Annotated in this window: 56 protein-coding genes and 3 tRNA genes (2 of these 59 only partly in view); 35 read left to right on the top strand and 24 right to left on the bottom strand. The window is 68.4% G+C overall.

Going from position 1 to position 55,558, the window contains the following annotated elements; genetic code table 11:
* The 7 genes from AC1DC5_RS03660 to AC1DC5_RS03630 all read left to right on the top strand — a co-directional run.
* Window positions 1-1,033, top strand: the 3' portion of a protein-coding gene (locus AC1DC5_RS03660) for a PIG-L family deacetylase (protein WP_476864231.1). 395 nt of this gene lie to the left of the window's left edge; only the last 1,033 of its 1,428 coding nucleotides appear in the window; its start codon lies off the left edge, out of view; it ends in the stop codon at window positions 1,031-1,033.
* The gene (locus AC1DC5_RS03655) at window positions 1,034-1,828 is read left to right on the top strand and encodes a glycosyltransferase family 2 protein (RefSeq protein ID WP_476864230.1); all 795 of its coding nucleotides are present in this window, start codon (window positions 1,034-1,036) and stop codon (window positions 1,826-1,828) included. It begins immediately after the preceding gene.
* Between the two features lie 393 nt (window positions 1,829-2,221).
* Window positions 2,222-2,773 carry a GNAT family N-acetyltransferase gene (locus AC1DC5_RS03650; RefSeq protein WP_476864229.1) on the top strand — a complete coding sequence of 184 codons (552 nt, stop codon included), beginning with the start codon at window positions 2,222-2,224 and terminating at the stop codon, window positions 2,771-2,773.
* 131 nt (window positions 2,774-2,904) lie between these two features.
* Entirely contained in the window at window positions 2,905-3,390 is a 486-nt protein-coding gene (locus AC1DC5_RS03645; protein WP_476864228.1) for a hypothetical protein, read from the top strand.
* Window positions 3,391-4,102: 712 nt separating this feature from the next.
* Window positions 4,103-4,375, top strand: a complete 273-nt coding sequence (locus AC1DC5_RS03640) for a DNA gyrase subunit A (RefSeq protein WP_441405111.1) — start codon at window positions 4,103-4,105, stop codon at window positions 4,373-4,375.
* Between the two features lie 60 nt (window positions 4,376-4,435).
* Entirely contained in the window at window positions 4,436-5,092 is a 657-nt protein-coding gene (locus tag AC1DC5_RS03635) for an alpha/beta hydrolase (protein WP_476864227.1), read from the top strand.
* Window positions 5,093-5,183: 91 nt separating this feature from the next.
* Window positions 5,184-5,705, top strand: a complete 522-nt coding sequence (locus tag AC1DC5_RS03630; RefSeq protein WP_476864226.1) for a hypothetical protein — start codon at window positions 5,184-5,186, stop codon at window positions 5,703-5,705.
* A 93-nt stretch (window positions 5,706-5,798) separates the two neighbouring features.
* Here AC1DC5_RS03630 and AC1DC5_RS03625 read toward each other — a convergent pair whose 3' ends face one another.
* Window positions 5,799-6,722, bottom strand: coding sequence for a methyltransferase family protein (locus AC1DC5_RS03625; protein ID WP_476864225.1), 924 nt, complete (start codon window positions 6,720-6,722; stop codon window positions 5,799-5,801).
* Window positions 6,723-7,026: 304 nt separating this feature from the next.
* Window positions 7,027-7,611 (bottom strand): helix-turn-helix domain-containing protein, encoded by a 585-nt coding sequence (locus AC1DC5_RS03620; RefSeq protein WP_476864224.1) that lies wholly within the window; start codon window positions 7,609-7,611, stop codon window positions 7,027-7,029.
* A 120-nt stretch (window positions 7,612-7,731) separates the two neighbouring features.
* Here AC1DC5_RS03620 and AC1DC5_RS03615 point away from each other — a divergent pair, with 120 nt between their 5' ends.
* Together AC1DC5_RS03615 and AC1DC5_RS03610 are read left to right on the top strand one after the other, a co-directional pair.
* A complete protein-coding gene (locus AC1DC5_RS03615; protein WP_476864223.1) occupies window positions 7,732-8,796 on the top strand; it encodes an NAD(P)/FAD-dependent oxidoreductase in 1,065 nt (354 codons plus the stop codon).
* Window positions 8,793-9,632: a class I SAM-dependent methyltransferase gene (locus AC1DC5_RS03610; protein WP_476864222.1), complete on the top strand. Its 840-nt coding sequence runs from the start codon at window positions 8,793-8,795 to the stop codon at window positions 9,630-9,632. The genes AC1DC5_RS03615 and AC1DC5_RS03610 overlap by 4 nt, the downstream gene beginning before the upstream one ends.
* A gap of 26 nt (window positions 9,633-9,658) precedes the next feature.
* Here the strand turns inward: AC1DC5_RS03610 and AC1DC5_RS03605 are convergent, their stop codons facing one another.
* Both AC1DC5_RS03605 and AC1DC5_RS03600 read right to left on the bottom strand, forming a co-directional pair.
* A complete protein-coding gene (locus AC1DC5_RS03605; protein WP_476864221.1) occupies window positions 9,659-10,315 on the bottom strand; it encodes a hypothetical protein in 657 nt (218 codons plus the stop codon).
* A 208-nt stretch (window positions 10,316-10,523) separates the two neighbouring features.
* Window positions 10,524-12,608: a heavy metal translocating P-type ATPase gene (locus AC1DC5_RS03600; protein WP_476864220.1), complete on the bottom strand. Its 2,085-nt coding sequence runs from the start codon at window positions 12,606-12,608 to the stop codon at window positions 10,524-10,526.
* A 244-nt stretch (window positions 12,609-12,852) separates the two neighbouring features.
* Between AC1DC5_RS03600 and AC1DC5_RS03595 the strand changes: the two genes are divergently transcribed.
* Both AC1DC5_RS03595 and AC1DC5_RS03590 read left to right on the top strand, forming a co-directional pair.
* The gene (locus AC1DC5_RS03595; protein ID WP_441405102.1) at window positions 12,853-13,956 is read left to right on the top strand and encodes an SDR family oxidoreductase; all 1,104 of its coding nucleotides are present in this window, start codon (window positions 12,853-12,855) and stop codon (window positions 13,954-13,956) included.
* Between the two features lie 134 nt (window positions 13,957-14,090).
* Window positions 14,091-15,086, top strand: coding sequence for a polysaccharide deacetylase family protein (locus AC1DC5_RS03590; protein WP_476864219.1), 996 nt, complete (start codon window positions 14,091-14,093; stop codon window positions 15,084-15,086).
* 154 nt (window positions 15,087-15,240) lie between these two features.
* Here the strand turns inward: AC1DC5_RS03590 and AC1DC5_RS03585 are convergent, their stop codons facing one another.
* The 6 genes from AC1DC5_RS03585 to AC1DC5_RS03560 all read right to left on the bottom strand — a co-directional run bounded on the left by AC1DC5_RS03585 (window position 15,241) and on the right by AC1DC5_RS03560 (window position 20,462).
* Window positions 15,241-16,248, bottom strand: a complete 1,008-nt coding sequence (locus tag AC1DC5_RS03585; protein ID WP_476864218.1) for a zinc-dependent alcohol dehydrogenase family protein — start codon at window positions 16,246-16,248, stop codon at window positions 15,241-15,243.
* Window positions 16,249-16,310: 62 nt separating this feature from the next.
* The gene (locus AC1DC5_RS03580) at window positions 16,311-17,255 is read right to left on the bottom strand and encodes a universal stress protein (protein WP_476864217.1); all 945 of its coding nucleotides are present in this window, start codon (window positions 17,253-17,255) and stop codon (window positions 16,311-16,313) included.
* Window positions 17,256-17,328: 73 nt separating this feature from the next.
* Complete coding sequence (locus tag AC1DC5_RS03575) at window positions 17,329-18,501, bottom strand: YihY/virulence factor BrkB family protein (RefSeq protein ID WP_476864216.1); 1,173 nt, start codon at window positions 18,499-18,501, stop codon at window positions 17,329-17,331.
* Between the two features lie 84 nt (window positions 18,502-18,585).
* Entirely contained in the window at window positions 18,586-19,194 is a 609-nt protein-coding gene (locus AC1DC5_RS03570) for a DUF3618 domain-containing protein (protein ID WP_476864215.1), read from the bottom strand.
* 18 nt (window positions 19,195-19,212) lie between these two features.
* On the bottom strand, window positions 19,213-19,626 hold the full coding sequence (locus AC1DC5_RS03565) for a phage holin family protein (protein WP_441405096.1): 414 nt from the start codon (window positions 19,624-19,626) through the stop codon (window positions 19,213-19,215).
* Window positions 19,623-20,462: a hypothetical protein gene (locus AC1DC5_RS03560; protein WP_476864214.1), complete on the bottom strand. Its 840-nt coding sequence runs from the start codon at window positions 20,460-20,462 to the stop codon at window positions 19,623-19,625. Before AC1DC5_RS03560 ends, AC1DC5_RS03565 begins: the two co-directional genes overlap by 4 nt.
* A gap of 275 nt (window positions 20,463-20,737) precedes the next feature.
* On the opposite strand from AC1DC5_RS03560, the gene AC1DC5_RS03555 reads away from it, so the two are divergent.
* Window positions 20,738-21,673 (top strand): spermidine synthase, encoded by a 936-nt coding sequence (locus tag AC1DC5_RS03555; RefSeq protein ID WP_476864213.1) that lies wholly within the window; start codon window positions 20,738-20,740, stop codon window positions 21,671-21,673.
* Window positions 21,674-21,701: 28 nt separating this feature from the next.
* On the opposite strand, the gene AC1DC5_RS03550 is transcribed toward AC1DC5_RS03555, so the two are convergent.
* Window positions 21,702-22,619 carry a LysR family transcriptional regulator gene (locus tag AC1DC5_RS03550; protein ID WP_476864212.1) on the bottom strand — a complete coding sequence of 306 codons (918 nt, stop codon included), beginning with the start codon at window positions 22,617-22,619 and terminating at the stop codon, window positions 21,702-21,704.
* Between the two features lie 140 nt (window positions 22,620-22,759).
* Here AC1DC5_RS03550 and AC1DC5_RS03545 point away from each other — a divergent pair, with 140 nt between their 5' ends.
* Window positions 22,760-23,509, top strand: a complete 750-nt coding sequence (locus AC1DC5_RS03545; protein ID WP_441405092.1) for a 3-hydroxybutyrate dehydrogenase — start codon at window positions 22,760-22,762, stop codon at window positions 23,507-23,509.
* Between the two features lie 172 nt (window positions 23,510-23,681).
* Here AC1DC5_RS03545 and AC1DC5_RS03540 read toward each other — a convergent pair whose 3' ends face one another.
* The 5 genes from AC1DC5_RS03540 to AC1DC5_RS03520 all read right to left on the bottom strand — a co-directional run bounded on the left by AC1DC5_RS03540 (window position 23,682) and on the right by AC1DC5_RS03520 (window position 27,700).
* Window positions 23,682-23,915 carry a helix-turn-helix domain-containing protein gene (locus AC1DC5_RS03540; protein WP_476864211.1) on the bottom strand — a complete coding sequence of 78 codons (234 nt, stop codon included), beginning with the start codon at window positions 23,913-23,915 and terminating at the stop codon, window positions 23,682-23,684.
* Window positions 23,916-23,932: 17 nt separating this feature from the next.
* The gene (locus AC1DC5_RS03535) at window positions 23,933-24,193 is read right to left on the bottom strand and encodes a hypothetical protein (RefSeq protein ID WP_441405090.1); all 261 of its coding nucleotides are present in this window, start codon (window positions 24,191-24,193) and stop codon (window positions 23,933-23,935) included.
* A gap of 189 nt (window positions 24,194-24,382) precedes the next feature.
* Window positions 24,383-25,036: a LysE family translocator gene (locus AC1DC5_RS03530; protein WP_441405089.1), complete on the bottom strand. Its 654-nt coding sequence runs from the start codon at window positions 25,034-25,036 to the stop codon at window positions 24,383-24,385.
* A gap of 61 nt (window positions 25,037-25,097) precedes the next feature.
* On the bottom strand, window positions 25,098-26,603 hold the full coding sequence (locus tag AC1DC5_RS03525) for an amino acid permease (RefSeq protein WP_476864210.1): 1,506 nt from the start codon (window positions 26,601-26,603) through the stop codon (window positions 25,098-25,100).
* A gap of 179 nt (window positions 26,604-26,782) precedes the next feature.
* Entirely contained in the window at window positions 26,783-27,700 is a 918-nt protein-coding gene (locus tag AC1DC5_RS03520; RefSeq protein WP_476864209.1) for an SDR family oxidoreductase, read from the bottom strand.
* 248 nt (window positions 27,701-27,948) lie between these two features.
* Between AC1DC5_RS03520 and AC1DC5_RS03515 the strand changes: the two genes are divergently transcribed.
* From AC1DC5_RS03515 to AC1DC5_RS03500, 4 genes are all read left to right on the top strand, one after another.
* Window positions 27,949-28,788 (top strand): IclR family transcriptional regulator, encoded by an 840-nt coding sequence (locus AC1DC5_RS03515; protein ID WP_476864208.1) that lies wholly within the window; start codon window positions 27,949-27,951, stop codon window positions 28,786-28,788.
* A 218-nt stretch (window positions 28,789-29,006) separates the two neighbouring features.
* The gene (locus AC1DC5_RS03510) at window positions 29,007-30,767 is read left to right on the top strand and encodes a urocanate hydratase (RefSeq protein ID WP_441405085.1); all 1,761 of its coding nucleotides are present in this window, start codon (window positions 29,007-29,009) and stop codon (window positions 30,765-30,767) included.
* Window positions 30,764-32,356: a histidine ammonia-lyase gene (hutH, locus tag AC1DC5_RS03505; protein WP_441405084.1), complete on the top strand. Its 1,593-nt coding sequence runs from the start codon at window positions 30,764-30,766 to the stop codon at window positions 32,354-32,356. The genes AC1DC5_RS03510 and hutH overlap by 4 nt, the downstream gene beginning before the upstream one ends.
* A gap of 150 nt (window positions 32,357-32,506) precedes the next feature.
* Window positions 32,507-32,743, top strand: a complete 237-nt coding sequence (locus AC1DC5_RS03500) for a hypothetical protein (protein ID WP_441405083.1) — start codon at window positions 32,507-32,509, stop codon at window positions 32,741-32,743.
* 269 nt (window positions 32,744-33,012) lie between these two features.
* On the opposite strand, the gene hutG is transcribed toward AC1DC5_RS03500, so the two are convergent.
* Both hutG and AC1DC5_RS03490 read right to left on the bottom strand, forming a co-directional pair.
* The gene (gene hutG, locus AC1DC5_RS03495; RefSeq protein ID WP_476864207.1) at window positions 33,013-33,978 is read right to left on the bottom strand and encodes a formimidoylglutamase; all 966 of its coding nucleotides are present in this window, start codon (window positions 33,976-33,978) and stop codon (window positions 33,013-33,015) included.
* Between the two features lie 173 nt (window positions 33,979-34,151).
* On the bottom strand, window positions 34,152-35,594 hold the full coding sequence (locus AC1DC5_RS03490; RefSeq protein ID WP_476864469.1) for an NCS2 family permease: 1,443 nt from the start codon (window positions 35,592-35,594) through the stop codon (window positions 34,152-34,154).
* 122 nt (window positions 35,595-35,716) lie between these two features.
* On the opposite strand from AC1DC5_RS03490, the gene AC1DC5_RS03485 reads away from it, so the two are divergent.
* Entirely contained in the window at window positions 35,717-36,340 is a 624-nt protein-coding gene (locus AC1DC5_RS03485) for a copper resistance CopC family protein (protein WP_476864206.1), read from the top strand.
* Between the two features lie 109 nt (window positions 36,341-36,449).
* Here the strand turns inward: AC1DC5_RS03485 and AC1DC5_RS03480 are convergent, their stop codons facing one another.
* On the bottom strand, window positions 36,450-37,076 hold the full coding sequence (locus tag AC1DC5_RS03480; RefSeq protein ID WP_476864468.1) for an FAD-binding protein: 627 nt from the start codon (window positions 37,074-37,076) through the stop codon (window positions 36,450-36,452).
* 481 nt (window positions 37,077-37,557) lie between these two features.
* Here AC1DC5_RS03480 and AC1DC5_RS03475 point away from each other — a divergent pair, with 481 nt between their 5' ends.
* The 6 genes from AC1DC5_RS03475 (at window position 37,558) to AC1DC5_RS03450 (ending at window position 45,437) form a co-directional block, all read left to right on the top strand.
* Window positions 37,558-38,595, top strand: a complete 1,038-nt coding sequence (locus tag AC1DC5_RS03475) for a universal stress protein (RefSeq protein ID WP_441405080.1) — start codon at window positions 37,558-37,560, stop codon at window positions 38,593-38,595.
* A 38-nt stretch (window positions 38,596-38,633) separates the two neighbouring features.
* Complete coding sequence (locus AC1DC5_RS03470; RefSeq protein WP_476864205.1) at window positions 38,634-41,417, top strand: PEP/pyruvate-binding domain-containing protein; 2,784 nt, start codon at window positions 38,634-38,636, stop codon at window positions 41,415-41,417.
* The gene (locus tag AC1DC5_RS03465; protein WP_441405078.1) at window positions 41,410-42,186 is read left to right on the top strand and encodes a hypothetical protein; all 777 of its coding nucleotides are present in this window, start codon (window positions 41,410-41,412) and stop codon (window positions 42,184-42,186) included. Before AC1DC5_RS03470 ends, AC1DC5_RS03465 begins: the two co-directional genes overlap by 8 nt.
* A 127-nt stretch (window positions 42,187-42,313) precedes the next feature.
* On the top strand, window positions 42,314-43,477 hold the full coding sequence (locus tag AC1DC5_RS03460; RefSeq protein ID WP_441405077.1) for a LolA family protein: 1,164 nt from the start codon (window positions 42,314-42,316) through the stop codon (window positions 43,475-43,477).
* A gap of 18 nt (window positions 43,478-43,495) precedes the next feature.
* Window positions 43,496-44,551, top strand: coding sequence for an ABC transporter ATP-binding protein (locus tag AC1DC5_RS03455; RefSeq protein ID WP_441405076.1), 1,056 nt, complete (start codon window positions 43,496-43,498; stop codon window positions 44,549-44,551).
* Between the two features lie 43 nt (window positions 44,552-44,594).
* Complete coding sequence (locus tag AC1DC5_RS03450; protein WP_441405150.1) at window positions 44,595-45,437, top strand: ABC transporter permease; 843 nt, start codon at window positions 44,595-44,597, stop codon at window positions 45,435-45,437.
* 39 nt (window positions 45,438-45,476) lie between these two features.
* Here AC1DC5_RS03450 and AC1DC5_RS03445 read toward each other — a convergent pair whose 3' ends face one another.
* From AC1DC5_RS03445 to AC1DC5_RS03425, 5 genes are all read right to left on the bottom strand, one after another.
* Window positions 45,477-46,958: a C40 family peptidase gene (locus AC1DC5_RS03445; protein ID WP_476864204.1), complete on the bottom strand. Its 1,482-nt coding sequence runs from the start codon at window positions 46,956-46,958 to the stop codon at window positions 45,477-45,479.
* 217 nt (window positions 46,959-47,175) lie between these two features.
* Window positions 47,176-48,108 carry a cation diffusion facilitator family transporter gene (locus AC1DC5_RS03440; RefSeq protein WP_441405074.1) on the bottom strand — a complete coding sequence of 311 codons (933 nt, stop codon included), beginning with the start codon at window positions 48,106-48,108 and terminating at the stop codon, window positions 47,176-47,178.
* Window positions 48,109-48,118: 10 nt separating this feature from the next.
* Window positions 48,119-48,589 carry a metallopeptidase family protein gene (locus AC1DC5_RS03435; RefSeq protein WP_441405073.1) on the bottom strand — a complete coding sequence of 157 codons (471 nt, stop codon included), beginning with the start codon at window positions 48,587-48,589 and terminating at the stop codon, window positions 48,119-48,121.
* Between the two features lie 21 nt (window positions 48,590-48,610).
* A complete protein-coding gene (locus tag AC1DC5_RS03430) occupies window positions 48,611-49,639 on the bottom strand; it encodes a DMT family transporter (RefSeq protein WP_441405072.1) in 1,029 nt (342 codons plus the stop codon).
* Between the two features lie 98 nt (window positions 49,640-49,737).
* Complete coding sequence (locus AC1DC5_RS03425; protein WP_441405071.1) at window positions 49,738-50,619, bottom strand: ArgP/LysG family DNA-binding transcriptional regulator; 882 nt, start codon at window positions 50,617-50,619, stop codon at window positions 49,738-49,740.
* A 69-nt stretch (window positions 50,620-50,688) separates the two neighbouring features.
* Between AC1DC5_RS03425 and AC1DC5_RS03420 the strand changes: the two genes are divergently transcribed.
* The 11 genes from AC1DC5_RS03420 to AC1DC5_RS03370 all read left to right on the top strand — a co-directional run.
* Window positions 50,689-51,291 (top strand): LysE/ArgO family amino acid transporter, encoded by a 603-nt coding sequence (locus AC1DC5_RS03420; RefSeq protein ID WP_441405070.1) that lies wholly within the window; start codon window positions 50,689-50,691, stop codon window positions 51,289-51,291.
* 54 nt (window positions 51,292-51,345) lie between these two features.
* Window positions 51,346-51,984: an FMN-binding negative transcriptional regulator gene (locus tag AC1DC5_RS03415; RefSeq protein ID WP_441405069.1), complete on the top strand. Its 639-nt coding sequence runs from the start codon at window positions 51,346-51,348 to the stop codon at window positions 51,982-51,984.
* Between the two features lie 149 nt (window positions 51,985-52,133).
* Window positions 52,134-52,206: transfer RNA gene (locus AC1DC5_RS03410), tRNA-Glu, on the top strand.
* Between the two features lie 95 nt (window positions 52,207-52,301).
* Window positions 52,302-52,375, top strand: a tRNA-Asp gene (locus tag AC1DC5_RS03405).
* A gap of 48 nt (window positions 52,376-52,423) precedes the next feature.
* Window positions 52,424-52,499: transfer RNA gene (locus AC1DC5_RS03400), tRNA-Phe, on the top strand.
* A gap of 250 nt (window positions 52,500-52,749) precedes the next feature.
* Window positions 52,750-53,205, top strand: coding sequence for a hypothetical protein (locus AC1DC5_RS03395; protein ID WP_476864203.1), 456 nt, complete (start codon window positions 52,750-52,752; stop codon window positions 53,203-53,205).
* Between the two features lie 151 nt (window positions 53,206-53,356).
* Window positions 53,357-53,821 carry an Asp23/Gls24 family envelope stress response protein gene (locus tag AC1DC5_RS03390; protein WP_476864202.1) on the top strand — a complete coding sequence of 155 codons (465 nt, stop codon included), beginning with the start codon at window positions 53,357-53,359 and terminating at the stop codon, window positions 53,819-53,821.
* Entirely contained in the window at window positions 53,818-54,009 is a 192-nt protein-coding gene (locus AC1DC5_RS03385) for a hypothetical protein (RefSeq protein WP_476864201.1), read from the top strand. Before AC1DC5_RS03390 ends, AC1DC5_RS03385 begins: the two co-directional genes overlap by 4 nt.
* Window positions 54,006-54,386 (top strand): hypothetical protein, encoded by a 381-nt coding sequence (locus AC1DC5_RS03380; protein ID WP_441405066.1) that lies wholly within the window; start codon window positions 54,006-54,008, stop codon window positions 54,384-54,386. The genes AC1DC5_RS03385 and AC1DC5_RS03380 overlap by 4 nt, the downstream gene beginning before the upstream one ends.
* Window positions 54,387-54,493: 107 nt before the next feature.
* Window positions 54,494-55,057, top strand: a complete 564-nt coding sequence (locus AC1DC5_RS03375) for a DUF6286 domain-containing protein (RefSeq protein WP_441405149.1) — start codon at window positions 54,494-54,496, stop codon at window positions 55,055-55,057.
* Window positions 55,054-55,558, top strand: the 5' portion of a protein-coding gene (locus tag AC1DC5_RS03370) for a hypothetical protein (RefSeq protein WP_441405065.1). 107 nt of this gene lie beyond the right edge of the window; 505 of the gene's 612 nt are visible here — the first part of the coding sequence; it begins with the start codon at window positions 55,054-55,056; the stop codon falls past the right edge of the window. Before AC1DC5_RS03375 ends, AC1DC5_RS03370 begins: the two co-directional genes overlap by 4 nt.

The following is a 55,558-nucleotide window of genomic DNA, read 5'->3' as shown; positions in this document are numbered from 1 at the left end:
GCAGCAGGCCATCGCCGATGTGACGGCCGGCTCGGGACTGCCGGCGGAGCGGATCACGCTCGTGGCTCCCTACCGGCACGACGGCCACACGGACCACGATGCACTCGGCTCCGCCGCCGCCGAAGCTGCCGGTGCGGGCGGCCACGGGCTGCTGGAATACCCCATCTGGTACTGGCTCTGGGCGGACGCCACGGACCGGGCCTGGCAGTCCTGGTTGCGCCTGCCGCTGGATCGTGCCGAACGGCAAGCCAAGGCGGCGGCAATGGCTGCCCACACCTCGCAGGTCAGGCCCCTGTCCGGGCAGCCGGGCGACGAGGTGCTGCTTCCGCCGGCGTTCATGGAGCATTTCGAGCGGCCGTTCGAGACGTTCGCTTGGCAGCATCCGGCCGCCGGCGCCAACGGCTCCTACGCCGCCGCCGACGCGGAAGGCGTTTTTGACGTTGTCCACAGCGGAGACGACGACCCGTGGCAGTACACCACCAGCTGGTACGAACAGCGCAAACGCAGCCTCACCCTCGCGGCCCTGCCCAGCCTGACCTACACGGCAGGGCTCGAGATCGGCTGCTCGATCGGGACGCTCAGCGTGGAACTCGCGCAACGCTGCACCAGCTTCCTGGCCGTCGACGCGAGCAGCGCGGCGCTGGCCCATGCCGCCCGGCGCCTCGAAAACCTGCCCGCCGCCCGGACCCGCCACCTCACGGTCCCGCAGGACTGGCCGGACGGCCGCTTCGACCTGATCGTGGTCTCCGAGGTGGGCTACTACCTCTCGCCCGGAGAGCTGGCTGAGCTGTTCAAGCGGGTCGAGGCCTCCCTCCTGCCCGGCGGCACCCTGGCACTGTGCCACTGGCGCCACCCCATCTCCGGCTGGGAGCTCGACGGCGACTCCGTCCACGCCGCCGCCCGCCGCCAGCTCGGCTGGGCAGACGCAGGGCTGTACCGGGAACGCGATTTCATCCTGGAGGTCCTGATCGCGCCCGGGCCCGGCGGGGATCAGCGGACGGCAGCCGCCGTCGTGCCGGGCGCGGGCCGCTAGATGGTAGCCCTTGCCCTGCCGCTGCCCCGCGGACACAGTATCGACCGGATCTGCGTGGTGCTTCCCGCCCACAACGAAGAGGAGCACCTCGGCCGCGCCCTGCTGGCCGTGCAGCGTGCCGCAGACGCCCTGTACCGCCTCCGGCCCGACGTCGAGGTCCGGGTGACCGTGGTGTTGGACAGCTGCACCGACGGCTCCGCCGGCATCGCGGCCGAGTTTGTCGCGGCGGACCGGCGCTTCTGTGCCCTCGAGGTTAGCTTCCGCAGCGCCGGGGCAAGCCGAGCGGCCGGCATCCGTGCCGCCGGCATCGGCGCGGCCCGGCGGAGGCCGCCCGGCAGGCGTTGGACACCCCAGCCGTGGGCGGGACGGACGTGGCTGGCGAACACGGACGCTGACTCACAGGTTCCGGACAACTGGCTCGTCCGCCAGCTGGAATTCGCCGAGGCCGGAGCCGACGCCGTGCTGGGCTCCGTGGAACCGGACCCGGACGGGATGGACCCGGAACTGCGCAGGCGCTGGCTGGAGCACCATCCATTCGAGGAAAACCACCCGCACATCTACGGGGCCAATTTCGGGGTCAGGGCCTCTGCCTACCTGGCCGCCGGAGGCTTCCCGAAGCTCGCCTCGCACGAGGACCGGACGCTGGTGCAAAGCCTCCGGAACCGGGCCTTCACGGTGACGGCCACGGACAGCATGCGTGTGCTCACGTCGGGCCGCATCCACGCCCGGGCACCGCACGGCTTCGGCTCCTACCTCCGCACGCTGGGCCGGCACCGACCGGACGCGGCCGGCTGACGGGAACGGCCGACGGCGGATGGGTCACCGCGCCGGTACGCCTGCGCGCGGACGGCGCCGGACAAAGGTCTGTTCACCGCAGTGCGGCCACGCAGCGTGGTTTCTCGCCGGCGTGCCAGTTGCCGCGAGATCAGGCTGGAAGGAACTGCTGGAGTTGCTCACCTGCCGTCCCTGGGTTGGCCCTAGATGCGACCGGCTGGTCGTGAATCACGATGACTTATTCACCCGGGGGTCTTCGACGGAAAACGACTCTCAGCGTGTCATGAGCACGCCTCCGCTGTTCCGCATTCATGTTGCGATTCGTCCAGGCACCACCACCACAGTCGGAGGCTGTGCCCGCCGTGCACATGATCACCCGAGATTAGCGCTGATGCGGAGACATATGCTGAAACCATGACTGAAGTCATTCGCGTACGAAGACACGTCGACCTCGCTGCAACGGAACTTGGTGCGCTCCAGAGCCTTTTCGATAGCGAGTACTTTAACGAATTTGGCCCGTGGAACCCCGACGCGCCCTACGGCTATTCACCTGCAGATACTCACGTCTTGGCGTTCCACGGACAGGCTTTGGCTGCTCATGTGGGCTTTCAACGTCGCCGGATCGCAGTGGGCCCCGATGAGGTCCTGGTGGCTGGCACGGGAGGTGTCCTGGTCGATGAACGCTCACGCGGTACGGGTCTTGGTCGGCGAGTAATGCGATATGCCCAAAAGGCGATGCGTGGGGCCGGAGTCGACTTTGGCTTTCTCGGATGTCGAAGGGAAGTCGTGCCGTTTTATGAGTCAGCGGGGTGGGTGCCGGTCTATGCCACGGAACGATGTTTGTCCCGGTTGGATCAGAAGTCCGTGGTCGTGTCTCAGGGTGGCCCGATCCTGATCTGCTCCGCCAGGCGCGACGCGAGCGAGTGGCTGAAGGGTGACATCGATCTTCGGGGCACGCCCTGGTGACGGATCTGTCCAGTGGGGGACCCGATTGCGGGCGCCCGATGAAGTGTGATTCTGCAGCATTTGGACCACTGGAGACGGTGGTTCAACGGACCACCCTGATGCCAGATAGGGGATGCCTTTAGGGGGCGAACGTGACGCACCGGGCCGACTCGGTGAGGAACAATGGTCGCAGTTCCAATCAGGAGGCAGAAGCTTTGAAAAGGTTCTATGTCGCGTCGAGCTTCAGGAATATCGTCAACGTCCGGTACGTCGTGCAAACCTTGGAAAGCAAGGGCTACGTCAACACGTACGACTGGACCCCGAACGCGTCGGCGCGCGATGCGGGCACAGCCACCCTCGGTGATCTGCGGTCCATCGGGCAGCATGAGAAAGATGCAGTGATGGGTGCCGACGTCGTCGTAATCCTGCTTCCAGGCGGGAAGGGCACGCATGTTGAGCTTGGCATCGCGATCGCTCAGGGCAGAAGGACAATCCTGCATGCGCCGGACGAAGTCATCAACAACTTGGAGACCACCAGCGCGTTCTACCACCTACCTGAGTTGGAGACGTGCCACGGCACTCTCGACGACCTCTTAGCCATGATCGTCGGCCGAGAAGCGACCGCATCCGCTGTCTGACTCGATTCGTGTCGCAGTGAGGGACGGGCTTACGGGCATCAGTGGGCGGTCGTTTTAGTTTCCTGGTTGGGGGGCAGTCACCTCTGGCGCTTGGCAGTTCGACGGTGCGCCGGCTTACAAGCACCGCTCATCCGGCCAAGAACAACCGCTCCCAGTTTGTTCGGTACAGTGAGCGAAAACCGTCACGCCCACCGGATCATCAGGATCCGCAACCTTCTTGGAGTTTGGTGATTCGCATGGCTGAGCTGGTCGAGCAGTATCTCAGGGTAGTGGAGCACACGCGGTCTGGCCCGTTCGGACTGAAGCACCGTTGGACGTATGTGCTTGTCGATGCCCTAGGGCAGGAGCGAAGGCTGCATAGTACAAGTGAAGTGCTGGATGCGCTTGACTCTAAATTGGGGCGTCAGGATGCGTACCTTTGCATGCATCGAGCCTCGGATCTGTTTAGGAACGGTCAATCGGAGTGGGTTGGGTTCATCTCCGGAGCTGTCGTCCCTGATGCGAACGGAAGGCCTCACTATGAAGAGACCTGACCCGTCATAGTCGCACGGCAACAACTCCATCGCAGGGCTGTGGTGAAACTGAATCGGGACTACCTCTGGTCTTAGTTAGCTCGATCACCTAACGCGCAGTGTGACCGCAGCGCCCGGCGAAGACTCCCCAAACTGGACGGAAATGCCCCAAAGACTGCCGGTCGTGCAAGAATCGCGGCATGGATGAGGATGAGCGGCGGACGAGGGATGAATTGATGGTCTTCGAGGCCATGGAGCAGGCGATGGGCCGGCGCGACGAGGTCTTCCAGGTGATAGACGATTCAGAGGACGCGGACGAAGCAATCCGCCGAGTGGGACAACTATTGGGCGTGGGGGAACTGGGCAGCCGTGTAGTCCTGGACCTGCAGGTCCGAAGATTCACGCGGGACCAGCGACAGGCCATCGCTTCCCATGCGGAAGAACTTAGATCAAAGCTTCCCGATGGGCGCTGAGCCGGTCTCGCGCCATCCGCTTACAGTTGATCGCCCTGGCCTCGCGCCCCGGCTCGTTGGATGAATCAGCAGACTGAGGTGGTGATCGTCCATGGTTTGTGGCACCAGCCGGCCCACTTCGATCAGTTGGCGGCCAATCTGCGCAGCCTGGGCGCCAGCGTCCATGTTCCTCGTCTGCATAGGGGTTCGCTAGCTGCGGACACTGCGGAAGTACAAGGGATGGTCGATCGCTGTTTGCTACCGCCAGTTGTCCTCGGCCATTCTTACGGCGGATCTGTTATCACTGGCCTGGAGCGGGTCCGCCATCTCATGTACGTTGCGGCTTTCGTTCCGGCAACTGGTGAGAGCGGCTCCACGTTGGGGGGTCCAGCAGCACTGGTCAACGACGCCATCCGGTACAACGACGACGGGTCTACCAGTATTCAGCCGGAACGGGCTCGCGAGGTTTTGTACGCTGATTGTTCCGCCGCCGACAGCGCATGGGCCACTTCGCTCCTGGTACCTCAACAACCCGGTCACGGTCGCGGTGTACCCGGCCGCATCGCCTGGAAAACCACCGAGAGCACCTATATTCACTGTGAACAGGACAGAGCGCTAAGCCCTGTCCTTCAGGAACGAATGGCCGGCCGCTGTACGAACATCGTCAGTTTGAACTCAAGCCATTCGCCCTTCATCAGCCAACCCGAGTGGCTCGCCGGAAAAATCTTGGAGATATAGACACCTCGTCGGCCGAAGCTGATACATGGGGATCTTGCCCCTCGAGGAGCGATGCACCAGCCCGTGGCAGACACTGACCCAAAGGAGACCCATGGCGGACAGAACTCGCGTCGAACGCCTCGAAGTGAGCGTCGGAGGGCTTTCCCGGCGTCAGCTCATGACCAGCCTGACTTCGCGTGGAATCCTGGTCAACGGTCATGCGGAAACCCTGCTCGAGGACGTCGCATTCCGTGACCGTTCCCCTCGTCCCGTGATGGTCGCTGAGCGGACGGTCGCCGAACTAGGACTTCCAGGCGGGGCGACGCTTCCTCAGATCTTCGAGGTTGCACAGCAACAGGGCCTGTTGCTGTGCCCGGTGGATACCGGGCCCTATCTGCGCCTTGCTCTGAACGGGCAGGTGGAGTCCTGCGACTCCGTGATGTCTTCGGGGCGGGCACCCGACGGCGGCCTCACAGTGGCCGCCGAAGTCCTTAGTCACGACGACGAGTATCCGAAGGGTTTCTACCTACGCGTCGTAGACGGCCAAGCGTGGCTGCGTGGCTACCGATGCGACGACGAGCACATGTGGTCCCCCGACGACCGCTTCATCTTTCAGCTTCCGCCGTCCGCTTGAACTCGGCCGCGTTCCGGCCCGGCGGCGCCGTTCCGACGCGGTGTGTGGAGCGCAGAGAAAAGTGGCGCCGTTTTCGCAGCGCTAAATGTCACCCTAGTAACGAGACCTGGACCCGGGCTCTGGCCGACAGTCATCGACCTTGAGAGCGAAGTGACTCCGGTACCTGGGGAGCCAGCAGCGCACCGTGTCGCGGTACCTCTGGAATTCTTCGCCGAACCGTTTCTGAAGGTCAGATTCCTCCAGCGGCCTGACGGCGAAGTTCCACACCAGCGAGCCCACGACGGCGTAGGCGACGACGAGCCATGACTGGAGGATGATGCCGACCGCGGCGCCCTGAACGATTCCCGCAACCGCCATCGGATTACGAATCCAGCGGTACGGACCTGCGATAACCAGACGGTTGGGCATCGCCGCTGGAAGCGGCGTGCCATCCCCAAGCGTCGACATCACTACTGCCGACCAGATGCCAAGAGCGCTGGCGAGTAGAAGCAGCGCGGCACCGAAATAACCGGCAAACATTGGAAACGGGAGGGCCACGCCCCACCGCTGTTCGAAAAACACAATGGCCCAAGGAACCACGGCCAGGAAGAACCCCCAGAAGAGGACGATCTGACCGAATGTTGAAGCCACATGGGTTGCGGCTTTCGGGCGGCTGCTCGCGGGACGGAACCCGAATGGTCCGCCGATAATCCACGCGGTGGGCACGCGCCCCAGCAAGACAAGGCAAAGAGCGATCAGCGAACCAGCGGTGGCGGCACCCATGGCCAGGACGCCCCAGCCCGCCTCGGTTGTGACCGTGGCGAAAACCGCCAGTGCGACGGCGACGACGCCCGTCCAGCCGGTAGCCACTGCCGCGGCAGCCCTGACGCCGAACGCCGCCACGGCCGAGGCCATAACGAACAGTGGAATGTCGAAGACCGCCACTGCGACCGGGTCGAGACTGCCGAGGGTCGCCTCGCGCACCAGGAGCGACGCGAAAACCGCGATCCACCACGCGAGACCGGCAAGCGCCTGCATGGCGAAATAGGCGCGCCCCCACCCAACCCAGGGCGTCACCGCATCAACCCAAGCATCAGTAGTCCCTGCCGGCATCTCGATGGAATTCTTCGGGCAGCCACTTCCAGTTCAAGGACCGGCCGCGCTTGTGTCGAAGACAAATGTCGGCCTCAGCCTACCGAATACCGTTCCACCCAGTTCGCACAGCAATTGCACAGGCGATCCGAATAGGGGGCACAGTTGCCCCCACCATCTCTGGCCTCACGGGATCCTAAGCGAAGGGTCGTCTCCTGCAATTCATCGCAGAACCCGCCGGACCTCTTCGCTATGAGGGCTTGGGCCGCGCGCGTACGTGCATCCGCTCGCCCTGCTGCCCGAACAGACTGATGAACTCGACGGGTCTGCCGTCAGCGCTGGCGAACCAATGTGGTGTGCGGGTGTCGAATTCCGCGGCTTCGCCGGGGCGAAGTTCAAAGTCCTTGTCGCCCAGGACCAGCCGGAGCCGTCCGTTGAGGATGTACAGCCATTCGTAGCCTTCGTGGACGCGCGGGTCAGGCTCTGCCCCGCGCGCACCGCCGTCGAGCACCATCTTGAAGGCCTGCAATCCGCCGGGGCGGCGCGTGAGAGGAACAGCCGTCATGCCGGCGTGAGTGATGGGCTGCAGGTGAATTCTCGGATCCCCGGTAGGCGGCGCGCCCACCAGATCATCGAGGGGAACCCCGTACAACCTCGCCAAGGGCAGCAGGAGTTCGAGATTGGGCCGGCGTTGGCCGGATTCCAGCCGGGACAGGGTGCTCACCGACACTCCGGAGGCGGAGGACACCTCCCCGAGGGTGAGGTTCCGTTCCGAGCGGAGCGCCCGAAGCCGGGGGCCGACGGCCCCGAGAACATCGTCCAGTTCATTTTCCATGCCCCCACTTTGCCATAACGGCAATCATGTTTGTCAAAATTCGCACGGGCAGGGAAAGCTGGTGTAACCGCCCCAGGACGCCGGCGGCGAACTTTCAGGACGCGATGAAGGACAAATCACATGGACCCCACACGGTATGACGTTGTAATCGTTGGCGGCGGCGCTGCGGGACTCAGCGCGGCCACGACGCTGGGCCGGGCGCTGCGCTCGGTGCTGGTCATCGATTCCGGAACCCCCCGCAACGCACCCGCGGCGGGTGTGCACGGATTCCTGTCAAGGGACGGAATGAACCCCCGGGAACTCCTGGCCATCGGACGCAGCGAAGTGCTTGCCTACGGAGGCACGGTCATTGACGGCGACGCCGTTTCGGCACGTCGGACCGCCGATGGATTCGAGGTGATTCTCGAAGATGGCCGCCGGTTCATCGGCAGACGGCTCCTCGTCACCACCGGCCTGACCGATGGGCTGCCTCCCATTGACGGACTGCGGGAGCAATGGGGAAAGGGCGTTGTGCACTGCCCCTACTGCCACGGCTGGGAAATCCGCGGGCAACGGATCGGCGTGCTGGGCACCGGCCCGCTGTCCGTCCATCAGGCACTGTTGTTCAGGCAGTGGTCCCCGGATGTCACCCTTTTCCTCAACGACACCGTGGAACCCGCCGACGAGGAGTGGGACAAGCTCGCTGCCAGGTCCATAACGGTCGTCGACGGCGCTGTGGCTTCCGTCGACGCTGTCGACGGCGTCCTCACGGGGCTCACGCTCCGCCAGGGCGCCTCGTTCGACGTCGAGGCCCTGGCTGTCGGAACACGGATGGAGGCCAGGTCCGCGCTTCTCGAGTCCCTTGGGCTGCGTCCCCAGGTGCACCCGTCGGGGGCCGGACACTTCATCGAGACCGACGCCATGGGTGCGACTGCCGTCCCCGGCGTGTATGCCGGGGGCAATGTCTCCAACCTGATGGCGCAGGTGATCACCGCGGCGGCCGAGGGGGTCATGGCCGGCGCAAGGATCAACGCCGACCTCATCGACGAGGAAACCCGGTGGGCTGTTGAGGGGCACTTCGGCCCCTTCTCGGCCGCCGCGGAGGCAGCCGTCTCCAACATCGTGCTGGACCGACGACGCTATGGCTTTGATGATGAGCTGACTGCTGCCGGCACCGGCCCTGCGGCCAAGATGGAAGGGTCATGAACAAGAATCACCACGCCCACCGGACGCCGGATCACGACTACCAGCAGACCCACCAGCAGTCCGGCAGTCATGACCAGCACCTCGTCCTCGACCTCGATGCCGAGGTGTTCGGCGAGCACCTCGCAGCCGTCCTGGACCTGGCCGGGGTGCCGGCTGCGCGCAGTGTTGTTGACCTCGGCGCCGGCACCGGAGCAGGCAGCCGGCTGCTGCGCGGGCGGTACCCGGACGCAACGGTCACCTGCGTCGACAACGACCCGCAGATGCTCGAGCTGCTCCGCGGGCAGGGCTTCGCCGTGGTCGAGGCCGACCTCGACGACGGCTTCCCTGCGCTCGCCGGCCCCTTGACGACGGCGGATGCGCTGGCCGGGGCGCCAGTCGACCTGGTGTGGGCTTCGTCCTCGCTGCACCACGTCACCGACCCCGCCCGGCTCCTCTCGGGGGTCCGCCGGGCGCTAGCGCCGGGTGGTGTCCTGGCCGTCGTCGAACTCGCCGCCCTGCCGCGCTTCCTAAGCCACCCGCGTGGAGCGCTGCTGGAGCAGCGATGCCACGCCGCCGCGGCGGCCGAGGGGTGGAACCACCACCCGGACTGGACGCCGGTCATCGAGGCCGCCGGGTTCCGCGTCACCCGGTCCGAGGTGACAGCCGTCGCGCCCGTGACTCCGGCTGCGCGGGAGTACGCCCGGCAGTGGTTCGCGCGTTTTGCGCACCTGGCGGCTCTGACCGCTGAAGAACGCAACGCCGTGGCGGAACTGCTGGAGCGATTCCCCGACGACGTCGAGCTGGAACCCCGTGCCACCCGGACCGTATGGGTGGCAACCTCCGACCAAAACGTCTGATCGCGGCCATTCCGGCCCGGAACAAGTTACTTACATGGAACGAGCCTGAAGGCGTAGCGGGCGGCCGGGCCGCTGCCGGGGTCCATCTTGAAATCTGCTCCCTCGGTGACCAGCTGCACGGTCGCTTTAAAGGTGTCCCCGTTGCAGTCAACCTGCACCGGGGCAAGAACTTCGGCGCCTGCCCAGGTGGATACGGACAGCCCTGCCCTGGGCGGTCCATCGCAAATGAATTGCAGTTCGTAGGTGCCAGGTTCGGCTGAGGTCCCGAATCCGGTGGGAGAGTCCGACGCAGTGAAGCCGCGCACCTCTCCCGGCAGCTCGGACTTCAGCTGCTGCGAGGCCCACTCGCCCAAATCTTCCAGCGCTGACATCTGCGGGTCAGTGTTGGGCCCCAGAGTAAGACCGGCTGCGGCTGGCCTCCCCGATGCCGGGACCGCGCTGATGGTGATGGGGCCGCCGGTATGTCTGAGGTATCGCTCCAGCGTGGCGTCGCACTTGAATTCCGTAGCCTCCGGAACCCCCTCGTCGCCTCTGACAAGCGTCAGCTTGGCGCCGTACACGCCGGTGCAGGCGCCGGTGACCGTATAGTCCCCGGGGGCAAGAATCAAGGACAGTTTTCCAGCGGGCTCCGCTTCCGACGGCATGCCGGGGTCCGTTGAGGATGCAGCCAGCAAGCGGGCCACTTCACCGATGTTTTCTGCGAGTGTGCGGGCTGGCTCCGTAGCTTGCTGGGACGATTGAGCTGGCCCCTCATCCGGGCCGTCATACTCGCACCCGGCCAGCGGGATAAGAAGCGCGGCCAAGATGAACAGGACTCGCCTGCGCTGAGTCCGGATCCCCCCATGATCTGACATGCCCTGAGTCTAGTCTCCTGAATTCAACCACGGGGACTCAGGACTGTTCCGCGGATCGCGGAGGCCGGGAAGCAGCCAGCGCTCCGGTAGTGCCGCCGGCAGCCTTCTGCCCCGTGGTCCCGGTGTCCGGCCCCCTGGTCCCGGCACCCCTCTTGCCGGCGCTGAGGGCGCGCAATGCATTGAGGATCGTGGCCAGGTCCACCAGTTCCTGGGACAGGGCCCCGGCGATGGCCGGGACGTACCCGGCCGCCGCCGCGACCATTAGCGCGACGCTCAGGGCGATGCCGATCCAGATGCTCTGCAGCGCCACCTTCACGGTGCGCTGGCCGATCCGCACGGCGGACGCCACCTTGAACAGGTCGTCGAGGATGATCACGACGTCGGCTGACTCGCCGGCCGCCGTCGAGCCGCGCGCGCCCATGGCGATTCCGACGTCGGCGACGGCCAGGACCGGGGCGTCGTTGACGCCGTCGCCGACCATCATCACCGGGCGCAGGGGCAGGGACCGCACGGCTTCGACCTTGTCCGGCGGCAGGCACTCGGCCCGGACATCGGTGAGTCCAGCCTCGTCCGCGATGTGCTCGGCGGTGGCGAGGGCGTCGCCGGTCAGCATGACCGTCCGGGTGACGCCCATCGCCGCCAGTTCGGTCAGCGTGCGGCGGGCTTCCCTGCGGATCGGGTCACTCATCACGAGCGCCCCGGCGAATTCCCCGGCCACACCCACGTAGATGGCGAGTTCGCCGCTGGCCAGCTCCGCCTCCACGACGGCGCCGGCCGATTCGGCGACAAACTTGGGCTTGCCGACCACCACGTCACGGCCGTCGAAGCGTGCCCGGACGCCGTGCGTGGCGAATTCGGTGGCTTCCGTTGCGAATTCGAAGACCAGGCCCCGGTTCCGAGCCGCGTCCATCACCGAGGCGGCGAGGACATGGGAGGAATACTGTTCGGCGGAGGCCGCAAGGCCCAGGACCTGGTCCTCGGTCAGGGACCCGGACGTCCGTACGGCGACCAGCGCGGGCCGGCCGTACGTCAGGGTGCCCGTCTTGTCGAAGGCGGCCGTCTTGATGCGGCTCAGTTGCTCCAGGACGCCGGCGTACTTAACGATGATGCCGGAATGCGCGGCGCGGCTCATTCCGCCGAGGAACGCCACGGGGGCGGCGATCAGCAGCGGGCAGGGGGTGGCCACCACCAGCACCTCGGCGAACCGGGCGGGGTCTCCGCTGATGATCCAGCCGACGGCGCCGAGGATGTAGGCGAGCGCCGTGAACGGTACGGCATACCGGTCAGCCAGCCGCACCATGGGTGCTTTGCTCTCCGAGGCCTCTTTGACCAGGGCAACGATGCGGCTGTACTGGGAATCCTCCATCATGGCCGACACCTGCATCCGGACCGCGGCCTCGCCGTTGAGGGAACCGCTCATCAGTGCGTCGCCGGCGACCCGTTCCACCGGAAGGCTTTCCCCGGTGAGTGAGGACTCGTCGAAGGTGCCGGATTCGGAGAGCAGGACGCCGTCCAGCGGCACCACTTCACCCGGCCGGACCAGCAGGATGTCACCGACCTGGACGTCGGTGGCGGCAACATCCTCGTGCTGGCTGCCCGCGTTGGTGTTGTCCGGGTTGGTGTTGTCCGTGTTGGTGTTGTCCGTGTGGGTTCCGCCGTCGTCAGTTCCGCCTGTATGGGTTCCGGCGGCGGAGCTTCCGGCGGCGGGACCGGCTGTATTGGTTCCTGTACTGGTTCCTGCGGAGCGGCCGCCGTTGCGTTCCCGGTGGGCCGTCTGCGGGACGCGCTCCAACAGGGAGGTCAGTTCCTTCTTGGCCCGGCCGGCGGCGTAGTCCTCAAGTGCCGTGCCGCCGGCCATCATGAGGACAATGATCATGGAGGCGATGTACTCGCCCACGAGGACCGTGCTGACGATCGCGGTGACCGCCAGGATGTCGATACCCCACTGGCCGCGCATTACCCGGCGGACCATGCCGACGGCCAGGTACACGGCCACGGCCAGGGCATAGACGCTGGCCAAGATCTGCGCGATCAGCGGCTGCCCGGACAGGAGCAGGACAAGCACCGCGAGCAGCGCAGCTACCGTGCCCGCAACCAGCGGATACCGGAGCAAGAGTTTCACGGATATCCTGCCTTGATATCGCATCGGGTTTAGCCTCTTCGACTACTTGCATCCTACTGCGGACCCCGCCGTGGAAGGCCTCTGCAGGCACAGGTTACGAAGCGCCGGCGGGCCGTCATCGCACCGGCATGAGACGCTGGACCGGGGCGGGGGAGACCCGCCCGGCCAGGCAAGCCCGGACGAAGGGGGCCGGCCACCGCGCAGCCAGAGAACCAGGCAGCGGGACAGCACCAGGAGGAATGGCATGCGAAGCAATTCAGACCCCGTTGAGACCAAGACTGCCCTGGTGGTTGGGGCCACGGGGATTGCCGGATCCGCCCTGGTCGACAGGCTGACGGATGAGGGCTGGGACGTGGTGGCACTGTCCCGCAGCCGGATCCAGCGCGGCGATGTCCGCCATGTGAATGCGGACCTGCGTTCCGTGGAGAGCTTGCGTGAAGCCCTGGCCGGCGAACGGCCGACCCACGTGTTTTACACCGCGTGGGCGCGGATGAACACGGAGCAGGAAAACATCGAGACCAACGCGGCCATGCTGCGGAACCTGCTCGCCAGCCTCAGTGGTCATCCGGTGAAGCACGTGGCTCTCATGACCGGGCTGAAGCACTATCTGGGCCCGTTTGAAGCGTACGCGGCGGGGGAGATGCCGGACACTCCCTTCCGCGAAAGCGAGCCGAGGCTGCCGACCCCCAACTTCTACTATGCCCAGGAAGACGAGCTGTGGGCTGCCGCCGGGAAGCAGGGCTTTGGCTGGTCCGTGCACCGGGCGCACACGGTGATCGGGCATGCGGTCGGCAACGCGATGAACATGGGTCTCACGCTCGCCGTCCAGGCATCCATCTGCCGGGAACTCGGGCAACCGTTCATCTTCCCTGGCTCCGAGACGCAGTGGAACAGCCTTACGGACATGACGGACAGCGGGCTGCTGGCAGAACACATGATCTGGGCGGCCACCGCGGACGGCGCAGGCGACGAGGCCTATAACATCGTCAACGGCGACATCTTCCGCTGGCGGCGCATGTGGCCCGCGCTGGCCGCCTATTTCGGCGTCGAACCCGTAGGCTACGCAGGGCAACCCCGTCCGCTCGAACAACAGATGCTCGGCAAAGAGAGCGTCTGGGCAGAGATTGCCGCAAGCCATGGGCTGGCCGAGCCCGACCTCGCACGGCTCGCCTCCTGGTGGCACACAGACGGTGATCTGGGCCGGAACCTCGAAGTCGTCACCGACATGAGCAAGAGCCGCCTGGCGGGCTTCACTGGATACCGCCGCACGGAAGACTCCTTCCTCCGGCTGTTCGACCGGTGCCGTGCCGACCGCCTGATTCCCAACGCGCCGCACGGCTCTACCTAGCAACGCGGGGTCAGATTGCGTCCATCCGAGGGGCCAACATGGGCGCCAAGGATCCCCGCGTTGCTTGGGACTTTCGGCCTGTCCCGGGCACTTCAGCCCTAGCCCGGCTGTGGCCGGTGGCGCCACAGTGAAACATGTGGGCGATCTTCCGGGGCGAGCGGCGCCGCTGGGTCGCGGCCGCGACTGCGGTGCTTCTGCTGGCCGCCGCGGTGGTTCTGGCGGTGATCTTCTCATCGGTTCCGCCCTCAGCGGGCCCGACGTCGTCGCCGTCGGCCACTGACAGCCCGCCGGTGAGTCCGTCGCCGTCGCCGCCGGCCGACGGGACGGCGAGTCCGGCTGCCGGTTCACCGCTGGCGAGCCCATCGGCCCCCACCCCCGGCGAGACTGTCCCGGCCGTGCCCGCGCCGGCCGCTCCCGCGTCCGAACCGCCCGCGTCGCCGGCGTCGCCTGTGCCACCTCCTGCCCCGCCCCCGGCGTCCGCTCCCGCCCCGTTCCCCGCCGCGTTGGCCGGCCACGACGTCGAGGTGATCCCGGGGGCCGGAGCGGTGGTTGCGTTGACGTTCGACGCCGGAGCCAACTCGGCCGGGCTGCCAGACATCCTGCAGACCCTCGCCGCCGCCGGCGTGCGCAGCACCTTCTTCCTCACCGGCAACTGGGCCGCCGCCAACCCGGCCGGAATCGCCGCGATTGTGGCGGGCGGCCACCGGCTGGGCAACCATTCCATGACCCATCCGGGCTTCACCGAGCTCACCGACGCCGCTATCGGGCAGCAACTGTCGGCAGCCGAGCGCGCCATCCAGGCCGGTGGCGGAGACCCCCGGCCGCTGTTCCGCTTCCCCCTCGGCGACCGCGACGCCCGGACCATCGCTACGGTCAACGCCTACGGCTACCTGCCCGTCCGCTGGACCGTGGACACCCTGGGCTGGAAGGGCAGCAACGGCGGGGTTACGGCACAGATCGTGGCCGACCGCGTCCTCGCCCGGCTGCAGCCCGGGGAGATCGTGCTTATGCACATCGGCTCCAACCCCGACGACGGAACCACCCTCGACGCCGACGCCCTGCCCGGGATGATCGGGCGGATCCGGCAGGCCGGCTACTCATTCATCACGCTCGACGCGCTGCTGGGCTGATGGCCGTGGCCGAGACCCTGGCCAGACAGGGCGGGCGGAACCACCAGGTCCGGCATCCACCTGGATGCGATGGCCGGGACGGTCGACGTCGTCCAGCGCAGTTCCGCCGGGCTGCGGGTCACCCGGGACGCCCTTTACTTCGCGCCGGTACCGGCTAAGGGGAGTCCATCCGGATCACGGCCGCACCCGTGATCCGGTCCTCCGACAGGTCCAGCAGGGCCTGGTCCGCGGCCGAGAACGGATATGACACCGTGGTGGGGCGTAGTGGGATCTCTGCGGCGATGCGGAAGAACTCCTCGCCATCGGCCCGGGTGTTGGCCGTGACGCTGCGCAGCTGGCGTTCCTGGAACAGCTCGGCGGCGTAGTGCAGCGGGGGAATGTCACTCAGGTGGATGCCGGCCACGGCGAGAGTGCCTCCCCGGTCCAGGGCGCGCAGGGCCACCGGAACCAGGCTGCCGGCCGGAGCGAAGAGGATCGCGGAATCCAGCGGATCCGGCGGCTGCTCCTCGGCGCCGCCGGCGAAAGTCGCGCCCAGCTCAAGGGCAAGGCTGCGCGCTTTCGCCGACCGCGTCATCACGTACACGCGCGCGCCACGGTAGAGCGCGATCTGCGCCGCCAGATGCGCGGATCCGCCGAAGCCGTAGATTCCCAGCCGGCCTCCGATGGGCAGCTCGGCGCGGCAGAGCGCCCGGAAGCCGATGATCCCTGCGCACAGCAGGGGCGCCGTCTCCTCGTCCGAGAAGCCCGACGGGAGCCGGTAGGCGAAGTTCTCGGCCACGGTGATGAGCTCCGCGTAGCCGCCGTCGCGGTCCCAGCCAGTGAACACGGGGGAGAGGCAAAGGTTTTCTTCTCCGCGCAGGCAGAAGCGGCAGGATCCGCAGGTCCTCCCGAGCCAGGCCACCCCCACCCGGTCGCCGGGGGAGAATCTCGTGGCGCGGGGCCCGCACGCCATTACTTCGCCGACGACCTCGTGGCCCGGAATGACGCCGGAGCGCCGCGGGGCGAGGTCTCCCTCGGCCAGATGCAGGTCCGTGCGGCACACTCCGCAGGCCCGGACCCGCACGAGCACCTCCCCGGGGCCCGCCCGGGGATCGGGGCACTCATCCGCCACGAGCGGGCCGCTGCTCATCGGCCCGGGCTGTCCTACCCGCCAGGCTCGCAAAGGCGTCCTCCTCTGTTAAAACCTTCAGCTCCCCTCCGAAGGCGGTGGTCCGGTGGAGCGGGTCAGCGCGTGATCAGGACGTTGCACCGCGCCTTGTTCAGGACGGCCGTGACCGTGTTGCCGGGGCCGCCCTCGCGATTGTGGGTTCCGATCACCAGGACGTCGGCGTCAGCGGAGGCCGCGAGCAGCTCCTTGGAGGCCGCGTGGCCTTCCCGCAGGACGCCGGAGATGGACAGTTCCGGGGCAAGGCCCCGGGCCTCCTCAAGGGCATGGTCCAGCAGTTCCTGGCCGTGCCTAGCATGCCTGCCGTGACCTTCGCGGGCCCGGCCGCGGGTCTGGTCGATGTGGACGACCTGCAGGGTGGCCCCGAGGATGCCCGCCAGCCGGACGGCGCCGGCCAGCGCCGCTGAGCTTCGGGACGTCCCGTCGACGCCGACGACGACGGCGGCCGCGGCCTCGCCGGGGCCGCGCCTCCGGCGGATGACCATCAAAGGACAGGGGGAGGACCCGGCCAGGTCGAGGCAGACCGACCCCGCAACATGCCCCAGCACTCCGCCGAGTCCGCGGCTGCTGATCACCAGCAGTCGGGCGTCATGGGCCGAATCGCGCAGCACCGTCGCCGGGAGCCCTGTCTCCATGACACCTTCGACGTCGGAACCGGTTTCGGCCTTTTTCCCCGGAGCCGCAGCCGGAGCCGCAGCCGGAGCCGCAGCCGGAGCCGGAGCCGGCGCGGCGGTTCGGGCTGCGGCGAAGGCAGTGCGTGCCACGTCAACGCCCTCCGCAAGGATGGCCTCGGCGGAGTGCCGCAGCCCGCTGCCCTCCACGCCCCGGACCGGGCCGAGTTTCTTGGTGAAAATGGGCCAGACCCAGGCGTGGACGACCCTGATCCTGTAATTTCCGGCGGAGGCATACTCCGCGGACCAGCGGACGGCGTCCTGCGCGGCCTCCGACCCGTCATAGCCCACCGCCACGGTGGTGCGGTGGTGCCCTGCGGCGGGTGCCGTCATGCGTCCTCCAGGTCAGCAGTGTCCGCCTCCGGGCGGCACTTTGCCCCAGTAGAACCCGTGGGACCGGAAAGGGCTAGGGGCTTTGGTCCCGCGGGTTGCGCGGCTCCGTGCCGGGGGTGTGCCCGGTATCCGGACCGGACTCCGCCTCGGCAGCACTGCTCCGTTCGCGCAGTTCGCGGCCGCGTTGGATGTCTTCCTCTTCACGCGCCTGCAGCTTGTCGCTCTGCTTCGTATCGCGGGGCGGCAGCTGGATGGTTTCCTCGGCTTCGATGCCGGCCTGGAGCTGGCGGCCTCGTTCCATCTCGGCGTCGAACTCGGCGCCGAAGAGCAGTGACATGTTGAGGATCCACAGCCACAGCAGTGAGACGATGACGCCGCCGATCGCGCCGTAGGTCTTGTCGTAGCTGTTGAAGTTGGCCACGTAGAACCCGAACGCCAGGGAGGCCAGCAGGAAGATCACCAGTGCGATCGCGGAGCCCAGGCTCATCCAGCGGAACTTGGGCTGTTTCACGTTCGGTGTGGCGTAGTAGAGGATGGCGATCGCGAGGATCACGAGCAGCAGGATGACCGGCCACTTGAGAATGTTCCAGGCCGTCAGGAAGGCCCCGCCCAGGCCGACGGCGTTGCCGACGGACTCGGCCACCGGACCGCTCAGGACGAGCATGGCCGAGAGCACCAGCACGATCAGTACGGTGGCAATGGTGACGGCGAGCATGGTGCCCCGAAGTTTGATGAACGGCCGGCCCTCGTCGACTTCGTAGACCCGGTTCATAGCCCGGCCAAACGCCCCGACATAGCCGGAGGCGGACCAGAGGGCCGTGAGGATTCCGAAGATCAGGGTAAATCCGGCGGCGGACGAGCTGCTGAGCTGCTCGACGGGCCCTTTGAGGGCTTCGACCGTTTCAGCGGGCGCGAACCCGGCAACAATCTCCAGGAGCGCGGAGGTGGTCTTCTCGGCCTGCCCAAAGATGCCCAGCAGGGACACCAGGGCCAGCAGCGCCGGGAAAATGGAGAGGACCGAGTAGTAGGTCAGGGCCGCTGCCAGGTCCGGGCACTGGTCCTTGGTGAATTCGCGCAGCGTCTTCTTGGCAATGTACTTCCACGAGGGTTTGGTGACGTCGGTGGGGCTGTCCGGTTTGCGCGAATCGTCCGGAGCGGGCGCCGTGCGGGCCTTGGCGGTGCTGCTCTCCTGGGTTTCGGCGTCGGTCATGGAGTCATTGTCTGCCTTGGCAGGATTCTGGGCCATGGGGGTCTTCTTTCATCGGGCTAAGCACATCGGCCGGCCGCCCGGGCGCGTGTGCGCTGGGCGGCCGGCCGGGTTCAAACGGGACTAGTGCTGCTGGACGTTGTCCTTGGCCTCCGCAGTCCGGTCCTTGACGTCCGCCACGGCGCCCTGGCCCTCGGCCTTGACGTGCTCGGTGGCATCGGCGGCCGTTGCCTTGACGTTCTCCATGGCTTCCTGCGCCGGTTCCTTGAGCCCCTCCGCGACGTGCTTCGCGGCCTCGGTCAGTTCCGTGGTGAGCGGTTCAGCAGCGGTCTTCAGCGCATCCGCCGCCTCCCGTTCCTTGGTGCTGGCCGGGATCAGGGAGGACACCAGCAGGCCGGCGCCGAACGCGATCAGGCCGGCGGCGAGCGGGTTGCCCTGGGTTTTGGCCTTGACCTGGGCGGGCGCGTCCCCGATCGCTGCGCCGGCGTCGCCCAGATGCGCCCCGGCGGTTCCGGTGGCGGAGTGGACGTTGCCGGCAGTGTGGTCGGCGGCTCCCATAACTTTCTCCTTCGCTCCAAAGACGGCGTCCCGTACGTTTTCTTTGACTCTGTCGGTTTGCCGCTGGACTATGTGGGACGGGGTGACCTTGTCCGCGACGGCATCGACGTTCGTGCCCAGCCGCGCGCGGGTTGCTTCAATATCTGCTCGGATGACATCCGGGTTTTCACTCATCGTGTTTCCTCGCTGAACTTAGGTAGTGGGCTTGAGCGTGGGCGGGATCTCCTGCAGCGTCGCAGCGGTCTGGGGCAGGCCCTTGATCGCGTTGAGTTCCTTGCGGCCCATGGCTGCCAGGACTGCGGCGACAATTCCCCAGATGACGGCGACGACGACGGCGGCCCAGCCCAGCCCCATGACGGTACCGAGCGCCCACCAGAGCGCCAGGGACAGAAACAGGAGGACGAAGTGGCCTGCGACGCCGGCACCGGCCAGCATCCCGCTGCCCTTGCCGGCGCGGGTCGCGGACTGCTTGAGTTCGACCTTGGCCAGCTCGACTTCCTGCCGCATCAGGGTGGACATGTCCCGCGTGACCTCACCCAGGAGATCACCCAGCGATGACGTCTCAGCCTTCACGTGCGCGGCGGTGGGAGGCATTTCGCTGGTCATCGACGACCACCGTCAAAGGGGTCATCGCGGAGCGGGTCCTGCTGCAGGGGGTCCGTCGCCACGGGCTCGGCGGCCCAGCGGTCCTGCCGGGCGCCGTCGCCCAACGGATCGGCGTCGAGCGGACTGGGCGGGTAGGTGTCCGCGAAGCCCGCCGTCGTGGTTTCCGGGGCCGGCATCTGCACAGGCGGCGGCACGGCCGCCCCGGTGTCGGGGACCCGGGTGACTGGGGCGGCGGCTTCCGGCGCTCCGGCGCTCAGGCTGCGGCTGAGCCGTCCGGCCAGCACACCGGCGCCGGCCGCGAGCAGCAGGAAGGTGCCGGGCCGCTGGCGGGCAAAGGACTTCACCTCGGTCAGCAGCGACCCCGGGTCGCGGCCGTCGAGCCAGGACGCCACGGCGGAAGACCGCTCGGCGGCCTGGCGCACAAGGTCGGTGGCCACGCCGGGCTGGTCGGAAGCGGAGGCCATGTTGTGAAGTTCGGTGGAAACGGAGCGCAGCCCTTCGGCGACCTTCTGCTGCTGCGCGCCGGCCTGGTCGGTCAGGTCCGACTTGGCCTGGTGCAGGAGATCCCGGGCGTTGGTCTTCACTTCGGCGGCGACATTGGACGCTTCGGTTTTGGCCGTCTCTGCCACGGTCTGGGCGGAATCAGCGGCCGTGCGCTTCAGCTCCGCGGCCTCGTCCTTGGCCGCGTCGGTTTTGGATGCGCCGGTGTCGGCGGACGTGCCGTAGTTGCTGCCGTTTGGACCCGGCGGGAAGGTGGTTTCCGGCCGGAGCGGAGTCTCCTGGGTGGCCGTGGGTGCGCGGTAGCTACCGTCCTGGGGCCATTGGTTCTCTGTCATCTTCGCTCTCTTTCAAGATCGGCTGCTGATCACGAACCAGCAATAACTGGAGAAATAATAGTAAGCATGATTACTAATGAATAGTAAGTACCCTTGGTTTTATTTCTTCGGCCGCGGGCAGATCGGGGTGGATGGACGACGCCGATCCGCCCTGATCTGCCCGCGCGCCGCGGACGACGCGGGCCTGCGGGCGCCGCGGCCCCCGTATGTCCACGGTGAAGCCCCGCCCGGCCGGTGAACTAGGCTTGAATCATGAGGAAAACGGTGGACGGCTGATGGCGAAGCGGGGCAGGGCGGCCGGCCGGAACAGCACCGAAAAGACGGCCGGAGTGGTGGACGTCCCCAAGGGCAGCCGCCCCGAGGGTCCGGTGGAGGGCGTTTACTACATCGATACCGGCGACTGCGAGCTGATCGCCGACCAGGACAACTCCACCGGGTGGCTGCTGCGGATCAACGGTGTGATGAGTTCGCATATCGACCTGGCGGATCCGTTGTTCCTCGACTTCGAGTACATGCGCTGGATCTCGGCCCTGGTGGAATCGCGCTGGCCGCGGGAGTCACGGCCGAAGCTGCGCGCCCTGCATCTTGGCGGCGGGGCATGCTCACTGGCGCGCTACTTCCACGCCGCTTACCCGGATGCCCGCCAGGTGGTGGTGGAACTCGACGGCAAGCTGGCGGGATACGTCCGCGGCTGGTTCGACCTGCCGAAGGCGCCGCTCATGCGCCTGCGTGTGGGGGAGGCCCGAGAGGTCACCGAAAGCCTTACGCCGCAGACCCGGGACCTGATCGTCCGCGATGTTTTTGCCGGCTCGCTGACACCGAGGCCGCTCACCACCAGGGAGTTCAACGAGCATGCACGGCGCGTCCTCGCTCCCGGCGGGATCTATGTGGTGAACTCCGGCGACGCGCCGGACTTGAGGAACGCCCGCGAGGACGCCGCGACCATCGCGGAGACGTTCAAGCACACGGTGATCATTGCGGACCCTGCCATGCTCAAGGGCCGGCGCTTCGGGAATATGATCATGGCCGGCAGCGATGTCCCGTTCGACGGCGACCCCGGGCTCGCGCGGCGGCTGCTGGGCGGGGCGGTGCCCGCGCACATCTGGGACGACGCCAAGGTCCGGGCCTTTGCCGCCGGCGCGCCGGTTCGCCACGACCCGAAAACCGTGAACCTGAAATCGGTGGACGCGGCGCCGTCGACTGCTCCGTAACGGACCTTTTGGCGCCCCAAGACGGCGTTTAGGGAGCAGCCGCTGCAGTTCCGCCCCGCCCCATGAGCGCCTCACGGTGCGCTTTGGTCTGTTCGCGCAGCGCCTGCACCACCGCCGCGACGGCCGGGCGGCGCATGGAGTCGGGCCGCAGCACCATCCAATACGGCAACAGCTCGGCAAACTCGTCCGGCATCAGGCGTACGAGGTCCGGATGCAGGTCCGCCGCGAAGCAGGGCAGGAACCCGATTCCGGCCCCGGCGCGCGTCGCCTCCACATGGACGAAGACGTTGGTGGAACTCAGTCCGTCCCGCATGGTGGGGACCAGCCGCCGCGGGGCGTCCAGATCGTCCACCTGCAGCATGGAATCGACGAAGTAGACCAGCGAATGGGTGGTCAGTTCCTCGATGGTCTTGGGGGTGCCGTACTCAGCCAGGTAATCGCGTGAGGCGTACATGCCCAGCATGTATTCGCCGAGCCGGGCGGCCGCAGCCCGGTGCACCTGCGGTTCACCCACCACCACCTCGATGTCCAGCCCGGAACGCTGCTGGAGCGCGCGCCGGGTCACAGTGATGATCTCAACGCTGAGCCCGGGGTGGTCGCGGCGCAGCCTGGCCACCGCGGGAGCTGCGATGTAGGCGCTGAAGCCGTCCGTGGCGGTCATCCGGACGACGCCGGTGATCGGGTCCGGGGTCCGGCCGGGCTGTTCGAGGCTCCGGATCGCCGCCTCCACCCGCTCGGCCACCTGGACCGCCTCGGCGCCCAGGTCCGTGAGCTCCCAGCCGCCGGACGCGCGGGACAGCACCCGCCCGCCCAGCGCCTTTTCCAGCGCGGCAATCCGGCGGGACACGGTGGTGTGGTTCAGCCCCAGGGACTGCGCCGCCGTCGTGAACTTCGCGGAGCGGGAGACCGCCAGGAGTACGAGCAGGTCATCGGGGTTTGCATTCATATCTGCAATTCTGCACATAAGGGGTGCTGGTTTGACCATTGAAACACCCACTTTGTGCGGCAATACTCAGTGAAGCTGCTCAGTGCTGTGCATCGCACCTCCTCTGGGCCGTCAAAGACCGCGAACTGAGGAGTGCAGACATGGAGAGCAGCTTGAACGGGCGCAAGGCCCTGGTGACCGGCGGAGCCGGCGGAATCGGTGCTGCCAGCGTCCGCGCCCTCGCGGCACGGGGTGCCAAGGTGGTGATTGCCGACGTCGACGAGGCCGCGGCCGCAACCCTCGCCGACGAGGTCGGCGGCACCGCCTGGGCGGTCAACCTGCTCGACGTCGAGGCCCTGCAGTCCGTCAGCCTGGACTGCGACATCCTCGTCAACAACGCCGGCATCCAGCGAATCAGCCCCATCGAGGACTTTGACCCGGCGGACTTCCGCCGCCTCATCACGCTGATGCTCGAAGCGCCGTTCCTGCTCATCCGCGCCGCTCTGCCGCACATGTACGCGAACAACTTCGGCCGGATCATCAACCTGTCATCCGTCCACGGGCTCCGCGCCTCGCCGTTCAAGAGCGCCTATGTGTCGGCCAAGCACGGGCTGGAAGGCCTGAGCAAGGTCACTGCGCTGGAGGGCGGCGCCCACGGCGTGACCTCCAACTGCATCAACCCCGGCTACGTCCGGACCCCGCTGGTCGAGTCCCAGATCGCGGACCAGGCCAAGGTGCACGGGATCCCGGAAGCCGAGGTCCTCGCCAAGATCATGCTGACCGAGGCCGCCGTGAAGCGCCTCGTCGAACCGGAGGAGGTCGCCTCCCTTGTGGCCTGGCTGGCCTCCGACGACGCCGGGATGGTCACCGGCGCCAGTTACACGATGGACGGCGGCTGGTCCGCGCGCTGACGGGCCGTCACATCCCCGCACACAGCAACGCGGGGTCACATCGCGCCCGTGTCGCCGCCGGGGATGGGCGCGATGTGACCCCGCGTGCTTGTGGCGGCTGGCGCTGACTGGCGGCGATCAGGGGCCGGTCGGCGGCACGTCAGCGGCAGGCCATTCGCGGATCGGCGGCCGGTCAGTCCGCTGTGTCGTCGTCCTTGTCCTTGTCCTTGTCCTGCGTGGCCGGTTCGGTGGAGCGGCGGATATAGTCGTTGACGGCCTCCTCGGGCACCCGGAACGAGCGTCCCACCCGCACGGCGGCGATGGCGTGTGATTTCACCAGCCGGTAGACAGTCATTTTGGATACCCGCATGGCCGCAGCGACTTCCGCGATGGTCAGGAAGTGTGAGGAGAAGTTCGCTGAGCTCATGTCTTCTGGCCCGTCCACTAGTCGGGGTACCGGAGTTGCCGGTAGTCGTAGAAGACGATGTCCTGGGGTGCGATGTCGGCCGTCCGGAGGCCCACGTAGGGGGCCTCGATCACCGCCACTGTGCCCAGGCGGCGGCCGTTGAACGGGTCATCGCCCACCAAGACCTGCCCCACCTGGAACGGAATCCGCGATGCCTTGGCGCGGGTCACCTTTTCCGACAGCAGAGTGGCCACGCGGCGTCGTTGGCGCTGGGCCTGCGAAGATGCTGGAAACCCCATCGAAACCACTCCTTAGGGACGAGCGCCATTCGGAATATCGGCGGGTCCGGACCAGTTGAGGCAGGCTCCCCAGCGTGTGTCCCGGCCGGTCCGGTACCGCCGTGAAGCAACTGTAGCCCCGGGCACCTCTCGTCACACGAGTAACTTCTACCCCGGTCAGGCCGGGCACCACTTGGGCCACAGCACGGACTACTTGCCGGGCTGGGGCTCCGCCCCGTTGCCGACGAGGACAAGCGTTCCGCCCAGCCCGATCATCATCGCCCCGCCGGTGGTGCCCAGAGCGGCGATCCGCCGCGGCGAGCTGGCAAACCAGCGCCGCGCCGTGCCCGCGATCAGCGCCCAGCCGCTGTCCGAGACCAGCGCAATCGCGAGGAACAGCGCCCCCAGGGTCGCGAGCTGCAACGGAATGGCGCCCGCCGAATAGTCCACAAACTGGGGCAGCACGGCCACGAAGAAAACAATCGACTTGGGGTTGGTGGCGCCCACGATGAATCCCTCCCGGAGGATCCGGAAGGTCGACGCCGGACGCGACGGGTCCGCCGCCGTCGGGCTTCCGCCGCGGTGGCGGATGGCCTGGATCCCGAGGTAGATGAGGTAGGCCGCGCCGGCGAACTTGACCGCGCTGAAGAGCAGGACGGACTGGGCCAGCACCACTCCCACGCCCAGGGCCACCGCGGCGATCTGCAGCAGCTCCCCGGCGGCGTTGCCCAGCACGCTCAGGAGCCCGCCCCGGCGGCCCAGCGCCAGCGTGCGACCGATGACGAACAACACGCTGGGCCCCGGCACGGCGATAAGGAGGAGGGCCGCGAGGGCAAACGTCAGCAGGTTGGTGGCGGGGACCATGACTGATTTTAGCCCCGCGGGGCGGCCGGCGCAGGGCGCCCCGGCCGCCCCGCCGTCGTCCCTAGCTTTGCGCCGGAACCTGCGGGAGCTGCGCGGTTTCGTCCGCGAGCTCGGCCCGGACCCGGCCGTGTCCGCGGACCCAGAGCCGGTATCCGATCACGAGCAGTCCGAGCCAGGCGGCACCCACATACAGTGCCACGCGGGTGTCCTCGAACGCGCCGAGGATTCCGATGACCAGGGCCATAAAAACGATCGTCGCCACCGAGGCGGCCGGCCACCACGGCGACGGGAATTCCGACGCCGGCAGCCCCTTGCGGGCGATCTCGCGCTTCATAGCCACGTGGGAGGCGAGGATCATCACCCAGACCCAGACGGTGGCGAAGGTCGCGATCGAGGCGATCAGCAGGAAGACGTCCTCCGGGATGACGGCGTTCAGGACCACGCCCACCAGCAGGGTGCCCGCCATCATCACCACGGTCATCCAGGGCACGCCGTGGCGGGAGACCTTGCCGAAGCTCGCGGGGGCATGACCCTGCCGGGACAGGCCGAAGAGGATCCGGCCGGCGCCGAAGATGTCGCTGTTGATCGCGGACAGCGCCGCGGTGATGACCACGGCGTTGAGGATGTGGGGCGCCGCCGGGATGCCCAGCCCGCTGAAGATCTGGACGAACGGGCTGCCGTTGGTGCCAATTTCGTCCCAGGGGAACAGGCTCATCAGGACACCGAGCGTCAGCACGTAGAAGAGCAGGACGCGCACCGGGACCGTATTGACGGCCTTCGGGATGACCTTCTTCGGATCCGCGGCCTCGCCGGCGGTGATGCCCAGGGTTTCGATGCCGCCGAACGCGAACATCACGACGGCGAACGAGGCCAGGAGGCCTTCGAAGCCGTTGGGGAACAGCCCGCCGTGCTCCACGAGGTTGCCGAGGCCGGGCGCAACCGTCGCCCCGCCGGCCTGGAAGCCGAACACGATGATGGCGGCGCCGCCCGCGATCATGGCGATGATGGCCACCACCTTGATGAGTGAGAACCAGAACTCGAGTTCGCCGAAGACCTTGACGCTGAGCAGGTTCAGCGCCGCGAGGAAGAAGATGATCGCCAGGACCCAGATCCAGCGCTCGACCTCGGGGAACCAGAAGCCCATGTAGATACTGAACGCGGTGACGTCTGCGATGGCCACGATCGCCATCTCGAACACGTAGGTCCAGCCCGTCACGAAGCCTGCCAACGGGCCGAGGTAGCGGCTGGCGTACTGGCCGAAGGAACCGGACACCGGGTGGCGCACGGCCATTTCACCCAGGGCGCGCATCACCATAAACACGGCGGCGCCGCCGATCATGTACGCCAGCAGCACGGCAGGGCCGGCCTTCTGGATGGCCGACGCGGAACCGTAGAAGAGCCCGGTGCCGATCGCCGAACCCAGTGCCATGAAGCGGATGTGGCGGACGTTGAGTCCCCGGTTCAAGACGGTTTCGACGGCGGCGCCGACTGTGCGTCCGGCGGTGCCCGGCGTACCGGCCGGTCCCGGGGGAGGCGTTGGCTTGGTGTCCGTGGTGGCTTGTTGCATGCGAATACCTTCTCGTCATTGGGAGGGGGATCGCTAACCAGCAGACCATGTTGAGGGCGGCTGTGATGAGCCTCACGGGCAGCCGGTGTCTTCGATTTCAGACATCCCCGGCGCCGTGGTCATCCAGTAAATGCACCTGGGACGGGCCGCAAGGTTGTTGTTACCGTGCGAGCGGCGGGTCAGCGGTACCCGGCGGCAGCCGCCGGCAGGCCGGCGTCCTGCACTTCGACCAGATACCGCCAGCAGTCGGGCTGGGAGCCGTCGACGTCAGTGAAGCCATACTCGCGGGCCAGGCCGCCGGAGGAAAAGGAACCGCCGCTGCGGCCCAGCGCGCCGGGGTCAGCTGCGAGGGCCGCCACCGCACGGCCGACGAAGCGCGGGCTTTCCGAAATCGCGGCGAAGTGCGGCTGGACAGCGGCGGCATCACGCCAGTTCTCCTCCGTGACGCCAAACGCTTCGAGCATCATTTCGGACCGCATCCAGCCCGGCGTGAGGGCCACCGCCGTGCATCCGTACTGCTTCAGCTCCTCCGCCTGGCTGTAGGCCAGCCGGAGTACTGCGGCCTTGACGAGGTCGTAGAACACCGAGACCCGGTAATGCCCGGCGTTGTATTCGCGAGTCCCGTCGGTCATCTCCACAACGAGGCCGCCTGGCCGGCGGATCAACAGCGGCAGAGCGTAATGGCTCGTGATCAGATGCGTGTCGACGCCCGTGTGCAGCATCCGCAGCCCGGCGTCCAGATCGTGGGCCCAGACCGGCGTGTTCCATTCGATCCGCCGCTCACCGCCCCAGATGTCGTTCACCAGGATGTCCAGCCGGCCCTGCTCGGCGTCGATCCGCCGCACCAGCGCTTCCACCTCAGCAGGCTGGAGGTGGTCGACGGCGGCGGCGATCCCCGCGCCTCCGGCCGCGCTTACCAGGGCCGCCGTTTCCTCGACGGTCTCGGGCCGGTCGTAGTCCGAGCGGCGGCCCAGTGCCGACCGGCCGGTGCAGTACACCGTCGCACCGGCCTCACCGAGAGCGACGGCGGTACCGCGGCCCGCGCCGCGCGTGGCGCCGGCCACCAGGGCCACGTGGCCCGAGAGGTCCGGCTTCATGTCTCTCCGTCCCGTCGCCCGTCAGCCGCGACTTGTTCACGGCGGAACTCCCGTGTCCCTGCGCGCGCCCAGCCTGGCGTCCAGCGAAACACCCCTGGAGCCGGACGGATAGGGGCGGAAGGCCCGCCGGCACGCCGGCAAAGTCTGGAATTCCAGACATGCTGGCGTAGCGGTTCCTGTTATGGACCCTTGGAAGGGCGCATGCTTAAGTACGGGATACCGGACACCGAGCTATTTGAAGAGGATTCATGCCAGGCACCACCATCACCCCGCCAGCCACCGCTGCGGCACCAAAAGCCGCCCCGGCAAAGATGGCCTCCAAGGTGCCGGCGGCGGAAAATACCCTGCGCATCCTCAAACTGCTGGCCTCCAAACGCGGGCCGATGGCGGCGTCGAACATTGCCACCGCGCTGGGGCTGCCGCGCTCCAGCGTCTACCACCTCCTCGGCGTGATGGAGGCAAATGGATTCGTGCTGCATCTGCACGAGGAGCAGCGCTACGGGCTCGGGATCAGTGCCTTCGAGCTCAGTTCGGCCTACTCGCGGCAGGAGCCCCTCTCCCGCCTGGGCCGGCCATTGCTCGCCTCGCTCGTTGACGTGATTGGCGAAAGCGCCCACCTTGCGGTGCTGCACGGCCGCGATGTGCTCTACATCGTGGAGGAGCGGGCGAAGAACCGGCCCTCCCTAGTGACCGACGTCGGCGTCCGGCTGCCGAGCCACCTCACGGCCAGCGGGCGGGCGATCCTCGCAGCACTGCCGAAGTCGCAGGTCCGGGCGCTGTACCCCAACGCGGCCGCCTTCTCTGCCCGTCACGAGACGGAGTCGCCCATTATGAAGTACTCGGCGCTGTCCTCGCACCTGGACCAGGTTCGGCTGCGCGGTTATGCGACCGAACACGGGGAGGTGACGCCGGGCTTCGGCTCGATCGCCGCCGCCGTCACGGACCACGTCGGCTGGCCGACGGCCGCCGTCGCTGTGACCTTCCTCGAAGACAAGCTGCCGCCCGAGGAGTGGCCGGCCCTGGCCGCCCGGGTGCGGAAAGTCGCGGATGATCTCTCCATCAGGATCCACGGCCGCCCCTCCGCCTGACCCCAGCCCGCACCCCGTTGCGCTGTCACTTGCGGTGCTTATTCCGGCGGTTTAGGCACCAAAAGTGATAGCGCAACGCCGGGGCGGGAAGCCAGTGCGAGCGTCTGGAATCCCGGACAGGACCAGCCCGCGGGCACTGTTTCCGCGGCTGCGGACAGGCTTTAGTTGATACAGAACCTCATTTCCCCGAACCACCCGAGATAACAAAGGAGCCCCTCATGGCACCCGCCGATTTCACCACCGGTGCCCGCCCGGTCAAAGCAGCCCGCGGCACCGAGCTCACCGCCAAGAGCTGGCAGACGGAAGCCCCGCTGCGCATGCTCATGAACAACCTGGACCCCGAGGTCGCCGAGCGCCCCGATGACCTGGTGGTCTACGGCGGCACCGGCCGCGCCGTCCGGTCCTGGGCCGCGTTCGACGCGATCACCCGCACCCTGGAAACCATGGAGAAGGACGAGACCCTCCTGGTCCAGTCCGGCAAACCGGTCGGCGTCTTCCGCACCAACGAATGGGCGCCGCGCGTGCTACTGGCCAACTCCAACCTCGTCGGCGACTGGGCCACCTGGCCCGAATTCCGCCGGCTCGAGGCCGAGGGCCTGATGATGTACGGCCAGATGACCGCCGGATCCTGGATCTACATCGGCACCCAGGGCATCCTGCAGGGCACCTTCGAGACCTTCGCCGCGATCGCCCGCAAACTCACCGGGGACGAGAACGGCACGCTCGCCGGCACCCTGACCCTCACCGGCGGCTGCGGCGGCATGGGCGGCGCCCAGCCCCTCGCTGTCACCCTGAACGACGGCGCCTGCCTGATTGTCGACGTCGACGAGACTCGCCTCCGCCGCCGCGCCGGCAAGCGCTACCTCGACGAGGTGGAGACCGACCTCGACACCGCGATCGCCAAGGTCTTGACGGCCAAGGAAGAGCGTCGGGGCTGGTCCGTGGGCTACGTGGGCAACGCCGCCGAGGTCTTCCCCGAGATCCTGCGCCGCCACAACGCCGGCGAGCTCACCGTGGACATCGTCACGGACCAGACCTCCGCGCACGACCCCCTGAGCTACCTCCCCGAGGGCATCACGGTCGAGGAATGGCACCACGAGGCCGCCGCCGATCCCGAAGGCTTCACCAAGAAGGCCCAGGCCTCCATGGCCAAGCACGTGCAGGCCATGGTCGAGTTCCAGGATGCCGGCGCCGAGGTCTTCGACTACGGCAACTCCATCCGCGACGAGGCCCGCATTGGCGGCTACAACCGGGCGTTTGAGTTCCCCGGCTTCGTCCCGGCCTACATCCGCCCGCTGTTCTGCGAGGGCCTCGGGCCGTTCCGCTGGGTGGCCCTCTCCGGTGACCCCGAGGACATCGCGGTTACGGACAAGGCCATCAAGGAGCTCTTCCCCGAGAACAAGCACCTGCACCGCTGGATCGACGCCGCGCAGGAACGGGTCGAGTTTGAAGGCCTGCCGGCCCGCATTTGCTGGCTTGGATACGGCGAACGCGCCAAGGCCGGGCTGCTGTTCAACCAGCTGGTCAAGGAGGGCAAGGTCAAGGCGCCAATCGTCATCGGCCGCGACCACCTGGACTCCGGCTCCGTCGCCTCCCCGTACCGCGAAACTGAGGCCATGGCCGACGGCTCCGACGCCGTCGCCGACTGGCCGCTGCTCAACGCCCTGCTCAACACCGCCTCCGGCGCCACCTGGGTCTCCATCCACCACGGCGGCGGCGTCGGCATCGGCCGCTCCATCCACGCCGGCCAGGTCTCCGTCGCCGACGGCACCGACCTCGCAGCGCAGAAGCTCGAACGCCTGCTCACCAACGATCCCGGCATGGGTGTCATCCGCCACGTCGACGCCGGCTACGACCGCGCCGTCGAGGTCGCCAACGAACGCGGCGTCCGCATCCCCATGGACTCCCTCGGCTCGCAAGCTCGCCCAGGGAACCCTGTCCATGGGGCCCCAGTCATGAACGAAGGAACCACAAAGTGACAATCACCACCCACTCACCTCTCACCGTCACCCTCGGCTCCAGCGGCGTCACCCCAGAGGACGTCGTCGCCGTCGCCCGCCACGACGCGCAGGTGACCATCGCCCAGGACGCGCTCGACGCCGTCGCCAAGGTCCGCGCCCACATCGACGACCTTGCCCACAGTGAGACCCCCGCCTACGGCATCTCCACGGGCTTCGGGGCGCTGGCCAACCGGCACATCCCCAACGAGCTGCGCACCCAGCTGCAGAAATCCCTGATCCGCAGCCACGCCGCCGGGATGGGCCCGGCCGTCGAACGCGAAGTGGTCCGCGGCATCATGTTCCTGCGCGCCAAGACCCTCGCCTCCGGCCGCACCGGCGTCCGCCCCGTTGTCCTGCAGACCATGGTGGACGTGCTCAACGCCGGCATCACTCCGGTGGTCCGCGAATTCGGCTCGCTCGGCTGTTCCGGCGACCTCGCGCCGCTCTCGCACTGTGCCCTGGTCCTCATGGGCGAAGGCGAAGCCACGGGCCCCGACGGTGAGCAGTATGGCGCCAAGGGCGGCCGCACCGTCGCCGAGCTCCTGGCCGCGCATGGGATCGAACCCGTCACCCTGGCCGAAAAGGAGGGCCTGGCGCTCGTCAACGGCACCGAGGGAATGCTCGGCATGCTCCTGATGGCCATCGCGGACATCCGCCAGCTGCTCACGACGGCGGACATCACCGCCGCGCTCAGCGTCGAGGCGCTGCTCGGCACCGACCAGGTGTTCCTGCCCGAGCTGCACGCAGCGCTCCGGCCGCACCCGGGCCAGGCCGCCTCCGCGGACAACATGCTGCGGGTCCTGTCCGACTCCCCGATCGTGGCCTCGCACCGGATCAACGACACCAAGGTCCAGGACGCCTACTCGCTGCGCTGCGCACCCCAGGTGGCCGGCGCCGTCCGCGACACCGTCGACCACGCAGCCCTGGTGGCCTCCCGCGAACTGGCCGCCGCGATCGACAACCCGGTGGTCCTGCCCGACGGCCGGGTCAGCTCCAACGGCAACTTCCACGGCGCCCCGGTGGCCTACGTGCTGGATTTCCTGGCCATCGCCGTCGCGGACCTGAGCTCCATCTCCGAGCGCCGGAGCGACCGGATGCTGGACCCGGCCCGCTCGCACGGGCTGCCGGCCTTCCTTGCCTCGGACCCCGGCGTCGACTCGGGCCTCATGATCGCCCAGTACACGCAGGCCGGGCTGGTCTCGGACAACAAGCGGCTGGCCGTCCCGGCGTCGGTGGACTCGATCCCGAGCTCCGCGATGCAGGAGGACCACGTCTCCATGGGCTGGCACGCAGCCCGCAAGCTCCGCCGCGCGGTGGAGAACCTGCGCCGCGTCCTGGCGATCGAACTGGTGACCTCGGCCCGGGCGCTCGACATCCGCACCCAGCTCTCCGGCGGCGAACTCACCCCGGGTCCTGCGGGCACCGCCGTGATCGCCGCCCTGCGCGACGTCGTCGACGGTCCCGGCACGGACAGGTTCCTGTCCCCGGAGCTGGAAGCCGCGGACGCCCTGGTGGCGTCGGGCAAGGTCCGGGCGGCGGCCGAATCCGCCGTCGGAAATCTCGCCTAAAGAAGAACAAAATGCAGTTTGCGTGAACAATTTCCGGTGCCCCCGAAATAGTCGGCAACACGGCCAGCGGGGGCCCGGGAACTGTAGTACAAATGGAAAGTCACACCAACGACGTTGTGACGAAGAACATATACAAAGGGGTAGAAGTTCATGAAAGCACGCGGGACGGTAGTGTCCAGGCGCCAGGCCTCGGCTGCGGCGGTTTCCGACTGGCGGGGCCTCAAGGCCGGCGACCGGGTCGAGATCCTCAAGCACGCACAGGTTTTGGCGGCCGGTGAGGTCGAAGAAGTCTCACTGAGCGGCAACGTGCTGTGGCTTGTCCCGGCAGTACCGTCTGAAACCGAACTCTTCTTAAAATCCGATGGCGTGGAGGTGCGGCGCAGCTAACCGCAGCCCGTCCGGAAAGTCCCCGCCCTTTGGGCCCCGCCTCCAGCGGGACCCGAAAGGGCGGGGATTTTCTGTTTTCCGGGTCCCTGCCAACGCATTGCTGCCGGGGCGGCTGCGGTCCGGGGGCACTTTGCCACCGACACGCCGCGAACGCCTGGCCCGAGGGCCGAAGTCGTGTCCAAAGCCGCCCCGGACGGCGAGCCAATGTCCGGAGCTTCCTTCGATGCGGGGTTGAGGAGCAGCGTCTGCGGCGCGGGGCCGCGTGCCGCCTACCCCAGCAGGGTATTGATCAGCCGCGCGGCCACCTTGGCGGTCCGGCTGTCGACGTCGAATTCCGGGTTCAGCTCGGCCACGTCAAGGTGCAGGAGCTTCCCGCTCCTCGCCACCTGGCGGCACACGGCGCTGATCACCGGCAGCGGCACACCGTAAGCGGCCGGAGCGCTCACCCCCGGGGCGACCGCTGCCGGCAGCACATCCAGGTCGATGGTCAGGTACACGGCGTCCACCTGCGCCAGAAAGGCTGCGACAAAAACGTGCGCGGCCTCCGCGGAGCAGTCCTCATCCAGCAGGTAGTCGACACCGAGTTCCTCCGCGGTCCAGAAGAGTGCCCGGGTGTTGTTCGGCTCGGAGATGCCGACGACGGCGTACTTCAGTTCGCGGCCGGCGGCGGCTTCCGCGCGGGCCATCTGCAGGAACGGGGTGCCGGAACTGGGCACGGCCTCGTCGCGGAGGTCGAAGTGGGCGTCCAGATTCAGCACGCCCACGCGCAGCCCCTCGCGGACCGCCGACGAACCGGCCACGCCCAGGTAGCTCGCGAACGCGGTCTCATGCCCGCCGCCCAGCACCACGGGAAGCTGCCCGGCGTCGAGCAGGCCGGTGATGGCGAGCCCGGCGCGCGCCTGCCCCGCCTCAAGGGCATCGCCGGCCACGGTGACGTCGCCGGCGTCGTGCACGTCCCGGCCCAGGTGGAACGCGAGCGGACCAAGCGCGGCGCGGAGCGCGGCGGGGGCGGCGGCCGCGCCGGGGCGGCCCTTGTTGCGGCGGACCCCGGCGTCGCTGCCGAAGCCGAGAATCACGGCGGGCCGGTGGGAGGAGCCGGATGGCCCGGACGGGACCCGGCGCGGGGGGTACGGGGTGACGGCCTGCCACCAGCGGCGGTGCTCGGGTCCGTCGCCGTCGAACCGCCCGGTCCAGGGCTGCGGCGGAACATCAACGGAGGGCGCAGGAGAAACCATCCCCCTAGCTCACCCCAGCACGGGCCGGAAAACCAGCAGCGCCGCCGTCGTGCTGTCCGAAATCCCGGAACCTGCCCGTTAAACGCCGCCGAGTTCGCACTTCGCGGCAATGTTTTCGGAGTTTACCGGAAACACTGCCGCGAAGTGCGAACTCGGCGGGGGAAGGGGAGTGCCTAGTGCATCCCGAGCGCGGCCTCGATCGGGCCGATCGCGAAGAACAGCAGGAAGGCGCCTGCCACAGCCCACATCAGCGGGTGCACCTCGCGGGCACGGCCCTGGAACGTGCGGATCAGGACGAACATGATGAAGCCTGCACCGAGGCCGTTGGCGATCGAGTACGTGAACGGCATCAGCGTGAAGGTCAGGAAGGCCGGGATCGCGATGCCCAGGTCCTGCCAGTCGATCTTGCCGACCTGGGAGACCATCATGAAGCCGACGACGACGAGCGCCGGAGCCACTGCCTCGAACGGGACGAGGTTGATCAGCGGGGTGAAGAACATGGCCACGAGGAACAGCAGGCCGGTGACGATGGAGGCCAGGCCGGTCCGGGCGCCTTCACCAATGCCGGCGCCGGATTCGACGTAGATCTGGTTTGAGGAGACCGAGGCGCCGCCGCCGACGATCGCGCCGATCGCGTCCACCTGCAGCACGCGGTCAACGTTGGGGATGTTGCCGTCCTTGTCGATGCTGCCGGCCTCGGTGGCCAGGCCCACCATGGTGCCCATGGCGTCGAAGAAGATGCTCAGCAGGATCACGAACGCCAGCAGGGTCGCGGCGACAAAACCGAGGTGCTCAAAGGCGCCGAACGGGTTGGCCTTGCCGATCAGCGACAGGTCCGGGGCAGCCCATTCGGAGAACGTCGGGGCCACGAGGGACCAGCCCTGCGGGTTGTGGGTCTTGCCGTCGAAGCTGGGGCCGATGTGCAGCGTGAATTCCAGGATCACCGACAGGATGGTCGAGGCGACGATGCCGATCAGGATGGCGCCCTTGACCTTGCGGACCACGAGGGCGATGGTCAGGACCAGGCCGAAGACGAAGACCAGCGTGGGCCAGCCGAGCAGCTTGCCGTCGAAGCCCAGGCCGACCGGAACGGTGGTCCCGGCGACATCGGGGATGCGGCGGACAAAGCCGGCATTGACGAGGCCGATCAGGGCGATGAACAGGCCGATGCCCACCACGATTGCGGTTTTCAGACCCTCCGGGACGGCCTTGAAGACAGCGGTCCGGAAGCCGGTGAGGACCAGGATCAGCATGGTGATGCCGGAGAGCATCACCAGGCCCATCATGTCCGGCCAGGTCAGGCCGGGGTTCGTGGCCACCGTAACGGCGACGAAGGCGTTGACGCCGAGGCCCGTTGCCAGCGCGAACGGGTGCTTGGCCCACGCGCCCATCAGGATCGTCAGGATGCCGGCCACGAACGCGGTGACGGCGGCGACGGCCGGGAAACCGAGGGTGGCGCCCGTGGAATCGGGAACCGAGAGGATCAGCGGGTTCAGCACCACGATGTAGCTCATGGCGAAGAACGTGGCGAAGCCTCCCCGGATTTCCCGCGAGAAGTTCGACCCCCGCTCGGAAATCTTGAAATACCGATCGAGTGCAGAGCCTTGCTTGAGCATTAGGTCAGGCATTAGTCCTCCGGGAGACGTGGGTGGTTACTTTAATCCTATTGGGCGCACGCCGGGCGTCCGGCCGAATTCGCCTAGTCTGTAAGGAAGACAACACTAGGAGTAGCCCGACCATGCGCCTCATCCGACAGCTTCAGAGTGCCCTCCTGGGTACCGCGATCCTCACCGCCGCCCTGCTGGGGGCTGTTGCTCCGGCCTCGGCGCACGACGCAGCCGAGTCCACCAGCCCGGCCTCCGGCGCCACCGTGGCGGCGCCGCCGGAGAAGGTGTCGGTCACGTTCAACAAGAACCCGCTGGCGCTCGGTTCGCAGATGCTGGTGAACGATGCCGCCGGCGCCAACTGGGCCGACGGCGCGGTGGAGATCGTGGACAACGTCGTCTCCCAGAAACTCAAGCCGGGGGCCCCGGCCGGCGCCTACACGGTGGTGTGGCGGGTGGTCAGTTCGGACTCGCACCCGATCGAAGGAAACTTCACCTTCACGGCCACCGCCGGAGCAGCAGGCTCGACGGCGGCTGCCGCCGTTCCCACGATGGGAACCGCGCAGCCGGGTACGCCGGAGCCGTCCCGGCCCGCCAACTCCGCGGAGCCGTTCCCGTGGAGCATCGTGATCTTCGTTGGCACGGCCATCGGCATCGTGGTTGTCCTGGGCCTGATGGCGAAGCGTCGGCTCGCGGGCCGCGACGACCAGGCCGACGACGGCGGCCACGACGCCGAGCACCCGGGCGCCGGCAACTGAATTGAACCGACGCGGGGTCACTCCGCGTCCATTCGGCCCGCTCTGATGGGCCGTGTCTGACCCCGCGTTGCCGCGGGAAACCCGCCCGGCCCCAGGACGGAGCGTACTGTTAGGCCGGTGCGGCGAGGGCATAACCCCCGGGCAGCACGGCGGGGAAACCATCGGGGTAGACCTTGGCGGAGATTGCCTGGCCGACGACCTTGGCCTGGCGCAGCACTTCCTTCGGCGTCGGCGTGATCAGCTCGCCCACCCCCACGAGGTACATCCCGAGCGCGTGCATGGCCGCCATCAGGTTCTGGCCCGCCGCCATGCCGAGCTCGGAGAGCATCCGGCGCAGCTGGCTGTGGGCGCAGCGGGTCAGGACGAGGTGGTCCGCCAGGAGGACGCCGCCGGGCGTGCGGACGGCCCACTGCTGGGTGGGCCCGGTGATGCCGGCGTCGAGGTGGTCCAGCTGGAGCGCCCGGATATTGTTCCGCACATCCAGTTTGTGACTGGTGGCGTAGTTCCGCAGGTGCCGGAGGATCTCGTTGCGTTCCCGCAGGCTGGCGGCGTCGGCAGCATCGCAGCGTTGCAGTGAGGAGGTGTTGGCCGGATTCCCGGCGCCCAGCAGGTCGAGCCCGTCCACGATGATGGAGTCGACACCTCGCCGCTGCAGCTCGCTGGCAACCGCCAGCCCGGACAGACCCGTGCCGATTACGAGGGCGGCGGTCCGCTCGATCCCCCCGGACATAGGCATGCTCGACACTGCAGGGTCCTTCCTCGGATGGTGCCAGTTGCGGGGCCGATGCCCCGGAAGCTTTCCGTTGCGCGTTCCGAACGCCTGTCCTGACCGCGGCACCAGCAGGAGCCGCGTTCTGAAAGACGAGTCTCGGTTCAGCAACGCCTCGAAGAATACCTAACATTTCCTGCCTTGGATAGAGCAGGTGAAACATTGGGAGATCCCGGGATTTCCCGGGCTTTTGGGCGGAACGCCAGTCCCGATCCGCCGTCATCCCGGGCCGCGGGTTGTTGTGTAAACACTGCGTAAAACATAGGTGAAGTCCGCCGTCCGGGCCTTCGTCCGGTGTGCTTGCTTGTTCCCGCCAAACCGAGAATAGTTGGGAAAACCAGGGGTTCCGGCCGCAGATTGTTCGGCCGCGTCGCCAATGGACGCTGCACGCGGGCACGTCTGGCAGAATAGCCGCAACATCAGGCAAGAATCGCGAGGAGGCGGACCCATGGGCCGAGAACAGGTGCATCCGGATCCGGCAGGGGATGTCCCGGCCGGCTCCGCAGCTCCCCGGGGGATCGTGGTCGGCGTCGATGGTTCAGACCACAGCAAGTGCGCCCTGGTGTGGGCCGCCCGCGAAGCCGAGCGCCGCCGTCGTCCGCTGCACGTTGTCACCGCCTACTCCGTTCCGATCTTCGCTGCGTCAGGGCTCGACGGCGGGTACGCCACCGTTGACGACTCGGTGATCCGCGAAGGCGCGGAAGCCATCCTTAAGCAGGCCGTGAACAAGGTCGCCGGGTACCTGATTGACGTCGACGCCTCCGTCGAGAACGGCGACGCCTCCGGCGTCCTGCTGGAAATGTCCGAAACCGCCGAACTGCTGGTCTTCGGCACCCGGGGCCGGGGCGGCTTCGTCGGCCGGCTGCTCGGCTCCGTCAGCAGCGCTCTCCCCGCGCACGCCAAATGCCCCACAGTCACCGTCCCCCTGATCTGCTCGGACCGGCTGGGCGAAACCACCGACGACAAGCACGTCCTGGCGGAACGGGCGAAGTCCGGGCACGTCCCGGTCGAAAACGTTGTGGTGGTAGGCGTCGACGGCTCCGAACAGGCCCGTGTGGCGGTACTGGAAGCGGCGGCCCAGGCCGAGCGGCTCTCGGCGCCGCTGCGGGTGGTCTGCGCCGTCCCGCAGTACAACGGCTCGCTGGCCTGGGTTCCCGCGCCGATGGACCGTGAGGCGCTCTTCGCAGACATCAGGACCCAGCTCGACGCCGGCTCCGCCTGGATCCGGAGCCACTTTCCCCGCCTCACGGTGGAGACCGAGCTCGTGGACGGCTCGCCCGTGGACATCCTCGTCGGGGCCAGCCGGCACGTGGAACTGGTGGTCGTCGGCACCCGCGGCCGCGGCGGCTTCGCCGGGATGCTGCTCGGGTCCACCTCGGACGGCATCCTGCACCACGCCAAGGGACCCGTCATGGTGGTCCCGGACCGGGACGATCCCCGGCTGGCGGACCGGGTGAACTTCGGGCCCATGCTCGGCGATTCGTAGCCCGGACCGGACCCGGGCGGGCGTTGAAGGGAGGCCGGGTGGAGCAGCTCCCCGGCGCAGGTGCGCCTGCGCAGGACCAACAGGAACCGCTGCACGGGCTGGTGCTCGCGCTTGAGCGGGTCAGCGCCGGGCTGCTTCCCGACGTCGGCGGCAAGGCGGCCAACCTCGGTGAACTGATGCGGTCGGGGCTGCCGGTTCCGGCCGGGTTCTGCCTGACCACGGAGGCCTACCGGCGGGCCACGTCGCCCGCCGGGCTCGACGACGTCCACGCAGCTCTTGCCGCGACCGCCCCGGACGACCTGCCGGGACTCGCCCGGCTGGCCGCCGACGCCCGCAGGCTGGTCCTGGCCGTGGACATCCCTGCCGACATTGCCGACGCCGTCCGGGCCGCCTATGCGGCGCTGGGCACGGACGCGGCCGTGGCGGTCCGGTCCTCCGCCACCGCCGAGGACCTGCCGTTCGCCAGCTTCGCCGGCCAGCAGGACACCATCCTGAACGTCGTCGGCGTCGATGCGGTCCTGACGGCGGTCCGGCAATGCTGGGCCTCACTCTGGACCGACCGGGCGGTGAGCTACCGCGCCACCCACGGAATCAGCCCCTCGACGGTGTCGCTCGCCGTCGTGGTCCAGCGGATGGTGGACGCGGCCGTGGCCGGGGTCCTGTTCACCGCGAACCCCGTGACCGGAAGGCGGCACGAGGCGGTCATTGACGCCAGCCCTGGCCTCGGCGAGGCGGTGGTTTCCGGGGCGGTCAACCCGGACCACTTCGTCGTCGACAGCGCCACGCAGAAAATTCTGGAGCGCCGGATCGGGAGCAAGGGTGTGGCCATCCGGCCGCTGCCGGGCGGCGGAACTGAACGGGTAGAACAGTCCGACGCCGGCTCGCAGCCCTGCGTCGACGACGCCCAGCTGCTGGCCCTGGAGCGCCTTGGCCGCCGCGCGGAGCTGCACTTCGGCGCGCCGCAGGACCTCGAATGGGCCATCGACGGCGGCGGCGTGCTGTGGCTGACGCAGTCGCGGCCCGTCACCACCCTCTACCCCTTGCCGGAGCGGCGGCGCGTCCGGGAGGGTACACGGGTCTACCTGTGCTTCAGCCTGGCCCAGGGCCTGACCCGCCCGCTGACCCCAATGGGACTGGCAGGCTTCCGGCTGATTGCCTCTTCCGTGGCGCGCGCGGCGCAGTTCGACGTCCCGGAGCCACACGACGGGCCCACGCCCTACGTCCAGGCCGGCCAGCGCCTCTTCTTCGACCTGACCCCGGTAGTGCGCAGCGCCGTTGGACGGGCCATCGTGCCGCGGGTGTTCGACGTCATGGAGTCCCGCTCCGCGGCCGTGCTGCGGCGGCTGTTCACGGACCCCCGCTTTTCCGTCACCAGCAGGTCCCCCTGGCGGGTGCTGCGCCACGTCGGCCCTGTGGCGGCCCGCGCAAGGGTTCCGGAGACGCTGCTGCGCGCACTGTTCCGGCCCGAGGCCGCGCTGCGCCGGGCGGAGCGGTTCGGTGAACGGTTCCGGGCCGCCCTGGTGGTCCCGGCCGGGTCCACCCCCGTGCAGCGGTTGGACCACGTGGAGCGCATCCTGGGGCACGAGCTCTTCCCGGTGGTGCCGAACATCCTGCCGCTGCCGGCCCTTGGCTTTGCCTCGCTGGCGGCCGCCGGGAGGCTGCTGGGAGACGACGCCGGGCAGGGGGCCTTGCAACCGGTGCTGCGGGGACTCCCCAACAACGTCACCACCGAGATGGACCTGGCCCTCTGGCAGCTCGCCGCAGCTATCCGGGCCGACGCCGCAGCGGTAGCGGTGTTCGATGACGCTGCGTTCGACGGCGCTGGGGTGCCGGAGCTGGTCCGCCGCTACCGTGCCCGCGAGCTTCCCGCCGTCGTGCAGTCCGGTCTCGCCGGCTTCCTGGGCCGCTACGGGCACCGGGCAGTGGCGGAAATCGACCTTGGCATGCCCCGCTGGGCCGACGACCCGTCCCACATCCTCGGGGTCCTGGCCAACTACCTGCGGCTGGAGGACCCCGGCCAGGCGCCGGACCGGCAGTTCAGCAAGGCGGCTCGGGAGGCCGAGGCGCAGGTGGAACGGCTTGCCGCCGCCGCGGGGGAGCGGAGCAGACTGCACGCGGCGCTGGTGCGGGCGGCGCTGAAACGCACCCGGATGTTTGCCGGCCTGCGCGAACTGCCGAAGTACCACATCGTCGAAGCCCTGGCCGCGGTGCGGAGGCAGCTCCAGGCCATCGGGACGGAACTGGCCTCCGCCGGCCGCATCGGCGAGGCAGACGACGTCTTCTTCCTGGACCTGGCCGAGGTCCGCGAAGGTCTCGCCGGGAGGCCGCTGCAGCACCTTGTGGCGCAGCGCCGCGAGGACTACGAGCAGGAACTGGGCCGGCGGCACATCCCGCGGGTGCTGCTCTCGGACGGGACGGAACCCGAAGCGCTCCAGACCGGCGATGCGGGGGCGAAGGCCGGAACCCCGGGACTCCTGACGGGAACTCCCGCGTCGGCAGGCACCGTTACCGCCACGGCCCGCGTCATCCTGGACCCGCACGGAGCGCGGCTGGAACCCGGCGAGATCCTGGTGGCGCCCTCCACAGATCCGGGCTGGACGCCCTTGTTCCTCACCGCCGGCGCTCTGGTGATGGAAATGGGCGGACCCAACTCGCACGGCGCCGTCGTCGCCCGGGAGTACGGGATTCCCGCCGTGGTCGGAGTCCCCGACGCCACCTCGCTGATCGCCACCGGGCACAGCATCACGGTCGACGGCGCCGCCGGCACCGTGGTGCTGGACGCCGGGGCTTCGGGGCCGCAGCAGCAGCCGGCCCATGAGTGACGTGCCGGGTCCGATGCCGGTGACGGGCGACGGGCCGGCGGCCGAACACCCGGCGGAGCCCCAGTCGGCGGAGACCCAATCGTCGAAGACCCAATCGGCGGAGCCCCAATCGGCAGCGGCCGGCGTCGACGATCCCTGGCTCCCCGCATGGCTGGTCAGCCGTCCGCTCACCACCGGCTGGGCCTGGACGGGGTTCTGGGCCGCCCTGATCGTCGCAGACGATTTCTTCGACTTCGCGGGATGGTCCTGGTACGTGATGGTCGGGATGGCCGCCCTGCCCACCCTGCTGGCCACCATCGCACTGCTGCAGGCCACTCCCCGCCGGCACCTCAAGCCGCGGAAGGACTCCGTGCTGGGCCACTTTTTCGTCCGCTTCCTCGCCCTGACGGCCGCGTTCCTCGTGTGGGGTGTCTCGGTGGTCATGAGCGCCTCGATCTCCACCACCATCCAGTCCCTCGTCGGCGCTTCGGAGCGAGAGGTCACTGCCCTGGGGTTCAACCTCCTGCTGGCTGCGGTTCCCCTCGTGGTGTCCGTGCTTTGGCTGGCCTTCATCATCCGGTGCGCGTGGTTCCTGCGCCGGCTCCGCGGCTGGAAACAGGACCCCGTGCGGGCCCGCTTGCCGAAGAAATTTCTGCGCGGTAGGCCGCGGCTCCGTCGCGTCGTCATCGGGCTCGCCCACCCGGGGCTGCTGCTCGTCGCCGGGCTGGGCACGTCGGTGCTCGCGCTCCTGCTCGGGGCGGTCGAAATGACGCTGAATGTTTTTGCTTAGCCCTCCACCGGGCCGCGTCCCCGGCGGCCCGGATGCCCCTGCTTGCGACGTCCGCCGGAGAGGGTGAAGTCGGCCACTTCCAGGCGTACTGTTGAATCATGAGCTGCAAGGTTGGAGCGCGGTCACAATGACGCGCAAATGGCTGCGTTGGATGCCCGCAGTGGCGGTGCCTGCCGTGATCGCCGCCGGCGTCCTGTCCGGATCCCTTCCCGCGAGCGCCGGAGACCCCCTGCCGGAGAAAACGCCGCAGCAGGTGCTGCTCATGATCGCCCAGCATGACGAGAAATCCCTGTCCGGGACGCTGGAACAAACCTCCGCGATCGGTCTGCCGGAACTTCCGAAATCCGGTCCCGGCGCGGGCTCCCCGGAGACGGCGTGGCTGGAGCTGCTGACCGGACCCCACACCGCGCGGGTCTACCTCGACGGGCCGGAGAAAGCCCGCGTGCAAATCATGGACCGGATGGCGGAGCGCGACGCGATCAAGAACGGCACGGAACTCTGGTTCTATAACTCCAAGGACAACACGGCCGCCCACGCCCAGCTCCCTGCCGATGCGGCCAGCCGCCACAGCGCCCAGCCCGGAACCGTGCCGACCCCGGCGGAACTGGCTGACAAACTGCTCGCCAAAGTCGATGCAAGCACCGACGTGACCGTGGGCCCGGATACCCAAGTTGCCGGACGGGCAGCCTACAACCTCGTGCTCACGCCGCAGTCGGGCGCCACCCTGGTGGGGTCCATCGCCATTGCGGTCGACGGCGGAACCGGACTCCCGCTGGGCGTCGAACTCCGGGCGCGGGGACAGGCGGAGCCGGCGTTCAGCGTCGCCTTCACGAGCCTCAATCTTGACTCTCCGGATTCCTCCGTCTTCACGTTCACCCCGCCGCCAGGGGCCACCGTCAAAGAGATCCCTCTGCCGGACCACAACGCCAGCGCCGCCACTCCGCCGTCGGACCCCGCCCAAGCGAAGGCTGCGAAGCGGCCTGCCGTCACCGGAACCGGCTGGGAATCGGTGCTCGAATTCCCCGCCGGAGCCATCGCTCTTCCGGGCGGGACCCCGCCCCAGGCCGGAGCGCCGGACCCCGCCACCGCCAACCCGCTCCGGCCTGACCCCGCAGCCCCGGAGGGAAGCCGGTCCGGCGCCGCCGCGGTGCTGGAGCAGGCCGCGGTAGCCGTTCCGGGCGGCCGGCTGGTGTCCACATCGCTGGTGAATGTACTGATCCTCGACGACGGGCGTATCCTCGCCGGTTCCGTGCCGTTGGAGCGGCTGCAGGCTGCCGCCACTCAGCGGTGACCGCCCGGTGACCGCCGCGTGACCGCCGTCGGGCCGGCGACGGAACCCTACGGTACGGAACTGAGCATCGAGACCGCCGGCCTCAGCAAGCGCTTTGGCCGCCAGCTGGCCGTCGACGGCGTCGACCTGGCCGTGCCGAAAGGCTCGGTGTTCGGCTTCTTGGGGCCCAACGGCTCCGGCAAGACCACCACCATCCGGCTCATGCTGGGCCTCGCCGCGGCCAGCAGCGGCTCCGTCCGGCTCCTCGGCCAGGAGATGCCGGGGCAACTGCGCGAGGTGCTGCCCCGAGTAGGTGCCCTGGTCGAGGGGCCCGCCTTCTACCCCTTCCTCTCCGGCGCGGCCAACTTGCACCGGTTCGACGCCGCGGACCCGCATGTTCCCGCCGCCACCCGGAAAGCCCGGGTCCAGTCGGCGCTGGAGCGGGTGGGGCTGACGCATGCCGCGGACAAGAAGGTCCGGGCCTATTCGCTGGGCATGAAGCAGAGGCTGGGGATCGCCAACGCCCTGCTGGCGCCCCGGGAACTCCTGGTCCTGGACGAACCCACCAATGGGCTCGATCCGCAGGGTACCAGGGAGGTCCGCAGCCTGGTGCGCTCGCTCGCCGCGGACGGCGCCACCGTGTTCGTCTCCAGCCATCTGCTCGCCGAGGTGGAACAGATCTGCACGCACGCGGCCATCATGAGCGCGGGCCGGCTGGTGGCACAGGGGACCCTCGCCGAGCTGCGCCAGGGCGGGCAGGCCCGGATCCGCGTACTCACGCCGGATACGGGGGCTGCGGCCGACGTGCTGGCCCGGCTGGGCCTGAGCGCGGCCGTGGACGGGCCGGGCGCCGGTGAGACACCGGGCAGGGCCAGCCTCAGTGCGGGCCCGGGCAGGACCGAATCCAACAGTGACGGCGGCGTGCTCTACGCCCCGCTCCCCGGTGCGGCGGGCGATGGCGCAGTGGCACCCGAGGCCGTGGTGGCCGCCCTGGTGGCGGCCGGAGTCCGGGTCCGGGGCTTCGCGACCGAACAGGTCAGCCTGGAAGATCGCTTCGTGGCGCTGACGGGGGAGGGCTTCGACGTTGTCCAGTGAAGATCTTCGTTCCAGTGAAGGAGCCCGCCCCGGCCCGGCCGCGGTGACCACCCGGCGGCGACAACAGGGCAACCGGGGCAGCGGCCTGCTCGCCTCCGAACTCGGGGTCCTCTTCCGCCGGCGCCGTACCTGGGCCATGCTCTGTGCGCTGGCGGCCATTCCGATCCTGATCGCCGTGGCGGTCCGCGTGTCCTCCGCGGTGCCGGCCGGCCGGGGTCCGGCGTTCCTGGACCGGATTTCCCAGAACGGTCTGTTCGTTGGCGTGACCGCGATGCTCGTGTCCGTTCCGCTGTTCCTGCCGCTGACCGTGGGCGTGGTGGCGGGGGACACCGTCGCCGGAGAGGCCGGGCTGGGGACACTGCGGTACCTGCTGGTGGCGCCCGCGGGCCGCGTCCGGCTGCTGCTGGTGAAATACGCCGGGGCAGTGGTCTTCGCCGTCGCGGCGCCGCTCGTGGTGGCCCTGGTCGGTGCCGGAATCGGAGCGGCTCTCTTCCCGGTGGGGCCGGTCACGCTGCTGTCCGGGGATGCCATCGGCGCCGCCGAGGCAATGCGGCGGCTGCTGCTGATCGCCGCCTACCTTGCCGTCTCGCTGATGGGCCTCTCGGCGATCGGTCTCTTTATGTCCACGCTCACGGACGTGCCCGTGGGTGCGATGGCATCCACCGTCGTGCTGTCGGTCGTCTCACAGGTCCTCGACGCGCTGCCGCAGCTGGAATGGCTGCACCCGTGGCTCTTCAGCCACTACTGGCTGGACTTCGCGGACCTGCTCCGCCAGCCCGTCGCCTGGGATTCCTTCCTCACAAACGCGTTGCTGCAGGGCGGCTACGTCGCCGTTTTCGGTGCGCTCGCCTACGGCAGGTTCATCACAAAGGACGTGCTCTCCTAACGTCCGGATCCGGCAGGATCCCGACGGCGGCGGGAAACCTCAGTACCGGGCGGCCACGGGGTGGAGCTGCATCCCGGACATGGAGGCCAGGTCCGTCACGGTAATCCCGGCGTCCTCGTTCAGCGCCTGGACCACCCGCCCGCCGCCGAGGTAGATCGCCACATGGTAGAAACCCGGTGCCGAACCCCAGACCAGCAGGTCGCCCGGCTGGGCCTGGGCGAGCGGAACATGGACGGGGGCCTGGGCGAACTGCTGGGACGCCGTGCGGGGCAGGTACTTTCCGGCCGCGGCGAACGCGTTCTGCACGAGGCCGGAGCAGTCGAACCCGTGGGCGCCGGTTCCGCCGTACTGGTAGAAATAGGGCGCGCCGACCTTGCCGAGAGCCACCGAGATCGCCGTCTGGTTGGAACCGCCCGGCGCCGGSGCCGGCGCCGGCGCCGGCGCCGGCGCCGGGGCCGGCGGAGGCGCGGGTGCAGGCGCGGGTGGCAAAACCGGCGCGGGCGCAGGCAACGCCGGAGCCGGCGGTGCCGGAACGGGTAGGGCCGGCGTGGACGGTGCCGGTGGAACCGGCGCGGGTGCGGCTGGTGCCTGTGAACCCGGGGCGGGTGCGGCCGGTGCCTGCGGACCCGGAAGCACCGGAGCCGGGTTGCCGGAGCCGCTATCGGCACCGGTCCCCTGGCCCTGCCCGGCGGTACCTGTCACTGCGGCCAGCCGGTCCTGCTGGCGCTGCCGTTCCAGGGCATCCACGCGCTCTGATTCCAGTGCAACGGTCGTGTCCCTGAGGTTCGCGAGCTGGTCCACCAGGACGGTCCGCTGTGCGCTGGCCTCGGACACGGCCTGGCGCTGGGCGTCGCTGGCACGTTCGGCGTCGAGCTTGCGGGCCTCCGCCGTCCGGGCCGCCTCGTCGGCGGCACGGTTGGCGTCGGCGGCGGCAGCCGTCAGCGATTCGGCGGCGACGGCCGCGGTTTCCGCCGATTGGAAGGCCCGGGTGCGGCCGGCCGTCACTGCCTCAAGGGTGGCGGCCTGCTGCAGGGCGTTGCCGGTCCCGGTGACAAAGCTGCTCAGAGCCGGATTCAGCCCGCCGCTGCGGTAGAGATCGCCGGCGAGCTGGCCGATCTGCTTGCGCGTCTTCGCCTGCTCCTCGCCGGCTGCCGAGGCCCTGGCGGCGGCAACCGCGGCGGCGTCGCGCCGGAGCTGCAGTTCCACGAGCGCTTCGCCATAGGCGTTATTGGCCTGCAGGGAGGCTTCGAGGCTGGCGTCCTGCGCCGTGGAGGCGTCCGCCAGGAGCCGGTCGATCGTGGCGACCTGTGCCGCCGTCGCACTTTCACTGGCCTTGGCCGCGGCAATCTCATCCGGCGATGGGATCTCCGGCGCAGCCGGAATCTGGACAGCCGGAATCTGGACAGCCGGAATCTGGACAGATGCGGGCGGTGCGGCGTGTGCGGGAATCGCAAGCGTTCCCAGGAGTGCGACGGCGGCGCATAGCGCGGCCGTCTTTCGGCCGGAACCGGTCCAAGTCATGGGCAAACCTCGCTGCAGTGTCGGGCTGGAGCGGGCGAGCGCGGATTCCGGCGCGAGAAACGCCCGGCTGATCCCCCAGCACGGTCGAGGCTACGTGCCAATGGCCACTTTGGCAACACGGGTCACATCAATAACATAAACAACAACTATGTCATTTGGTCACATTTGGGCAGAGCGTGTCGGAGGGTGCCGCCGCCCGGTGCTTTGAATTCCGGACTTAGGCGTGCTGGTGGGATTCGTGCTCCGCGTGGGAGGCCGGTTCCAGCTGGAAGGTGCAGTGCTCGGTGTCGAAGTGCGAGCCCAGGCAGCTGACCAGCTTGTCCAGGACCTGGTCCGCGCCGCGGGCTCCCAGTGCCGCGTCCTCCACCACCACGTGGGCGGAAAACACCGGCACACCGGAGGTGATGGTCCAGATGTGGATGTCGTGCACGGACACCACACCCTCCACGGAGAGGATGTGCTCGCGGATCAGCTGCACGTCCACGCCCTTGGGGGTCGCCTCCAGCAGCACATCCACCACATCGCGGAGCAGGTGCCAGGCCCGCGGCAGAATCATCAACGCAATGACGATCGAGGCGATGGTGTCCGCCGCCTGGTATCCCGTGACCATAATGACCACGGCGGCGGCGATGACGGCGAAGGAGCCCAGCAGGTCGCCCAGGACCTCGAGGTAGGCGCCCCGGACGTTGAGGCTCTCCTTCTGGGCGCCGCGGAGGATCAGCAGGGAGACGAGGTTGGCGACGGCGCCCAGGACGGCCGCGTAAAGCATGACGTCGGTCTGCACCTCGGGGGTGGAGCCGAAGCGGCGAATCGCCTCCGTGAAGATGACCACCGAGATGACGATCAGCACCAGCGCGTTGGCCAGGGCGGCCAGCACCTCGGCGCGCTGGTAGCCGTAGGTACGCTGGTCGCTGGCCGGCCGGCCGGCGATCCAGGCGGCCAGGAGGGCGATGGAGACGCCGGCCGCGTCGGAAAGCATGTGGCCGGCGTCGGCCAGCAGGGCGAGCGAGCCGGAAATCAGCGCGCCGGCGATCTGGATCAGGACGACGGCGAGGGTGATGGCCAGGACGGCGACCAGGCGCTTCCGGTGCTTGGCTGTGCCTGTGCCAGAGGCCCTAATCCCGTGTGTGTGGCTGTGGTCGTGTCCCATGCCTACAAGGCTAGCCCCAGCCGAGCTCGTGCAGGCGCTCGTCGCTGATGCCGAAGTGGTGCGCGATCTCATGGACCACGGTGACCGTCACTTCCTCGATCACGTCCTCACGCGACTCGCAGATCTCGAGGATCGGCTGCCGGTAGATGGTGATGCGGTCCGGCAGGGAACCGGCGTCCCACCAGGAGTCCCGTTCGGTGAGCGGCACACCCTCGTAAAGGCCCAGCAGCACGGTGTCAGGATCCTCGCCCGGCTGCGGGGTGTAGTCGTCCTCGATGAAGATGGCCACGTTGTTCATGGTCTTCGCCAGCTCCGGCGGGATCTGGTCCAGGGCGTCGCTCACGGCGGCTTCGAAGTCGTCTTGGGACATCGGGAACGGGGCGTGATCGTGGTTGGCGCCGTTCCCGCCGTCGTCGGGGTTCTCGGGGTTCTCCGGGCCGTCCGGAACGATTGGCAGGCCGGGCGGCAGGGAAGCGGGCATAGCTGAAACTCTAGCGCCGAATCAGCGGGACCGGCGCCGGGTCAGCCCCACCCCCACGAGGCAGATGACGCCTCCCACCAGGCCCCAGACCGTGGGGATCTCGCCGAGCACCAGCCAGGAGATCAGGATCGTGGTGCCGGGCACGAGGTAGGTGGTGGCCGCGAGCCGGCCGGCGTCGATCAGGGACAACGCATAGGCCCAGGTGGTGAACGCGATTGCGGTGGGGAAGATGCCGAGATAGACCAGCCCCAGCGTCGCCGGCAGCGGGGCCGCCTGCAGTTCGGCGATCAGCTGGCCGCTGAAGGGGAGGCAGCAGACCGCGCCGACCAGGATCCCGAACCAGGTGGCCTGGGCCGCGGGCAACTTCCGGAGGACCGGTTTTTGCACGATCACACTGACCGCGGCGAGAGCCGCCGCCAGCAGGCACAACAGCACCCCGGCGACGTCGGCCGTGGACCGCTGCCCGGACCCCAGCGCTATCACCGCGACGCCGCCGAACGCGACGAGGCTGCCGATGATCAGCCAGCGGGGGAAGCCCTCCTTGAGGATCACCCCGGCCATGATGGCCACCAGGATCGGGTTGACGTTGATCAGCAGCGCGGCCGTGCCGGCGTCGAGGAGGTGTTCGGCGGCGTTCAGGGCGAGGTTGTAGCCGCCGAACCACATCACGCCGTAAGCCAGGATGGGCCACCACTCGCGGCCCCGGGGGAGGTTGGGGTTCTTCAGCAGTTGCGGCAGCACCACCAGGCCCAGGACGACGGCGGCGATCGCCAGCCGGCCGAGGGTCAGGGAGCCGGGGGAGAAGCTGGGTCCCACGGCCCGGATGCCCACGAAAGCGGAGGCCCACAACACCACGGTGACCACGACGGCGGCGATGCCGAGCCTGCTGATCTGGCCCGGCGGGAGGAGCTGCTTCGCGGAGTTTGCGGGGTTTGCGGGGTCCGCCGGGTGGGCGGGCTGGGAGGCGGGCGCGTGCGGCGGCACTTCGTGGGTGCCGTCCGGGCGCGCGCTGTCCGGTTGGGGGGAGCCCGTCTGGGCGGTTGTTGCCATGCTGCCAATCTAGCCGGTGCAGGGGCCCGGTGACTGGCGGAAATCGGTCACGTCTAGGCGAGTTCCTGCCAACAGCGGGGCTGCCGTCTAAGGAGGGTTCACCGCAGCGGGCGGGCGGCCGCCTGGATGGCCGCCGCAACCTCGTCGAGGGCCGCCGAGCCGTGCCGCCACTGCTGCCAGTGGAGCGGCACATCCACGTGCGCGGCGGCGTCCATGGACGCCAAGGTTTGGCGCTTCAGCTCCTCCGAGACCTCGATTTCGGGGAGGAGTCCCCACCCCATGCCCCAGCGGATGGCTTCCCCGAACTCATGGGCGGCCGGGACATAGTGCCGTGGCGGCTGGAGGGTCTTGCGGCTCACGCCGCGCAGGTAGCGGTCCTGCAGGTCGTCCTTGCGGTCGAAGACGATGACGGGCGCGACGGCGAGCGCGTCCGCCGTCGCGCCGACGGGAAACCACCGTGCGGCGAAGTCCGGCGTGCAGACCGGCAGGTAGCGCATGACGCCCAGGCGCCGGGACGAGCAGCCCGGCGCCGCCTTGGCCGTGGTGGTGATGGCAGCGGCTGCAGCGCCGCTGCGGAGGAGTTCCAGCGAATAGTCCTGGTCCTCGCGCAGGATCTCCAACTGGACCTTGTCCGCCACCGAGGCCAGTCCGGGCAGGGCCCAGGTGTGCAGGGAGTCGCTGTTGATCACGAGGGTCAGCCGGATGCTGGCGGGCTGCGTGCCGGGCTGCAACTCTTCGGCCAGATCGGCGGAGAGCATTTCCAGTTGCCGGGCGAAGCGCACCACCGCCTGCCCGGACGGCGTGAGCCCGACGGGCCGGGTCCGTGTCAGCACCGGCCGGCCGACCGCCACCTCAAGGGCGCGGACACGCTGGCTCACCGCCGACGCCGTGACCCGGAGGTGGCTGGCGGCGGCCTCGAAGCTTCCGTGCGCCACGATGGCGGCCAGGGTCCGGGCCTGGTCCGGCTGAATATCAATCATTAGCTCATCTTATGTTGGCCAACATTTGTTAACTGGTTTCATGTTCTGGTCGCCCGTACCGTGGATCCCGTGATCCCTTCCCTCGTCTCCGGTCTGGCCAGCGGGCTGGCCCTCATCGTCGCCATCGGTGCGCAGAACGCCTTTGTGCTCCGCCAGGGCGTCCAGCGCTCGCATGTCCTTCTGGTTGTTGCGGTGTGCGCCGTCTCGGACCTGGTACTGATTGTGCTGGGGGTGGCCGGCGTGGGCGTCCTCATCGAGCGGGCGCCAGAGGTCCTCGAGGTGGTGCGCTGGGCGGGTGCTGCCTTCCTCCTGGCGTACGGGGCAATGGCTGCGGTGCGGGCCATCCGCGGCACGCAGGCATCCCAGCCGGCGGCCGGTCACAAGGGAACGTGGGCAGCCGCCCTGGGAACCTGCCTGGCGCTGACCTGGCTGAACCCGCACGTCTACCTCGACACCGTGCTGCTGCTGGGGTCCCTGGCCGGCGCCCACGGCGCGGACGGGCGGTGGTGGTTTGCCGCCGGAGCCGGGCTGGGCAGCGTGGCGTGGTTCGCCGCCCTGGGCACCGGCGCCCGGTACCTTGCCCCGTTGTTCGCCCGCCCGGGCAGTTGGCGCGTGCTCGACGCCGGCATCGCCTTGGTCATGGTCACCCTGGCTGTCATGCTCGTAGCCTGAGAGGGTCAGCTGCCCCGTTCATCGCGCGATACACACCCGACAAAGGAACCGTCCATGTACATTCCCTCGCATTTCGCCGCTGACCCGGACGCCGTCAGGGACCTGCTCGAGAACCCCGGGGCGGCCAACCTGGTGACGGCGACGGCGCAGGGCCTGCTCGCCACCCTGCTGCCGTTCGTCTATGACCCGGAGGCTGGCGAGCATGGCGCGCTGCTGGGCCACGTTGCCCGCAACAACGATCAGTGGCGGCTGCCGGCGCTGGGTGAATCCCTGGCCATCATCCAGCGCTCCGATGCCTACATCTCCCCGAACTGGTACCCCACCAAGGCCGAACACGGCCGGGTGGTGCCGACGTGGAACTACACCACGGCCCACGCCTACGGCAGGCTGGTCATCCACGACGACCCGGCCTGGGTTGAATACCTGGTCCGGCGGCTGACCACACAGCACGAAGCAGCCTGGGAACGGCCCTGGGCCGTGGACGACGCGCCTGCGCGTTTCATCGCCGGACAGCTCCGGGCGATTGTCGGCGTCGAGCTTGTCATCACGAGGGTCGAGGCGAAACGCAAGCTCAGCCAGAACCGGTCGGCTGCCGACATTGACGGCGTCATCGCGGGTTTGCGGGCCAGGGGAGACCTGGAGTCGGCGGCCGATGTGGAGCGGGCCCGGCAGGACGCCGCCCGGCGGGGCTAGTCGCCGCCAAATGGGCGGCAGCCGCTGATTTTGGATAATCCGGAATCTGCCCTTATAGTTTTATAGTCCAGTTCGGAGGAACCCGAAAGGACAAAAACGGAAGGCCTCGGCCCTTAATTTTTGCCTTTGTTCAACCGGATGGCATCCTGGCCCCCATCGTCTAGCGGCCTAGGACACCGCCCTTTCACGGCGGCGGCACGGGTTCGAATCCCGTTGGGGGTACGCAAGGAACTGGTCAAACCGGGTGTGAAAGTCTGGTAGGCTAAAGGCCTTGAAAAATTGCGGTAGCGATACTGCAGACAAGAAATAAATAGCAAGGCCCTGTAGCGCAGTTGGTTAGCGCGCCGCCCTGTCACGGCGGAGGTCGCGGGTTCAAGTCCCGTCAGGGTCGCTCTGATTGCCAGAAGAAATTCCGGCTCTCATGGTGACATGTCACCTAGGCTCTGTAGCTCAGTTGGTAGAGCGTTCGACTGAAAATCGAAAGGTCACCGGATCGACGCCGGTCGGAGCCACCACTGGGAAGCATCAGTTCTTCGGAACTGGTGCTTTTCTTCTTTTAACCCCATCGGCTGCTCAGTAAGCGCCCTTCAGGGCGGCCAAAAGGGCGGGTACGGAGCAGCCGATGGAAGGTTCGACGGCGGCGGCCGTTTTGGGGGCTGGCCAACCGGCCGGGCTAGACTCACACGCTGGGGAAAGAACGCCAAGACCGCCGGCAGCGTGATCGGGCCGACGGTGCAATCTCAACCGAAAAGTGATTCCAAGAACGTGATTTTGAAGAATGTTGCGCGTCCGCTGACCGTAAGCGCCCTTCTGGCGGCCCTTGCACTCACCGCCTGCTCCGCACCGGAAGCCGGCAGCGCGCCGTCGTCCGCGGCAGCCAGCCCCGCGCCGTCGTCCGCGACCGCGAGTCCCAGCAAATCCTCCGGCCCGTGGGGTGACTTCGCCACGGCTGCGGAGGCCTGCACCACGATTTCCGAACAGGCCACAGGCTCCACCCTGCTTCCGCTCTCGGCGGCGAAGGGATCGGCGGCCGAATTGGAGCAGACCAAGGCCGAGCTGACCCGCACGGCGGAACGCGCCCCGGACAGCATCAAGGCAGACTTCACCACACTCAGCCAGGTGGCCATCGCCGGCATCAAGGACCAGACGGTCTTCTCCAGCGGAAAACTCCAGGACGCCATGGCTCCGGTGCAAACCTGGCTCGCCACCAACTGCGGATAGCGGGCCCGTTCAGCCCGCTTCCCCGGAAGATAGCCTAGGCGGGCCGGGTGCCGGCGCAATTTCCCTGACAGGGCACGGCCTTCCCGGGCCAAGCGGCCACCTTGCCCGGCACAGGTACTAGGGTGGTCACAAAGAGAAGGGGGAGTGCCTCATGGAATACCAGGATCCTCAGCCCGGGGCGGCCCAGGTGCCCGAGCCCGCCACAGCTTTGCCGGTGCCCGGCATTGGCCGCACCGTCATTTCCGAAAACGCCGTCGCGAAGGTTGCGGGCATCGCTGCCCGTTCGGTCCCCGGCGTATATTCCCTGGGATCGGGCCCGTCCCGCGCTCTCGGTGCTTTCCGTGACGCGGTGGGCAGCTCGGACCACGCCGCAGGCGTCCGGGCCGAGGTCGGTGAAACGCAGGTCGCCGTCGACATTGACCTGGTGGCGCTCTACGGGACACCCCTTCACGCCCTGGCAGACCAGATTCGTGCCGCCGTGTATGCGGCTGTCGAGGAGCTCGTCGGCCTCCAGGTCATCGAAGTCAACATTGAGATCAACGATGTCTACGTCCCCGGCCCGGCGAAGGCCGGTACCGCGGCCGAGACCCGGCCCGCGAGGGAGGCAATCCAGTGAACCTGACCGTGGTGGGGATCGCAGTGGGCGCCTTCGTGGCGTTTATGTCGTTCCAGTTCGGCGTCTGGGGATTCCTCGGCGCCCTGCTGTTCATGGGGGTCGGAGCCCTGCTGGGGCGCGCCGCGGAAGGGAAACTGGACCTGCGCAGTGTGCTTGACGCCCTCACGGGCCGGCGTTCGTCCTCATGAGCGGCCCGGCAGGTGCTGCCCACGCCGCCGCGATGGCCGGACACACCCGGGTCAGCACCCAGGCGCTGACCAGCGTGGCGCAGGCGGCCGCGGCAGAAGCCCTCGGTGTTCCGCCGCAGGAGGTCCGGGCAGAATGGTCCGACGACGACGGGCTGCTGGCTTTGTCCCTTGTCGCACCCATCACCGTGCCGCCGCTGACCACGGTCGTGCGGGACGCCGGACGGGTCGCGGGCCTCGGCGGCTCCATCTGGGACCGGGCAGTGGCCGCCAAGGCGGTCATCCTGCGCCGCGTGACCGAGCTGAGCGGTGCCCGGCTGAGCAGGGTGGACATCCGGATTGGCGGCGCCAGCATGAGTGAAGGAGGGCGCGTCCATTGAGCCACAACACCGAGCACGATTCCAGCCCTGGAAGCTACGCCCCGCCAGCTCCCAGTGCCGCGCCTTCGGCCGGCAATGAAGCCCCTGCCGGGGGCGGCGCTGCCGGCATGGAGCAGATCCTCAAACGAGAGACCCACTCTTCACGGGCCGTCGCCTCCATTATCGCCGCCGTACTCGTGGTGGGGCTGTGCGGTTATGCGCTCCTGGAAACCGCGGTCCGGGCCGTCGGACAGCCGCCCTGGCTCGTGGATCCGCAGACCGCGGCAGAGCGTGCGGTGGCGCTCCCGGCCGGGGTGCCGCCGCTCCTTCTCGGCGTCACCGGCGCGGTGGTCGTGATGGCAGGGCTGTTCTTCTTCCTGAACGCGGTGCTGCCCGGACGCCGCGCCCGCCACATTTTGCGGGACCGCCGCGCCGCCGTCGTCGTGGACGACGAAGTGATTGCCTCCGCCCTGGCACGCCGGGCGCGGGTGGCCGCCAACGTAAGCCAGGAACAGGTGATGGTGACGGTGTCCCGGCAGCAGGTGCAGGTCAACGTCCGGCCGACCTCCGGCGTACCGCTGCGCCCGGATGCCGTCCTCGCCGCCGTGCAGGAGGAGCTCCGGGACATGGCCCTATCCCCGTCGCCGGATGTGCGCATCAATGTGGCACCGACCGGGGTGGTCGGGGCATGAACGGCACCCCCAGGATCCTCAACCGGGTACTGATCGGCGTCCTCGGCATCAAGCTCCTCGCCATCGGTGCCATGCTGATCCTGCTTGCCACTGTGCCGGCGGTCGGGGTGTGGTGGCAGGACTGGTCCGCCGGCGTCTGGAGCATCTGGCGTGATCTCTTCGAACGCACGCGCTTCCCCGGGCGGTCGGAGAGCTGGCTCTGGATCGCGGTGGTCCTGGTACTGCTCCTGGTGATTGGCGCCATGGTGGCGTGGGTCGCCCAGCAGGGCAAGGGCCGTGCCAACCTGCTGGTGTCCGAGGAGGACCCGGGCGACGTCCCGGGAAACGTCAGGATCGGAAGCGGCGTGGCCGAGCAGGCCCTCCGGGCCGCCCTTGCGGACCGTCCGGACCTGGCCGGCGCAACGGTGGCGACGTACGAAGTCCGCGGCGAACCGGGCCTGAGAATTCGGATCCAGCCCCGCCAGGGTGTGGCCCCGCACAGGCTCACGGCCGACGTTTCCG

Source organism: Arthrobacter sp. 10L424 (assembly GCF_056395325.1).
The sequence above is the reverse complement of the archived record's forward strand: the minus strand, read 5'-3'. Positions and strand labels throughout refer to the sequence as shown.

Coding starts and splice junctions, on each gene's coding strand:
- AC1DC5_RS03480 (WP_476864468.1), bottom strand. CDS start 37,076: ATGCCTATGTCCGGGGGGATCGAGCGGACCGCCGCCCTCGTAATCGGC.
- AC1DC5_RS03620 (WP_476864224.1), bottom strand. CDS start 7,611: ATGGAAAATGAACTGGACGATGTTCTCGGGGCCGTCGGCCCCCGGCTT.
- AC1DC5_RS03535 (WP_441405090.1), bottom strand. CDS start 24,193: ATGGGGTTTCCAGCATCTTCGCAGGCCCAGCGCCAACGACGCCGCGTG.
- AC1DC5_RS03510 (WP_441405085.1), top strand. CDS start 29,007: ATGGCACCCGCCGATTTCACCACCGGTGCCCGCCCGGTCAAAGCAGCC.
- AC1DC5_RS03655 (WP_476864230.1), top strand. CDS start 1,034: ATGGTAGCCCTTGCCCTGCCGCTGCCCCGCGGACACAGTATCGACCGG.
- AC1DC5_RS03415 (WP_441405069.1), top strand. CDS start 51,346: ATGTACATTCCCTCGCATTTCGCCGCTGACCCGGACGCCGTCAGGGAC.
- AC1DC5_RS03475 (WP_441405080.1), top strand. CDS start 37,558: ATGGGCCGAGAACAGGTGCATCCGGATCCGGCAGGGGATGTCCCGGCC.
- AC1DC5_RS03380 (WP_441405066.1), top strand. CDS start 54,006: ATGAGCGGCCCGGCAGGTGCTGCCCACGCCGCCGCGATGGCCGGACAC.
- AC1DC5_RS03570 (WP_476864215.1), bottom strand. CDS start 19,194: ATGAGTGAAAACCCGGATGTCATCCGAGCAGATATTGAAGCAACCCGC.
- AC1DC5_RS03460 (WP_441405077.1), top strand. CDS start 42,314: ATGACGCGCAAATGGCTGCGTTGGATGCCCGCAGTGGCGGTGCCTGCC.
- AC1DC5_RS03440 (WP_441405074.1), bottom strand. CDS start 48,108: ATGGGACACGACCACAGCCACACACACGGGATTAGGGCCTCTGGCACA.
- AC1DC5_RS03530 (WP_441405089.1), bottom strand. CDS start 25,036: ATGGTCCCCGCCACCAACCTGCTGACGTTTGCCCTCGCGGCCCTCCTC.
- AC1DC5_RS03630 (WP_476864226.1), top strand. CDS start 5,184: ATGGCGGACAGAACTCGCGTCGAACGCCTCGAAGTGAGCGTCGGAGGG.
- AC1DC5_RS03540 (WP_476864211.1), bottom strand. CDS start 23,915: ATGAGCTCAGCGAACTTCTCCTCACACTTCCTGACCATCGCGGAAGTC.
- AC1DC5_RS03485 (WP_476864206.1), top strand. CDS start 35,717: ATGCGCCTCATCCGACAGCTTCAGAGTGCCCTCCTGGGTACCGCGATC.
- AC1DC5_RS03390 (WP_476864202.1), top strand. CDS start 53,357: ATGGAATACCAGGATCCTCAGCCCGGGGCGGCCCAGGTGCCCGAGCCC.
- AC1DC5_RS03575 (WP_476864216.1), bottom strand. CDS start 18,501: ATGGCCCAGAATCCTGCCAAGGCAGACAATGACTCCATGACCGACGCC.
- AC1DC5_RS03625 (WP_476864225.1), bottom strand. CDS start 6,722: ATGCAGGCGCTTGCCGGTCTCGCGTGGTGGATCGCGGTTTTCGCGTCG.
- AC1DC5_RS03580 (WP_476864217.1), bottom strand. CDS start 17,255: ATGACGGCACCCGCCGCAGGGCACCACCGCACCACCGTGGCGGTGGGC.
- AC1DC5_RS03490 (WP_476864469.1), bottom strand. CDS start 35,594: ATGCTCAAGCAAGGCTCTGCACTCGATCGGTATTTCAAGATTTCCGAG.
- AC1DC5_RS03525 (WP_476864210.1), bottom strand. CDS start 26,603: ATGCAACAAGCCACCACGGACACCAAGCCAACGCCTCCCCCGGGACCG.
- AC1DC5_RS03550 (WP_476864212.1), bottom strand. CDS start 22,619: ATGAATGCAAACCCCGATGACCTGCTCGTACTCCTGGCGGTCTCCCGC.
- AC1DC5_RS03610 (WP_476864222.1), top strand. CDS start 8,793: ATGAACAAGAATCACCACGCCCACCGGACGCCGGATCACGACTACCAG.
- AC1DC5_RS03425 (WP_441405071.1), bottom strand. CDS start 50,619: ATGATTGATATTCAGCCGGACCAGGCCCGGACCCTGGCCGCCATCGTG.
- AC1DC5_RS03635 (WP_476864227.1), top strand. CDS start 4,436: ATGAATCAGCAGACTGAGGTGGTGATCGTCCATGGTTTGTGGCACCAG.
- AC1DC5_RS03590 (WP_476864219.1), top strand. CDS start 14,091: ATGTGGGCGATCTTCCGGGGCGAGCGGCGCCGCTGGGTCGCGGCCGCG.
- AC1DC5_RS03565 (WP_441405096.1), bottom strand. CDS start 19,626: ATGACCAGCGAAATGCCTCCCACCGCCGCGCACGTGAAGGCTGAGACG.
- AC1DC5_RS03375 (WP_441405149.1), top strand. CDS start 54,494: ATGGAGCAGATCCTCAAACGAGAGACCCACTCTTCACGGGCCGTCGCC.
- AC1DC5_RS03515 (WP_476864208.1), top strand. CDS start 27,949: ATGCCAGGCACCACCATCACCCCGCCAGCCACCGCTGCGGCACCAAAA.
- AC1DC5_RS03560 (WP_476864214.1), bottom strand. CDS start 20,462: ATGACAGAGAACCAATGGCCCCAGGACGGTAGCTACCGCGCACCCACG.
- AC1DC5_RS03615 (WP_476864223.1), top strand. CDS start 7,732: ATGGACCCCACACGGTATGACGTTGTAATCGTTGGCGGCGGCGCTGCG.
- AC1DC5_RS03555 (WP_476864213.1), top strand. CDS start 20,738: ATGGCGAAGCGGGGCAGGGCGGCCGGCCGGAACAGCACCGAAAAGACG.
- hutG (WP_476864207.1), bottom strand. CDS start 33,978: ATGGTTTCTCCTGCGCCCTCCGTTGATGTTCCGCCGCAGCCCTGGACC.
- AC1DC5_RS03430 (WP_441405072.1), bottom strand. CDS start 49,639: ATGGCAACAACCGCCCAGACGGGCTCCCCCCAACCGGACAGCGCGCGC.
- AC1DC5_RS03435 (WP_441405073.1), bottom strand. CDS start 48,589: ATGCCCGCTTCCCTGCCGCCCGGCCTGCCAATCGTTCCGGACGGCCCG.
- AC1DC5_RS03520 (WP_476864209.1), bottom strand. CDS start 27,700: ATGAAGCCGGACCTCTCGGGCCACGTGGCCCTGGTGGCCGGCGCCACG.
- AC1DC5_RS03500 (WP_441405083.1), top strand. CDS start 32,507: ATGAAAGCACGCGGGACGGTAGTGTCCAGGCGCCAGGCCTCGGCTGCG.
- AC1DC5_RS03595 (WP_441405102.1), top strand. CDS start 12,853: ATGCGAAGCAATTCAGACCCCGTTGAGACCAAGACTGCCCTGGTGGTT.
- AC1DC5_RS03545 (WP_441405092.1), top strand. CDS start 22,760: ATGGAGAGCAGCTTGAACGGGCGCAAGGCCCTGGTGACCGGCGGAGCC.
- AC1DC5_RS03640 (WP_441405111.1), top strand. CDS start 4,103: ATGGATGAGGATGAGCGGCGGACGAGGGATGAATTGATGGTCTTCGAG.
- AC1DC5_RS03465 (WP_441405078.1), top strand. CDS start 41,410: ATGAGTGACGTGCCGGGTCCGATGCCGGTGACGGGCGACGGGCCGGCG.
- AC1DC5_RS03650 (WP_476864229.1), top strand. CDS start 2,222: ATGACTGAAGTCATTCGCGTACGAAGACACGTCGACCTCGCTGCAACG.